A 57,274-nucleotide genomic window follows, 5' to 3' on the forward strand; every position below is an offset into this window, starting at 1 on the left:
TCGCCCAGGCGCCAGGCCGCGAGCCCGGCGGTCCACCACGCCTCGCCCACCCAGGGGCCGGTGCCGAGCGCGGCGAGCTGCGCCATCTCGTAGGCGGAGGCGTCCTGGTTCTCGATATAGAAGCTCCAGGCGATGCGCTCGCGCCATTCCGCCCGCGCCGCGCTGCCCAGCCCGCCATCGATGCCGTCAAGCAGGACGCGCGCGCCCACGGGATCGTCGTTCTTGATGCGATCGAGGATTCCGGCCGATATCGCACCGGGCATCGTGCCGTCGTCGATCGAGGCGGGCCGCACCCGCTTGGGCATGGTGGGTAGGCGGGCGAACGGCTGTTCGCTGGGCAGCGAGGGTATGCTGTCGGCCCCGCGCTTGAGGGCAAGGCGGCCGATCTGGTCGGCGCCGGGCAAGTCGGTGCCCTGGGAAAGCCATTCCTGCAACGCGGACAGCTCGATCTTCGGGGAGCCGGCGGCAAGGTAGTATTCGGCGCGGGCCTGCTGGTGCAGCGGGCCGTCGGGACGATCGGCCAGCATCTTCTGCACCGTCGTCCAGTCCTTGGAATCGATCGCGTCGAAGATCTGCCTGTAATAGGTGCGGTCGTCCTGGCTGAGCAGCGAGGGAACCGCGGTACGGTCTCCCCGCGTCCGGAAATAGTCGACCGCGGCGCTGTTGGCGAAGGCCGGCGTCGCCATCATCGCCGCGACGGCGAAGGCCCCCGAGATCAGGCCCGTCGCCAATTCGCGGCTGGCCAACCGTCCTACCCTGGCAATCGTTCTCAAGTCGTATCCCCGCATCATGCGATACTTTCGCCGGATTCCCGGCTGCGCGGCGGCCGCCGATCAGGCAGCGGTCCACTCCAGCCAGGCCTTCCACAGCACCGGTTTCGCGCGCGGCTGAGCGAGCAGCGCGGGCAGGCCCCAGGAAGCAAGCATGGGTATCGTCCGCCCTTCTTGGTTAAATTGCCGTAAAACGGCAGGGCGTTGCGGCGATTCGTGGCCGAGCAGCGGCAGGATGTTGCCGCCGAGCACAAGCAGGCGTTCCGGCGCCGCCAGAGCGACATGATGCGCGAGCACCCGGCCGATTCCGCGTTGCTCCAGCGCGCTCCAATCGGCGGCCGGGGTGTGGCGAGGCAGCGCGCTGGCAAGATAGACCGCATCGCGCCCCGTTCCGAAGGCGGCGAGCATGGCATCGAGCAGGCGGCCTTGCGGCCCGGTGAGCAGCGCGTCGCGATCGGCGGCTTCGGGTTCCTCGACAAGGATCATCAGCTTCGCGCCGGCCGGTCCGCACGGCGCGATCCGGCCGCCGGTGGCGCCGTCGTCGAGCATCGGCTCGCTCAACCACCATGGGGCGAATGCGGCCAGGTCGGCCGGAAACGAGCCTGGATCGAGGCCCGACGCGAAGATGCTCTCCGGCGCCGTCTGTGCAGCGCGCGCGGCCGGACGTTCCGCCGCGCCGCGCGGGCCCTGCCGGGGGTCGCGGGCCAGTTCAGGTGAGGTGAGCCATTCGCGCGGTTGGTCAAGGAAGTCGCAATCGACCCCGGCATCCCGCCACCAGTCGAGCGCGCCGGCAATATCGTCCAGAAATTCGGGATTTGGCCGATGATCCATTGCGTGGGTCTTGACCTGCCGCGTCCAAGCAATCAAGGCACTCCAGAAATTAATCGCGCGGCTAAGCCGCCGGGCCAGAAATTAATCGCGCGGCTAAGCCGCCGGGACAATGCGGGGAACTCCCATGATCGAACGCGAATCGATGCCCTATGACGTCGTTGTCGTCGGCGGCGGGCCGGCGGGCCTGGCCACCGCGATCCGGCTCAAGCAGATCGATTCCGAGCTGTCCGTCTGCGTGCTGGAAAAGGGTTCGGAAATCGGCGCGCACATTCTTTCCGGCGCGACGATCGATCCCAAGGCGCTCGACGAGTTGCTGCCGAGCTGGCGCGAGGACGGCTGTCCGCTGGCCGAGATCCCGGTGACCGACAACTGGCACTGGCACCTCACCAAGAAGGGCAAGTTCGCGCTGCCCCACGCGATCCAGCCGCCTTTCATGTCGAACCACGGCAACTACACCGGCTCGCTGGGCAACTTGTGCCGCTGGCTGGCCGAGCAGGCCGAGGCGCTGGAAGTGGAGATCTTCCCCGGTTTCCCGGCCGCCGAAGTGCTTTATGACGACAACGGCGCGGTGATCGGCGTCCAGACCGGCGACATGGGCGTGAACCGCGAGGGCGAACAAAAGCCGGACTTCCAGCCGGGCATGAACCTGCTGGGCAAGTACACGGTGTTCTGCGAAGGCGCGCGCGGCCACCTGACCAAGCGCCTGAAGGCGAAGTACGACCTCGAGGCCGACTGCGAGCCGCAGATCTACGGCATCGGCATCAAGGAACTGTGGGACATCGATCCCGGCAAGCACGTGCCCGGCCGGGTGATCCACACCCAGGGCTGGCCGATGAGTGAAAGCGATTCCTGGGGCGGCGGGTTCCTCTATCACCAGGCGAACAACCAGGTGGCGCTCGGCTTCGTCACCGCGCTCGATTACAAGAACCCCTACGTCTATCCTTTCGAGGAATTCCAGCGCTGGAAGCAGCACCCGGAAATCCGCGCGATCCTGGAAGGCGGCAAGCGCGTCGCCTATGGCGCGCGCGCGATCAACGAGGGCGGATGGCAGTCGGTGCCGCGGCTCGCCTTCCCGGGCGGCGTGCTGGCGGGCTGCTCGGCGGGCTTCGTCAACGTGCCGCGCATCAAGGGCACGCATACCGCGATGAAGAGCGGCATGCTCGCCGCCGAGGCGATCGCCGCCGCGGTCAAGGCGGGGCGTGAGCAGGACGCGCTGATGGAATACGATGCGGCGGTGCGCGAAAGCTGGATCGCCAAGGAACTGAAGCTGGTGCAGAACGCCGAGCCGATGGTTGCCAAGTGGGGCGGCGAGATGGGCACGATCCTGGCCGGCACCGACATGTGGCTGCGCACGCTGTTCGGCTTCGGCCTCGCTAGGCCGATGAAGCACCACACCGATGCTTCGTCGCTCCAGCGCGCCGATCTCTACAAGCCGATCGAATACCCCAAGCCCGATGGCGTCATCAGCTTCGATCGTCTGACCAGCGTGTCCTACTCGTTCACCAACCATGAGGAGGATCAGCCGGTCCACCTCAGGCTCAAGGACCCGGCGATCCCCACCGAGGTCAACTTGCCGATCTACGCGGGGCCGGAGGCGCGTTACTGCCCGGCCGGAGTCTACGAGTTCGTCGATCCGGACGGCAACGGCGCGCGCCTCCAGATCAACGCGCAGAACTGCGTCCACTGCAAGACCTGCGATATCAAGGACCCGACCCAGAACATCGAATGGGTGACGCCGGAAGGCGGCGGCGGGCCGAACTATCCGAATATGTAATCCTCCCCGAAACGGGGAGGGGGACCGCCCGCGCACCGGGTGGTGGAGGGGGACCGTGTCCAGAAGTGACTTTGCATGAGGACGCGAATCCCCTCCGTCAGCCCCGGCGGGCTGCCACCTCCCCCATCGGGGGAGGATCGATCGATGCTGATTGAAACCGCCTATGCCAAGATCAACCTGGCGCTGCATGTCCGGCGGCGGCGGGAGGACGGCTATCACGAGTTGGAGACGCTGTTCGCCTTCGTTGACGACGGCGACCGGCTTGCCGCCGCGCCCGCCGAGCGGGACAGCCTGACCACGTTCGGCGCGTTCGCCGCGACGATCGACGACCCGCTCGGCAATATCGTCGCCAAGGCGCTTTCCGCCTTGCCGCACGGGCGGGGCTGGGCGGTCGAGCTGGAAAAGCGGTTGCCGGTGGCGGCCGGACTGGGGGGCGGATCGGCGGATGCGGGGGCGGTGTTCCGCATGGTCGAACGCGGCCACGGCCTGCCGGCGGACTGGCGCGAGCGGGCGGCCGGGCTGGGCGCCGACGTGCCGGCCTGCGTGCGTTCCGCCGCCTGCATCGGCACCGGGACCGGAACCGAGCTGGAGCCGGCCGGGAACGACCTGGCCGGAACCCCGGTTCTTCTCGTCAACCCGCGCCTGCCGGTGCCGACCGGGCCGGTATTCAAGGCCTGGGACGGGGTCGATCGCGGGCCGATGCCCAGGGGCTCGGTGCGGGAAATCGCGATCGCGGGCCGCAACGATCTTGAGGCGCCCGCCATCGCGCAGTGCCCTGCGATCGCGGAAGTGCTGGCCGCCCTGCGCGAAACCCGGCCGTTCATGGCCCGCATGTCCGGCTCGGGCGCGACCTGCTTCGCGCTTTACGAGAGCGAGGCGGACATGGGGGCAGCCGCCGAAAAACTGGGGGAACTGCATCCTGGGTGGTGGCAAATGGCGGGCAAATTGCGGTAATTTTTCGCTCGACACGAACGGAGGTTGGTTTGGAAGCGGAAGCTTACCGTATCCTGGGCACGCCCCGCTTCGGCGGCATCCTGGTGGTCGCCGATCATGCTTCGAACCGGGTGCCGGCGGATATCGATCTCGGCGTGGCGCCGCGGCTCATGAACGAGCACATCGCCATAGACATCGGCGTCGCGGGCGTGGCCGAGCGGATGGTGCGCCCCGGCATCGCGGCCTATCTCGCGCAGGTCAGCCGTCTCGTCTGCGATCTCAACCGCGATCCCGATGGTCCGGACATTATTCCGGCAGTGAGCGATGGCCATGCGATCCCCGGCAACCAGCTGAGCGAGCAGGACCGCCGCGCGCGGATCGAGCGTTTCTACGCGCCCTATCACCGGCGGCTGGCGGACTTGCTCGACGCGGCGCCGCCGGCCCTGATCTTCTCGCTCCACAGCTTCACCCCCAGCCTCGCGACTTGCGACCGTCCGCGCCCCTGGCAGATCGGCGTGCTCTACAACCGCGACGATCGCGCCGCGCGGCTCGCCATACCCCTGCTCGAGGCGGAAGGCCTGGTCGTCGGCGACCAGGAGCCCTATTCGGGCACCACCCTCAACGCCTCGATGGATCGCCACGCCGAGGCCGAAGGACGGCCCTACCTCGGCGTCGAGATACGCCAGGACCAGATCGCGGACGAAGCCGGGCAGGCGGAATGGGCGGAACGGTTGGCGCGGGTGTGCAACGCGGTGGCGGTGCGGCTCTGAAATTTCCCGTCCCTCACCGCCGTTGATGCGACGCCCCGGTGCGTGTAGGGCCGTGCCGACGCCGCAGAAATTGCGCGAAGATCGACCCGGAGTCCCGACCATGCCCGCCTATCGTTCCCGCACTTCCACCCACGGCCGCAACATGGCCGGCGCGCGCGGGCTGTGGCGCGCGACCGGCATGAAGGACGGCGATTTCGGCAAGCCGATCATCGCGGTGGTCAATTCGTTCACCCAGTTCGTGCCGGGCCATGTCCACCTCAAGGACCTGGGCCAGCTGGTCGCGCGGGAGATCGAGGCGGCGGGCGGGGTCGCCAAGGAATTCAACACCATCGCGGTAGATGACGGCATCGCCATGGGCCATGACGGCATGCTCTATTCGCTGCCCAGCCGCGACCTGATCGCGGACAGCGTGGAATACATGGTCAATGCCCACTGCGCCGACGCCATGGTCTGCATCTCCAACTGCGACAAGATCACGCCGGGCATGCTGATGGCGGCACTGCGGATCAATATCCCGGTGGTGTTCGTTTCAGGCGGGCCGATGGAAGCGGGCAAGGTCGTGCTCAAGGGCAAGGAGCAGGCGCTGGACCTGGTGGACGCCATGGTCGCCGCCGCCGATGAGAGCTATAGCGACGAGGAAGTGGCTTCGATCGAACGGGCGGCCTGCCCGACTTGCGGCTCGTGCTCGGGCATGTTCACCGCGAACTCGATGAACTGCCTGACCGAGGCGCTGGGCCTCTCGCTGCCCGGCAACGGCTCGACGCTCGCCACCCATGCCGACCGTGAGCGGCTGTTCCGCGAAGCGGGGCGCCTCACCGTCGACTTGTGCCACCGCTATTACGAGCAGGAGGACGAGAGCGTCCTGCCGCGCACGATCGCCAGCTTCGAGGCTTTCGAGAACGCGATGAGCCTCGATATCGCGATGGGCGGATCGACCAATACCGTGCTGCACCTGCTGGCCGCCGCGAGCGAGGCGGGGGTGGACTTCACCATGGCCGATATCGACCGGCTCAGCCGCAAGGTGCCGTGCCTGTCCAAGGTCGCCCCGGCCAAGGCCGACGTGCACATGGAAGACGTCCACCGCGCCGGCGGCATCATGGCGATCCTGGGTGAGCTGGACCGGGCAGGCCTGCTTCACACCGATCAGCCGACCGTTCATGCCAGGACGCTCGGCGATGCGCTCAACCGCTGGGATATCGCCCGCACCAACGAGCCCTCGGTGCAGGAATTCTTCAAGGCGGCCCCCGGCGGCGTACCGACCCAGACCGCCTTCAGCCAGGCGCGCCGCTGGGACGAACTGGATCTCGATCGCGAGCAGGGCGTCATCCGCGATAAGGAGCATGCCTTCAGCCAGGACGGCGGCCTGGCCGTGCTCTATGGCAACATAGCGCGCGACGGCTGCATCGTGAAGACCGCCGGCGTGGACGAATCCATCCTCAAGTTCACCGGCCCGGCGCGCGTCTATGAAAGCCAGGACGCGGCCGTGGCGGGCATCCTGGGCGGGCAGGTGAAGCACGGCGATGTCGTGGTGATCCGCTACGAAGGGCCGCGCGGTGGGCCGGGCATGCAGGAAATGCTCTACCCCACCAGCTACCTGAAATCGAAGGGCCTGGGCAAGGCCTGCGCGCTCATCACCGATGGGCGCTTCTCGGGCGGCACTTCCGGCCTTTCGATCGGCCACGCCTCGCCGGAAGCGGCCGAGGGCGGGGTGATCGGCCTGGTCGAAAACGGCGACACGATCGCGATCGACATTCCCGGCCGCACCATCGAACTGCTGGTCCCGGACGAGGATCTGGCCCGCCGCCGCTCCGCCCAGGAAGCGCGCGGGGCCGAAGCCTGGACTCCGGTCCATCCCCGCAAGCGCAAGGTTTCCGCCGCTCTGCAAGCCTATGCGGCGATGACCACCAGCGCCGCGCGCGGCGCGGTGCGCGACGTGACCCAATTGAAGCGCGGATGAGCGCGCTGGAGGCGAGGACGCTCCGGTCGTCCCGGGTAAGCCTGGGACGATACGATTGGCGGGGCGGATGCCTGCTGCCGTTTGCGCTCGCCGCCTGTTCGTCCCAATCCGAACCGCCGCCGGTGGCTGCCGGGGACGAGCATATCGCCTGCGCGGTCGCCGGTTCGGCCCAGCTGGCGCCGGTCTGCTCGGTGGAACGTTCGGAGCGCCAGGGCAAGCTGACGCTCGTCGTGCATCACCCCGACGGCGCCTTTCGCCGTTTCGACGTGATGACCGATGGGACCGGCCTGGCGGTGGCCGATGGAGCAGAGGAAGGAATGACCAGGCTGGTGGGCGGCAAGCTGGAAATAACCGTGGGCGCGGACCGCTACGTCTTTCCAGTGACGGCGAAGAAAGATGCCATACGCTGAGCAGATCCTCACGGTGGCGCGGATGCGCGGTGCCGAGCAGGCGCTGATCGACGCGGGATCGAGCGTCGACGCGCTGATGCAGGTCGCCGGGCGCGGCGCGGCGGACTGGGTCTGGCGCCTGGCGGCGCACCGCAAGGTGACGGTGCTGTGCGGTCCCGGCAACAATGGCGGCGACGGCTACGTGATCGCCGAGGCGCTTCGCGAGCGTGGCGGCCGCGTCACGATCGTCGCGGCGACGGAACCGAAAACCGACGCGGCCGGGAACGCGCGCGCGCTTTACGGCGGCGAAGTGCAGGGGCCCGATGCCAGGCCGCACGGCGAAGTGCTGGTCGATTGCCTGTTCGGCAGCGGGTTGACCCGGCCGCTGTCGGACGAGCACTTCGAATTGCTGAACCGCCTGGCCGATACGCATCGCCACCGCATCGCCGTGGACCTGCCGAGCGGGGTGCAATCGGATTCGGGCATGGTGCTGAACGAGGGTTTGCCGCAATACGACCTGACCCTGGCCCTCGGCGCGTGGAAGTTCGCGCACTTCCTGATGCCGGCCACGGCGCGGGCCGGGGCCTTGCGACTGGTTCCGATCGGCGTTTCGGCGATCGAAGGCGCCGCGCGGGTGATCGCGCGGCCCCGCTTGCGCGCGCCGGCGGCCGATTCGCACAAGTACCGGCGCGGCCTGCTGGCCGTGGTCGGCGGACGAATGCCGGGCGCGGCGCTGCTCGCCTGCATGGCGGCGCAAGGCGCGGGGGCGGGGTACGTCAAGCTGTTCGCGCAGTCCGGGCTCGCCGGAGCACAAGTGCCGCCCGATCTGGTGATCGATGCCAGCCTGCTTACCGAAGTGCTTTCGGATGACCGCAACAGCGCGGTGCTGGTCGGCCCGGGTCTCGGCCGCGACGCGGCGGCGCGAGAGCGACTGGCGATCGGGCTGGCCGATCCGGTTCCGGCGATCGTCGATGCCGACGCGCTGGTCCTGCTCGGGGCACGCCAGCTTGCCGGGCGGACCGCGCCGACGATCGCCACCCCGCACGAGGGCGAACTGGTCGCGCTGGAGCGCGCCTTCGCCTGCGAGGGCAGCGGGACCAGGCCCGAGCGCGCGCTGGCGCTGGCAAGCGCGAGCGGCATGATCGTGGTCGCCAAGGGACCCGACACGGTGGTCGCCGCGCCGGACGGCCGCCTCGCGTGCGCCCCGCGTGCCGTCCCCTGGCTTTCGACCGCCGGAACCGGCGACGTGCTGGCGGGCGTGATCGCCAGCCGCGTGGCCACTGGTCAGGAGGCGTTCGACGCGGCTTGCGCCGGCATCTGGCTCCACGGCGAGGCGGCGCGGCTGTGCGGGCCGGCCTTCACGGCGGGACAACTGGCACGCAAAGTGCCCGAGGCGCTGGCCGCCTGCCTGTGACGGATTCCGAGGAAATCCTGCGCATCGCTTCCAAGGGCGATGGCGTCACCGCATCCGGCCGCTTCGCCTGGGGCGCGGCGCCGGGCGACCTGTTGCGGGCCGACGGCAGCCTGGAATGGGGGCCGCACCATGTCGAGCCGCCGTGCCGCCACTTCGGGCGGTGCGGCGGCTGCCAGTTGCAGCAGCTCGACGAGGAAAGCCTGGCCGGTTTCGTCGAGGCGCGGGTCGCCAATGCCTCGGCCGCGCAGGAACTGGGCGCGGAGAGGCTCGCGCCGCCGTACCTTTCGCCGCCGGGAACCCGCCGCCGCGCCTCGCTGCGCGCGGAAAGCTCGGGCGGGCGCGTGGTGATCGGCTATCGCGAGGCGAAATCGCACCGGCTCGTTGAACTGGAAGAGTGCCCGGTGCTGGTCCCCGAGCTGGTCGCGCTGCTTGGCCCCTTGCGCAAGCTGCTGATTGCAATGGGGCGAGCAGCGCGACCAGCCGGGGGCGCATCGGCCAGGAAGGGGGCCAAGGGCAGGCACCAGCAGGCCCGCATGGCCGCCGATATCGAGATGACGCTGGTCGACCAGGGGGTGGACCTGGGCATCAGGGGGCTCGCCGCCGAGGGGCTGGCCGCGACCGAGGCGATGCTGGATTTCGCCCGCGAACACGCCCTCGCGCGCCTCACCATGGACGGCGGCTACGGGTTCGAAACGGTGTGGGAGCCGGAGCCGGTCGCTGTCTCGCTTGGGTGTGCCGCCGTGCCTTCGGGGTCGATCTCGGTCCCGTTCCCGCCGGGGGCCTTCCTTCAGGCGACGCGGGACGGCGAACAGGCGCTGGTGGCCGCCGCGCGCGCATGGCTGGAGGGCGTTCCCACTGTTGCGGACCTGTTCTCGGGACTAGGGACCTTCGCCTTCGCACTGGCCGGGCCAGGCACCAAAGTGCTTGCCGCGGAAGCCGCGCGTGATGCGCACCTGGCCTGCAAGTCCGCCGCCGAACGCGCGCAAGTGCCTGTCTTCGCGATGCACCGCGACTTGTTCCGCAACTCGCTCCAGCCCGAGGAACTGAACAAGTTCGCCGCCATCCTCCTCGACCCGCCCCGCGCCGGCGCCCGCGAACAAGTGGAATGCATCGCGGATTCGGCGGTGGAACGGGTGGTCTACATCAGCTGCAACCCCTCAAGCTGGTCGCGCGACGCGGCGCGGCTGATCGGGGCGGGATTCCGCTTGGCCGAGCTGCGGCCGGTCGGCCAGTTCCGCTGGTCGACGCATGTGGAGCTGGCGAGCTGCTTCGTGCGGTGATGGGTGGGTGCCGAGCGTGCCCTTTTTTCTCAGGGGCGCCGGGTGCCGACAAGAATTGATGCCTACTTGTATCCAGCCTCTTTCTGGTGACGGATGGCCAGAATCGTGATTGCATCATCCTCGACGCGGTATCGAACGACGTAGCCGCTATCCCCGAAGTCGATCAGCCATTCCCGGTAATGTTCGGGAAGATCGTCCACCATTCGGCCAATACGCGGATGTGTGCCAAGCACCTGCACGCCCTGCCTTATCGCCTCACCGGCCCGGCGGGCCGCATCGGCGTTCTTGGGTTGCAGAAAATCCCGCACTCGCTGCATATCCCGGATCGCAGCTGGGGCGAAGATTACTTGTGGCATTCGGGTGCTGGCAGCTCGTTCTCGGTTCCCCAGCTCGCCAGCCACTTATCGACTTCCTCCGCCGTCGCGTGCAGGCCAGTTGCTTGAAATTCATCCCACGCGTTGAGCGTGTCCTGCCGCAGCGTCTCGCGTTTTTCCTCGCGATCGACATATTGCGCAATGGCCTCGCGCATGATCCAGTGCGAGCTGCGGCGGCGCGCTTCGGCCAGGTGCCGCACACGCCCTTTCAACTCTTCATCGAGTTTGATCGATGTTGCCGTTGCCATTGTGGTGGCCTCCGCAGCAAAAGGTATTACCTTTTACTATCTTAGCCTTTCTGGACCTCGAAGTCCATCCCGGTCGCGCGATCAACCACAACAACAATAGCGAGGCGACTCAATCGCGTGGCGGCATTTCCCTTCCTGGACCGAGTGAACCTCCCGCCACCCCGGCGGCTCAATCCCCGCCGGCCTTGGCCATCATGTCCATGAAATCGCGCGCGGTGTTGCGGTCGGCTTCGTTGTCGAACGCGATGTCGAGGTCGGGTGCGGCGCCGAACATGTACATCAGGGTCCAGAGCGCGAACTTGCGGCTCTTGTCCTTCTCCATGCCGAAATCGATCCGCATGCGGTCGATCCCGGCTTCGAGCGTGGTGGGCGCGATGGTGGTGAGGTCGTGGGTGCCGAAGTAGCGGCGCAGCTGGTCGTCGAAGTCCATGGCCGCGCTCAGAACATCGCCAGCGCCGCGCGCGCCACCAGGAACATCAGGCAGAAGCTGGAAAGCGCGAAGATGGCGAAGCGGAGCTGGATCTTGTTGATGGTGGCCTGGATCACCGAATGGATCACCCGCAGCACGACATAGGCCCAGCCGATCTGCGCGTTCAGGCCATCGCCCTGGCCGATGATCGCAAGCACGATGGCGACCGCGTAAAACACTGTCGGTGCTTCATGCAAGTGGTTGTAGTTATGCGCTTTCCACTGGACTTGCGGCGGCAGCACATTGTCGAGCGTGAGGGCGGGATCGTTGACCAGTTCCTCGGGATCGATCTTGGCGGCATTGATCGCCGGGATGCGCGTTCCGTAGAGCCAGAACCACATGACCATGGTCCACGCCGCCAGCGCGACCACGGGTTGCAGGATTGCCATTCCGACCATTCTCGTTCCCCTTCAGACAGGCGGCAAGCGTCGGCCCGGCGGCGGGGCTTGTCAATCATCCCCGGTCAAGACCGCCGTGAAGGCCGCGGCATCGGTGTTCCCGCCCGACAGCACGACGGCGGTGCGCGGCGCGAGGTCCACCTTGCCGGCCAGCACCGCCGCCAGAGCGGCGGCGCCGCCGGGTTCGACGACGAGGCGCAGGCGCTCGAAGGCAAGGCGCTGCGCCGCGCGCACTTCGGCGGGCGAGGCGACGAGGCCGAACGGGCAACGCTCGCGCAGGACCTTGAAGTTGATCGGCCGCGTCGCGGGCGTCTGCAACGCGTCGCAGGCGGTCGGCGGGGCATCGCTGGCGACGGCCACGATCGCGCCGGCCTCCAGGCTGCGGCGCACGTCGTCCCAGCCTTCGGGCTCGACCGGGACCACGGCGGCGTCGGGGCAGGCGAGGGCGAGGCCGGCCGTCAGCCCGCCGCCGCCGCAGGGCGCGACGATCAGGTCGGGCTGGCCGTCCATCTGGGCGGCGATCTCGATCCCCGCGCTGCCCTGCCCCTCGATCACCCAGGGATCGCCGAAAGCGTGGACCAGCGCGGCGCCGCGTTCGCGCGCGATGCGTTCGGCCACCGCGTCGCGGTCCTCGCCGCCGCGACGGTCGTAGAGCACGACTTCGGCGCCGAGCGCGCGGGTATTGGCGAGCTTCACCGCGGGCGCATCGATGGGCATGACGATCGTCGCGGCGATTCCCAGCTGCCGCGCAGCCCAGGCGACGCCTTGCGCGTGGTTGCCGCTGGAAACGCCGACGACGCCGCGCCCGCGTTCGTCCTCGGACAGCGCGGTGAGCCGGTGCCAGGCGCCCCGGATCTTGAAGGCCCCGATCGGTTGCAGGCACTCGGCCTTGCACCAGATCGTGCGGCCTGCGATCTCGATCGGCAGCAAGGGCGTGGGGGGCAGGATCGCCGCCACCTTGCGGGCGGCGAGGGCGACTCCCTCGGCGGTGGGTTCGCGGCTTGGCGTCATGCCGCCGCCATAGCCTCAGCGGGTCAGCCGCACCAACTGGTAATAGCCGAGCGGGCCCCGCAGCACGTGCATGCGCAGGCCCTGCGCGCGGGCGAGCCGTTCGGCGACTTCGGGCAGGTCGCGCCGGGGCGAGACATGGAAGCGGGCGAGCCAGGCGTCGAGCAGGCGGCGCAGCGGGGCGGGCAGGCCGTCGCAGTCGCCGAAATCGACGACATGCAGCGAACCGCCAGGTGCCAGCGCGGCACCGGCCCGGGTCAGGGCGGCCTGCCAGTCCGGGATCATCGAAAGCGCATAGGACAGGACCACGCGGTCGAACCCGGCGCGCCCGAACAGCGCGGGAGCGTCGAAGCTGGTGGCATCGCCCAGCGCCAGGGTCCCGGTGGTTCCCAGCCGCTTGCGGGCGTTCTTGAGCATCTCGCTCGATATATCGAGGCCGAAACAGTGCATGCCCGGCCAGGAACTGGAGATCAGCCTGAGGTTGCGTCCGGTGCCGCAGCCCAGTTCCAGCGCCGCCATGCCGGGGCGGCCATCGAGTTCGCGGATCAGCCGGTCGCGGCCGAACAGGTAGTATTTGCGCGTCAAATCATAGATGTGCCGCTGGCCGCGATAGACCTGGTCCATCAGCGCGCCATGATCGGGCCGATGCGGGGCGGTCGCCATGGCGGTCAGTCCTTGAGCACGTAGAGATGGACGCCGCCGTAGATCGACGAGCGATCGGCCTTGGTCGCGGCATGCGATTCGGCCGTGCGGTAGTCCCAACGGTCGAGAATCGCGGCGGGCACCCGGCCGGGCAGCAGCGAGGGCTCGGCGGCGGTGCGGAACAGCACGCGGGCGCCGGGGCGGGCGGTGCGGGTGATCTGGCTCCACAGCTCGGTAAGCTGAGCGTCGGTCATCCAGTCCTGCGCGTCGAGCAGGATGTAGCGGTCGAGCGAAGCCTCGGCGCTTTCGGCCAGGACTTGGGTGAAGTTGGCGTGGCGCACTTCGAGCCGGTCCAGCCGCGCGCGCACCAGCGGCAGGTTTCCGGCCTGGAGATAAGGCGGCAGCGGGGCCGCCGCGCCGCGTCCATAGCCCCGGCCGAAGGCCTGCCAGGCGAAGTAGTTGTCGTTCACCGGGAAATGGCAGGCGAGCTTTTCCAGCCGGGCCCGCAGCACGTCGGCCATGCGGTGGCCGCCGGCCAGGGCATCGTACTGCGCGGGCGGAATGCCGAGCCCGAACAGCGAGGCCGGATGGTTGGTCAGCCAGCGCACCAGCTTGCGCTCGAAGATCGGGGCGAAGCGTTCGTCGAACACGCGGCGCTGGTCTTCCAGCGATCCGGCGCCCAGGATTTCGCCGGGGTCGATCTTGTAGAGCCGCGCCAGCCTGTGCGCCAGGCCGATGAAGTTGCCCAGCAGGCCCTGGCGGTAGATGCCCCGCGTGAAAGCCTTGATGCGGCGGCGGCCGACCAGATCGCGTCCCTCCCAATAGCGACGGGTCGCTTCGTCGAGGTGCGGGGCGAGCCGGTCGCGGTAGATCTCCAGGTTGCCGGGATGGTCGGCTTCGGCGATGAACCGCCGTAAGTCGGCGTAATGGGAGAGGTGCCGCACCGCCGCGTGCTTGAGCTTGTTGAGCGCGATATGCGCGGTGTTGAGATCGACGCAGGTGATCGCGGCCGGATCGGCGGTGAGATAGGATAGCGCGTTGCAGCCGCCGCTGGCGATGGTGATGACCCGGCTTTCGGGCCCGATCTCCAGCGCCGCCATGTCGGCCACCGGGTCTTCCCAGATCTGCGCGTAGACAAGGCCCTTGAAGGCCATCGCGAAGGCCTTGTCGAGCAGGCGCGCGCCGCGAGGGCTTTCATGGCGGACGACGGCTCCGTCGATGAGCTTGGAGCCGGTCGGATTGGATGCAGGCTTGGGCATATGGTGACGACCCCCGGCGATGGAACAGCCCCACGCCATTGCTTCGCCGTCATGACCGCGTGATGACGCCGCGATGTCGGATTGTGACACCGGGGAACGGACTCCACCCGTCGTGAAGCGCCAGTTGAGTTGTCATACGGGCGCCTTATATGCGCGTCTTTCTCTCGGCGTCGGCGAAGGAGACGGATTGGTGAGCAAGGTTCTGGTGATTGGCGCGGGCGGCGTCGGCTCGGTGGCGGTTCACAAGATGGCGATGAATCCCGGCATCTTTTCGGACATCCACCTCGCCAGCCGCACGGTTTCCAAGTGCGAGGCGATCGGCGAATCGGTGAAGGAACGCACCGGCGTCGCCATCGGCACTTACGCCATCGATGCCGACGACGTGGAAGCCACCAGTGCGCTGATCCGCTCGATCGGGCCGGAACTGGTCGTCAACCTGGCGCTGCCATACCAGGATCTGGCGATCATGGACGCCTGCCTGGCAACCGGCGTGAACTACCTGGACACCGCCAACTACGAGCCGCGCGACGTCGCCAAGTTCGAATACCGGTGGCAGTGGGAATACCAGGACCGCTTCAAGGACGCCGGGCTGATGGCGCTGCTGGGATCGGGTTTCGATCCGGGCGTCACCAGCGTCTTCGCGATGTGGCTCAAGAAGCACAAGCTGAAGACCATCCGCACGCTCGACATCCTCGACTGCAACGGCGGCGATCACGGCCAGCACTTCGCGACCAATTTCAACCCGGAAATCAACATCCGCGAAGTAACCGCGCCCGCGCGCCACTGGCAGGACGGGCAGTTCGTCGAGACCCCGGCGATGAGCACCAGGCAGAGCTTCGATTTCGAAGGCGTCGGCGCCAAGAACATGTACCTGATGTACCACGAGGAACTGGAAAGCCTCGCCAGGTTCGTCCCGGAGATGGAGCGCGCGCGCTTCTGGATGACGTTCGGCGACGCCTATATCCAGCACCTGACCGTGCTGCAGAACGTGGGCATGACCCGCATCGACCCGGTGATCTACAACGGCGTGGAGATCATCCCGCTGCAATTCCTGAAAGCGGTGCTGCCCGAGCCCGCCAGCCTCGGCCCCACGACCAAGGGCAAGACCAACATCGGCGACATCGCCACCGGCGAGGCGCTCGACGGCTCGGGCGAGAAGACGTTCTACGTCAAGAACATCTGCGACCACGAGGAAGCCTATGCCGAAACCGGCAACCAGGCGGTGAGCTATACCACCGGCGTTCCGGCGATGATCGGCGCGGCGATGATGCTCACCGGCGCGTGGGAAGGCCCCAATGGAGAAGGCGGCGTGTTCAACATGGAGCAGTTCGATCCCGATCCGTTCATGGACATGCTCAACACGCAGGGCCTGCCGTGGACCTGCGAGGAACTGAGCGAGCCGCTGCCGTTCTGATACATGGTCTCTCTCCCCGGACGGCACGACCATCGCGTATCGAGATCGCGCTCTCCAGGGTCGTCATGCCGAACCTGTTGGGCTGCTGCGGCATACCAAGTCCTTCGGAGTAAGCCCCGTCTTCTCCCTTCGTCATTGCGAGACGGCGAAGGGAAGGGGGTGAAGGGAAGGGGAACGGGAATTCTGGTCAATGAAACTTGGTGTCAGCATCCCTTTGCTGTTCAAGCGATCGACCTGGACGGCGGAATGGGCCCAAGCACGGCATGACGACCTTGGAGGGAAATCTTCATGTGCGATTGCCCCGTCCCTTCCGGGGACAAGGCTTCGTTGGTTGCGATCGCCGCACTTTGGTATGAATTGACGGCGCGGACGCGGAGTTTCGGCATTGCCGAGCCAGCATGGGGCCGCGACAGGACGAGGTAGTGAAATGGAAACCAGAGCCGGCGATCCGGGCGCCTTCGCCCACTTCGACCTGTCACGCGTCGACAGCCCTGCCTTCGTGGTCGATGCCGCCAGGCTGCGCGAGAACCTGCGCATTCTCGCCGATGTCGGCGAGCGTTCGGGCGCCAGGGTGCTGGCTGCGCTCAAGGCGTTCTCGATGTGGTCGACCGCGCCGATCGTCGGCGAATACCTCGACGGCGTCTGCGCTTCCGGCCTGTGGGAAGCGCGGCTCGCCAGCGAGTTCTACGACGGCGAGATCGCCACGTACTGCGCCGCCTACAAGGAAGAGGACCTGGGCGAGATCCTGCGCCTTTCCGACCATGTGATCTTCAATTCGCCCGCGCAGATCGAGCGGTTCTGGCCGCAAATCGAAACGGCCCGCGCGCGCGGGGAGGATTTCGACATCGGCCTTCGCATCAATCCGCTTCATCCGGAGGGCGAAGTGCCCAGGTACGATCCCAGCGCGCCGCACTCGCGCCTGGGCTTCCCGATCGACCAACTTACCGAGGAACACGTCGAAATGATCGACGGCATCCACTTCCACAACTTGTGCGAACAGGATTTCGAGCCGCTCCAGCGCACCTGGGACAAGGTGTTCGACTATCTCGAACCCTACTTCGGCCAGTTCAAGTGGATCAACCTGGGCGGCGGCCACCATATCACCCGCGCCGACTATCAGCGTGACGAACTGGTCGAATTCCTTGCCGACATGGCCGAGGATACCGGCGCCGAAATCTACATAGAGCCCGGCGAGGCAGTGGCGCTCGATGCCGGCATCCTGGTCGGCACCGTGCTCGACGTGGGATACAACGGCATGCCCGTCGCCGTGGTCGACATCTCGGCCACCTGCCACATGCCCGATGTGATCGAGGCGCCCTATCGCCCGGCCATGCTGGGCGAACTCCCGATCGAGGACGACGGCTTGATCGACGGGGGCCCGATCGACGAAGGGCAGGGCGGAGCCGTGCGGCTGGGCGGACCTTCGTGCCTGGCCGGAGACGTGATCGGCGATTACCGCCTCCCGGTCCCCGCGGAGCCCGGCGTGCGCTTCGCCTTCCTTGACCAGGCGCACTATTCGATGGTCAAGACCACGACGTTCAACGGCGTGCCATTGCCTTCGATCTGGCTGTGGGATTCGGAAACCGACTCGCTCGAATGCATCCGGCGCTTCGAATACGAGGACTTCCGGGATCGCCTGAGCTGAGGCAGCCGCACCCGCGCGGTTCGGCTCATCCCGGCCCCGGCCGGTCCCGCGAGTACCCGGCCGCACTTTCGCGTGCCTCTGAAAGCGTGTGCTCAAGACATTGGCGCAGCAAGAAAACTGCTCGATTGCGGGCGGCGTCCGAACCTTGCATGGCGGTTGTGTGACATTTTTGTGAACCAGCCCGGTTTTCACTTGCGATTCAGGATGCCTGCCCTATATCCGCCCCCTCGCTGCCCCATGGGGACTTCCAAACCGCAAGGCAGCCCTTGTCGTTAACACACCGTTTGGGGGTCCCTTGAGTTGCACATCCATCCCGATGCACCGGCTGTAGCGCGCGCCCTGGCGCCCGACGAACCCGTTATCCTGAACCGCCCGCATGCCGCGGCGCGCGCCGCTCGATTCTTCGCCGCGAAGTTTCCGGGCAAGTCGCTCTATGCGGTCAAGGCCAATCCCTCGCCGGATCTGATCCGCGTTTTGTGGGACAACGGCATCTCGCACTATGACGTCGCCTCGATCGCAGAGGTGCGCCTGGTGCGCGAAACCCTGCCCGAGGCGAAGCTGTGCTTCATGCATCCGGTCAAGACCGCGAGCGCCATCCGCGAGGCGTACTTCGTGCACGGCGTGCGCACTTTCAGCCTCGATACTTTCGAGGAGGTCGAGAAGATCCTGGAAGCCACCAGGGATGCGGAGGGCAACCACGCCAAGGACTTGCGCCTGTGCGTGCGGCTGCGCGTTTCTTCCGAGTATTCGGAGCTGAGCCTGGCATCGAAGTTCGGCATCGACCTTGCCGATGCCGGCCCGCTGCTGCAGGCGACCCGCCAGGTCGCCGACTGGCTGGGCGTATGCTTCCACGTCGGTTCGCAGGCGATGACGCCCTTTGCCTATGTCCAGGCGCTGGAGCGTGTCCGCGCGGTGATCGCCGATGCCGGTGTCGTGATCGACATGATTGATGTCGGCGGCGGGTTCCCTTCCTGCTATCCGGGCATGGAGCCGCCGCCGCTGGAAGACTATTTCGCGATCATCCACCGCCACTTCGAAGCGCTGCCGATCGCCTATAACGCCGAACTGTGGTGCGAACCCGGCCGCGCGCTGTCGGCCGAGTACAATTCGCTGATCGTCAAGGTGGAGCGGCGCCGGGGTGACGAACTCTATATCAACGACGGGGCCTACGGCGCGCTCTACGATGCGGCGCACGTGGGCTGGCGCTTTCCGGTGCGGCACATCGCGTGCGCGAACGGCAACGACAATGACGGCGTCGCCGCATTCGGCGGGGCCATCGACACGCAGGACCTGCAAGACTTCTCGTTCTACGGCCCGACGTGCGATGATGCCGACTTCATGGAGGGGCCCTTCATGCTGCCGGCGGGGATCAAGGCGGGCGACTGGATCGAGGTCGGCATGCTGGGCGCCTACGGCGCGGCGATGCGCACCGCCTTCAACGGCTTCGGCGGCGGCGAGACGGTGACCGTCACCGACGAGCCGATGGCGAGCCTCTATCGCGGCGACCGCAAGGATCCGCGCGTTTCGGACAATGTCGTCTCGCTGCGCTGATCGCCCTGCGTATTCGGAATTGAAGGACCCTCCGGGCGGCACAGGCTTCCCGGAGGGTTTTTCTGTGGCAGCGAGGCCCGATCATCCTGGGTTGGTTGGTATTTTCGGTTCGGGGTCCTAAAACCGGGCGTCGATGCCGAACCTGATGGATCGGGGCCGAACCGGCGTGATCTGGTTTCCCTGGGTCAGCGTGAAAGGGTTTCCGAAAGCGAAGCTGTTGCCGCGAACGTCCGTGAGGTTGGCGATATTCAGCGAGAGGCCGATCGAGCCAAGGTCCAGGCGCGCGCCCGCGTCCGCGATGGTGTAGCCGCCTTGCCGGAAATCCAGAAGCGGGCCGACGCCAAGCCGGGATTCGCCGACGTACCGCAACGAGATTTCTCCCCCCAGCGAAGCGCCTGGCCGGATTTCCTTGCGCCAGTTCGCCGCGATGCGCCCGCCGTCCTCGGCAACGTTCGGCAAGGGCTGCCTTTCGGGCCGGACGAAGGCGGGGGCGGGTGAAATGAGCCTGCTGCGGTTGGTGAAGGCCGCGGCGCTGATCGTCACTTCCGAAATCGGCCGCCAGCTGACTTCGGCTTCCAGTCCGACGATCCTGCCATTGCCGATATTGGCGGTGTAAGGCAGGCCGGTCTGGTCGACGAGATCGGCCTGGATATCGCCCCAGCCAGCAACGAACAACGCGGCCCGCGCGGAAAAGCGGTGCTGCCGGTCATTGAGACGGAACCCGATCTCGTTCAAATCGAGATCATCCGCGGCGAACCGCTGGCTCCCCATCGCGGCGCCCGCCGGCGCGATGGCCAGGCCGCCGGCGCGGTAGCCTTGCTGGTAGTGGTAGTACAGCGAAAGCCTCTCGTCCGGGTGCCACTCGATCGCGATGGTGCTCGAACGTCGCAGCTGCTTGCGGCCGAGCTTGTCCGGACCTTCGCCGGCGCCGCTGACCAGGTGGCCCACGCTGTGGGCATAAGTCAGCCTCATGCCGAGGGTGCCGGTGAGATTGGTCGTCAGCGGCCGCGAGAACTGCCCGAACAGCGCCGTTTCCGTCTGTTCGTTCACGACCCCCGTGATCGGGCGCTGGGTGGATGGCGGACCGAGCAGGCGCGACAGGCCGTTGACGGTATAGACGGCTGACGCGCCGACGACCCAGGGTGCCTCCCGGCCGCCGCCAGAAAGCCGCGTTTCATGGGAAAAGAGCAGTATGCCGTTGCGCTCTTCGAACCGGGCGATGTTGCCGGTTCCGTCGTAGCCGGTGGCGTCGAACACGCTTTCCAGCTCGTGCCTGACCAGCGCCGTGGTCGATACCAGTTCGCCTTCGCCGATGTCGCGGCGAACCGTTATGTAGCCGAGCCGGTAATCGTTGCGGAAGGGCTGCGCGAAAGCATTGTTGCGGGTGAGCGGCGGGTCCTGGCGCAGCGTATATTGCCCGTCCCTGGTCAGGGTGTTCTGGATCACGGAACCGGCATCGATCTTCCAGCCCGATTCGGTCTCGATCCCCAGCGCGACGCGCACGCCGTATACGGAGGTGCTGTTGATGTTGCGAAGCCCCCGCAGCGGAGCGTCGATATATCCCGCTTCCTGTTCGGCGTAGCCGATGATCCGCAGCGCGGACCGGCCATCGACTATCGGCAGGTTCACCATTACCGCCCCGTCGCCACCGATGCCGCCTTTTTCCGTGGTGCTGACGCTGGCGGCGGCGGTGCCATAAGCCGCGCCGGCGTCCGGTTCGTTGGGCACGAGACGGATGATGCCCCCCAGCGAACCCGCGCCGTGCAGCGTGCCTTGCGGACCGTTCAAGATCTCGACGCGCTTCATGTCGTAGAGGTTCAGGTTGGGATCGGGCGCGTTGTAGGTCAGGCGGACATCGCCCAGGAACTGCCCCACGGTCGCCTGCGTCGGGCCGTTGAAGCTGCTGTCGGCAATGCCGCGCAGGAACAGCTTGTTGCGCGACGGCCCGAGGTTGGTTGATCCCAGCGTCGGCAACAGGTTGCGCAGTGCGATGGTTCCGCCGCTCGCGTTTCGGGCCAGCCAGTCGTCATCGAGATCGATCACCATGGCGGAGCCGGGATAGTGTTGCAGCAGCATGGTCTGCTTGGTCGCGGTGACGATGATGTCCGGGGTGGCTTGCGCTTCCGGCGGGGCGGGCGGTTCTTTCGGGGCGCGCGGCGGGGCAGGCGGAGGCGCGCGGCGGCGGACTATCCGCACGGTCAGCCTGTCATAGAAGATCGCCTCGCCGCCGGTGCCCTTGAGGATGCGCGCGACGGCCTGGCGCAGCGAATAGTTCCCCCGCACGCCCGGCGATCCGCGCGCGGCCAGATCCGGGTCCGCCACGGTGAGCGTAACGCCCGCCCGGCTGCCCACGGCCGCGGCCACCGCGCCGAGCGGGCCCGGCGGCACGTTGAACTGCTCCGCATGGGCGCTGCCATGGGCGCAAAGACCAAGGACCGCTACGGCTGAGGCAAGCGCGCGGTTAGCGTTGTGCACCGGCAGCGGGTTTCATGATCCATCCGTCCGTTCCGGCCGTGATGGCGACATCGAGTGCGTGTTCCAGGCGCTCGATCTGCATCGCTTCCCTGCCGTCGCCATCCAATGCGATCGATCCCGAAACTGCCCGGCCGGCGATGGCATGGTCCACGGCGATCCGTATCCCGAGCGACCTTTCGAGATCGGCCGCCACTTGCGACAGGGGCTGGCCGGTATAGACGAACCGTCCCTGCTGCCAGGCGCCGACCGCGTCCGCCGGCACCGGCTCCACCCGCACTTCCGAATCGGCGGCGGCATCGACGAGCGCCTGGCCGGCGCCCAGCGCGACACTTTCGGCATCGGGATTGTACAGGACCTTGCCCTCGCTGACTGCGACTCTGATCCCGTCGCGGGTCTTCACCACGTTGAAGACGGTGCCGACATCCTGCACGCGGTTGCCGCCGACCTGGAGCGTGAAGGGGTGTGCCTCATCATGGCGAACATGGAACAATGCCTCGCCTTCGACAAGGGAGGCGAACCGTGGATCGTTCCGGTCGAAGCGCATCGTCGTCGCGCCGTTCAGGACAACGCGGGTCTGCGCGTCCAGCGTGACCACGCGCTGCTGGCCGGCGATGGTGCGAACCTCGTAGCCATCGGCCGCGAAGCGCGGCAGCAGGATCATGACCGCCGCGAGCGATGCCATCAGCAGGCTGCCGCCCACCACCCAGCGCCGCCGCGCCGAGGCCCCGCCGCGCCGGATATCGTCGTCATTCGCCGCCTCGCGAAAGACGACATGCGGCAGCAGCGGCTCGATCGCGAGGTCGGCCGCCTCGACCAGGTCATAGGCTTCGCCGTGCCTGGGATCCTCGGCCAGCCAGGCGGAGAATTCCTCCCAGTCGCCGGCTTCCCCGTCCCGCAATCGGACGTGCCATTCGATCGCTCGTGCTCTCACCTGTTCCACATCATGCCCCATGACCGTCTTTCCCAATCGTTAGATGCCGCGGGAGGGGCTTGTCCTCATCAAGGCGAAGGCGAACGGCGGTTATGGCTTCGTAGGCACGGGCCAGGTGCTTCTCAACCGCGCTTATGCTGATCTCCAGGTCGCTGGCGATGCTCGGCCGGGTTTCGCCTTCGATGCGAAAACGGCGAAAGATCGTGCGGGTCCGTTCGGGCAGCCGATCGATGACCGATTGCAGTATGGCCAGCTGCTGGCGCGCGATGAGGCTGGTTTCGGCGGACGGCGCCTCATCCAGATCGGGAGGGTCGCCGGTATGCGCGCCTACCCAGTCCTCCTCGCGGCGCGCGCGGCGGACCGCGCCGCGGCGATGGATGAGGAAATGGTTGGTCGCCATCCGGTAGAGGTAGCCGCCCGGCTCGCTGACCGGCCCGGTCTTGCCCGATGACAGGGTAAGCAGGACCTCCTGGAGAATATCCTCCGCTTCGTCGTCGCGCGCACCGCGCCGTTGAAGGTAGCGATGAAGCGCGGGTCGCATGCCCAGAAAGGCCTCGTAAAGGCCGCCATCCGTCATAACCCGCCTAACTCTTGAACAGCTTCACGTTGAATGTCCGCTGCTCCTTATTCCATTCGGCGGTCCTCGCAAACGCGAATCCGGTTTGGCGGCGCACCTTGGCGCCCGCGCATCGGCGCCCGGCCGGGCATCTGGAATTTTCTGGTGAGGGGTTCGCCGACCCGCGGTGTCTCACCAGTAGAAGCGGGCCTCCCCAGGCATGCGCTTCGCCCATCCCCCAGCGCCCTCGGGTCGAACCAGGGCTGAATAGTAAGAGGATATCGGTGAAGTTTTCCGACGAAAACCCTGTCGAGGGCGGCGATCATGGCGATCGCGCGGTCCTTGGGGACATCGGCCGAGAGCCGTCCGCCCGTCCCGCGCGGAACGGTGAGGGCAAATGGCGCAGAATCGCGCCGGCCGGCCGGCCCCTGGTCCTTGCCGCCATGGCCCTTGCCGCATCCGCCTGCCAGAGCAGCCCGGCCGCGAAGTCGGGCTATCTTTCCAGCTATGCGGGCCTGCCCGCGGCGGAGCGGAACAGGAAGTCCTCCGCCTTCCATCGCGACGACAAAGCCTCTGATGCGATCCAGATGGTGTTCATCCAGCCCGTCACCATCGCGCCCGGCATCGAAACGGAACTGACCGCCGAAGAAAAGGCGATGGTGCTGCACGAAGTCAACCGGCAGATCTGCTTCGAGGTCAGCAAGCGCTTCCTCGTCGCTCCGGAACCGGCCCCGGGTGCCGGCACGATCAGGACCGAGATCGTGCGCCTGCAATCCAACAGCCGGGTCGGATCGGTGGCGGCCGCGGCGGTCGATTTCGTCAATCCGATACCGATGGTCAATTTCCGCGTGCCGGCATCGACCGGAGGTCTCGCGGTGGAATCCGAAATGCTCGCGCCCGATGGCCGCCAGGTCGCTTCGATGCTGTGGACCAAGAACGCCGGTATTGTGGGGCGAACGAAGCCTTCGCTGTCGCGGGCCGGCGACGCGTTGCAACTGGCGGAGCCCTTGGGCGACAAAGTGGCCAAGGCTTTCGCCACCAAGGAACGCCCCAAGATCAAGATCGGCAAGCCGGACCCCTGCGAGCGTCTGGGCCCGCGCAAGAACATCGGACGAACGGTGGCGAGCGGCGTGGTTGGAAACGTGACCGGCCTCTACATGCCCCAGGTCGCGGGGACCAGCATCTCGCAGGAAAAGCCGGACGAATAGCCTGGCCAACCTCCTCCCACCCCGGCAGCGGCACCCCTCCTGAAACCGCGCCGGACAACTGCGTGGAGGCGTGATCGTCGCGATACGCCTCCACGCCCTTATCGCGCTTCACCGCGCAATCTTCCCACCACGGCCTTTTGCACGGGCGAAGGACAAGAAAGCGAATCCAACCATGATGAACTGTTTGCTCGGAAAATATCGTCGTTCCGGCGCGTTGATCGCCCTTGCGGCCGGCGCGCTATGGTCAAACGCCGCGCAGGCGCAGGACCAGAATCATGTCGTCCTGGGCGCGGGCGTGGCGGCGATCCCGGCCTATCAGGGCTCGGACGACATGCGCGTGCTTCCCTTGCCGGTGATCGACATCAAGGAAGGCTGGTTCTTCGCGAATCTGCGCAACGGCATCGGCGTCGCGCCGATCAGCACCGACAATATCGAGATCGGCGCCAGCATGGTCTTCGTCCAGGGGTATCGCAGAAAGGACGTGCCCGAGGGCATCGACAAGCTGAAGGACGGCATCGGCGCGCGGCTGTTCACGAACATCCATGCCGGCGGCTTCGTGGCTACGCTCGGCGCCACCAAGGTAGTGTCGGGAGGCACCAAGGGCCTGATCGCCGATGCGAGCCTGTCCTACCCGATCGAAGTCTCTTCCCGCTTCACGCTGACGCCGATGATCGGTACGACCTGGGCGGACCGGAAGTACAACGATCGCTATTTCGGGGTGACTCCGGCGGAATCCCTCGCTTCCGGCCTGCCGCAATTCACGACGGGTTCGGGTTTCAAGGACGTTTCCGGCCTGCTGACGGCCTCGTACCGCCTGACCGATCGGATCACGCTGAGCGCGACGGGCGGTGTCACGTCGCTCATCGGTGACATGAAGGACAGTCCGTTCGTCGAGAAGAAGACCCAGCCCACCGGCATCATCACGCTCTCCTATCGCCTGTGACAACCGCGTCGCGGGCGTGATCGCGCGGCCGGGGCCGGCGTGACGGTTTGCCGGGACGGGTTCAGCCCCGTCCCGGCAATCCTCTCCTATGCGAAAATCACGCGCGGTATTCGAGACCTTCCGACCAGTCGGCGTGGATCGGCATGGGTGTCGGCGCGGCGCGGGCGGCATCGCCCTGGGTCAGCCGTGCGAGCAGCCGTTTGCCTTGCTCCCAGCCGCCCAGTCCCGAATCCGCGTTGATATGTCCCGCGTTGCCGGCGTCGACGAAACGGCTGCCCCATTGGCGGGCGAGCATTTTCGCGGTGGCGAAGCCGATCCACGGATCGTCGCGACTGGCTACCAGGATCGAGGGGAACGGCAGCCGATCGCCGGGTGTCGGCGCGAAGCCGTTGAGTCGCTCGTCGCGGGGAAAGAAGTCGACTTCGGGCGGAGCGACCAGCAGCGCGCCGACCACCGGGGTCGACCAGCCGGGCTGTTCGAACTTGGCCCACCAGGCGGTGAGCAGGCAGCCCAGGCTATGCGCCACCAGCACCACCGGCCGGCCGGCACGATGCACCGCCAGGTTCAGGCGGTTGATCCAGGTGTTGCGGTGCGGGGCGGTCCATTGGCCGAGGTCGACCATGCGGCAATCGTCCATTTCCTCGGCCCAGCGCCTTTGCCAATGGCCGGGGCCGCTGCCGTCGAGACCGGGGACAAGCAGAACGAGCGGTGCCTGTGCCTCGGTTGCGGGGGGATTCGTTCGAGCCATCTTGATACTCCCGTCTATGTCCGCCGTCCGACGACAGTGACATCCTGCGCTATATTCTCAATTCAAATGGTAGACAATTAGATTGCGATGATTGGTGAACCGCTTGCGGCGATCGGAACGCGGGGGCCGGCGGCAAGCAGTGGTTGGCAATCACCCGGTCCATGCTCCATATGCGCCCCCGAAGCCTTTCGGGCACGCGCGACAGGAGCATCTCCATGGCCGAATACGACTACGACCTCTTCACGATCGGTGCCGGTTCGGGCGGCGTGCGCGCCAGTCGCGTGGCCGCCGCGCATGGTGCGCGGGTCGCCGTGGCCGAGGAGTACCGGGTCGGCGGCACATGCGTGATTCGCGGCTGCGTGCCCAAGAAGATGCTGGTCTACGGCGCCCACTTCGCCGAGGATCTCGAGGATGCGCGCCACTTCGGATGGGACATTCCCGAATGCAGGTTCGACTGGGTGAAGCTGCGCGACAACGTGCTGGGCGATGTCGACCGGCTCAACGGCCTGTACACGCAGACGCTGGAGAACCATGGAGTCGAGATCTTCCATGAGCGCGCGACGATCACCGGGCCTCACGAAATCACGCTTTCCAGCGGGGAAAGGAAGACCGCCGGGTATATCCTCGTCGCCACCGGCGCGCGGCCGCACGTGCCGTCCTTTCCAGGGCACGAGCTTGGCATCACTTCGAACGAGGCGTTCCACCTCGATGCCATCCCCAGGCGTGTGCTGATCGCGGGCGCGGGCTATATCGCCAATGAATTCGCCGGGATCTTCCACGAATTCGGCGCGCGGGTGACTTTGATGAACCGTTCGGACCAGTTGCTGCGCGGCTATGACGAAGCCTTGCGCGATCGCCTGCTGCAGATTTCCATCGCCAAGGGCATCGATTTCCGTTTCCAGGCCGCCTTCGAGAAGATCGAGAAGAACCGGGACGGCTCGTTGACGGTGTTCATGACCAACCACGATCCGCTGGAAGTGGACTGCGTGATGTTCGCCACCGGCCGCGTCCCGAATATCGAAGGGCTCGGCCTCGACGCGGCGGGGGTGGCGGTGAACGAGGGCAACGCGATCGTCGTCGACGCCTATTCAAAGACCAGCGTCGATCACATCTACGCGATCGGCGACGTGACCGACCGCGTGCAGCTTACCCCGGTGGCCATTCGCGAGGGGCAGGCCTTCGCCGACACGGTGTTCGGCGGCAAGCCGGCCACGGTCGACTATTCGTGCATCCCCTCGGCGGTGTTCAGCCATCCGCCGATCGCCGGCGTGGGGTTGACCGAGGCGCAGGCGCGCAACCAGCTTGGCGCGATCGAGGTCTATACCAGCGACTTCCGGCCGATGAAGAACGTGGTCGCTCATCGCAACGAACGCGCGCTTTACAAGATGGTCTGCGATGCCGCGACCGGGCGCGTCGTCGGCATCCACATGATCGGTCCGGACGCGCCGGAGATCATGCAGGTCGCCGCCGTGGCGGTGAAGGCCGGACTGACCAAGGCCGATTTCGACGCGACCGTCGCCATTCACCCGACCATGTCGGAGGAACTGGTGCTGATGAAGTAAGGCGGGATTTCCATGATCCCAGGATGCGAGTCCGGAACGATGTCAAACACTGCCGGATCGCCGCCGCGTTTCCCTTAATCGAGCGATTAAAAGCTATTGACCTGAGCGCTTCGACCTGCCTTTAGCACTTGCAGCAAATCATGCTGGGGCCACTGCGGACAAGGAAGCCGGATGTCAGCAAATATCGCCGAAATGGAGAAGCGCCGCGCCGCCGCCAAGATGGGCGGCGGGCAGAAACGCATCGACGCGCAGCACGCCAAGGGCAAGCTCACCGCGCGCGAACGGCTCGAAGTCCTCCTCGACGAAGGCAGTTTCGAGGAGATGGATCTCTACGTCGAGCATGACTGCATCGATTTCGGCATGCAGGATCAGCGGATTCCCGGCGATGGCGTGGTCACCGGTTCGGGCACCATCAACGGCCGCCTCGTCTATGTCTTCAGCCAGGACTTCACGGTGTTCGGCGGCTCGCTCTCGGCCCGTCACGCGCAGAAGATCTGCAAGGTGATGGACGCGGCGATGAAGGTCGGCGCTCCGGTGATCGGCCTCAACGATTCCGGCGGTGCGCGCATCCAGGAAGGCGTCGCCTCGCTCGGCGGCTATGCCGACGTCTTCCAGCGCAACGTGCTCGCATCCGGCGTGGTGCCGCAGCTTTCGCTGATTATGGGCCCGTGCGCGGGCGGCGCGGTCTATTCCCCGGCGATGACCGACTTCATCTTCATGGTGAAGGACAGCTCCTACATGTTCGTGACCGGCCCCGACGTGGTCAAGACCGTCACCAACGAAGTGGTCACGCAGGAGGAACTGGGCGGCGCGATCACCCATTCCAGCAAGACCTCGGTTTCCGACCTGGCGCTGGAAAACGATATCGAGGCGCTGCTGGCCGCGCGCGATTTCTTCGATTTCCTGCCGTCTTCCAACCGCGACGACGCGCCCGAGCGCCCTTGCGCCGATCCGTGGGATCGCGCCGAGGAGAGCCTGGACACTATCATCCCGCCTTCCGCGAACCAGCCCTATGACATGCGCGAGGTGATCCGGAAGACCCTTGACGAGGGCGAATTCTTCGAACTCCAGCCGCTGCACGCCGGCAACATCCTGATCGGCTTCGGCCGCATGGAGGGCAAGACCATCGGTATCGTCGCCAACCAGCCGATGGTGCTGGCGGGCGTGCTCGACATCAATTCCTCGAAGAAGGCCGCGCGCTTCGTGCGCTTCTGCGATGCCTTCAACATCCCGATCATCACTTTCGTAGACGTTCCCGGCTTCCTGCCGGGCACCGACCAGGAGCACAACGGCATCATCAAGCACGGCGCCAAGCTGCTGTTCGCCTATGCCGAGGCGACCGTGCCGAAGATCACCGTCATCACCCGCAAGGCTTACGGCGGCGCCTATGACGTCATGAGCTCCAAGCATTTGCGCGGCGACCTCAACTATGCGTGGCCCACCGCCGAGATCGCGGTGATGGGCGCCAAGGGCGCGGTGGAGATCATTTTCCGCGGCCGCGACGCGGAAGGCATGGCCGCCGCCACCAAGGAATACGAGGACCGCTTCGCCAATCCCTTCGTGGCCGCCAGCCGGGGCTATATCGACGAAGTGATCTACCCGCACTCGACCCGTCGCCGCATCGCCCTGGGGCTTCGCAAGCTGCGCGGCAAGCAGCTCGAGAACCCGTGGAAGAAGCACGACAACATTCCCCTATAGCAGGAGGTATGCTCCGACATTATAATGACCTTATAATGTTAAGGAGCCTTCGGCATGCAGACTGAACGCGTAACCTTCCTCACCACGCCTGCCCAGAAGGCTGCGCTCGATGCCTATGCCGCCGGCAGCGGCAAGTCGGTCGGCCATGTTCTGCGCGAAGCCTCGATGCGATATCTGGCCGAAGGCGACGTGGCTGAGGAAGAGCAGCTCGCGCTGCTGGTCCAGGAACTCGGCGAAGCACTGCCCAAGATACACGACTGCCTCGATCGTACCATTCGCAAGCTGGACGAAACGCACCGTGAACTGGAACGGATGCGGCGCGAAGCGGGGTTTCCGAAGTGAGTGCGCTTGGCGACGCGATCAAGACGATCCAGGGCGTCGTGCAGTTGCAGTTTCGGGCCGAGCGGCTCGAAAGCAGCGCCGACAGGATCGCCGGGGACGTAAAGGCACTGGCAAGCGATCTTTACTCCGTCGACAAGCGCGTGGTGCGCATCGAGACGATGATTGAGATGACTACCGGCCGGGGTTCACAGCCGCCTCGGCTAGAGGAAAACTGAAGGATGGCCATGGAAGATATCTACATCGTCAGCGGCGTTCGCACCGCCATCGGGGATTTCGGCGGCTCGCTGAAGTCCTTCATGCCCGCCGAGCTGGGCGGCATGGTCGCCTCCGAGGCGCTCAAGCGGGCCGGGATCGAAGCCGAGGCGGTCGACCATGTCGTTATCGGCCAGGTCATGCCCACCAGCGCACGTGACGAGATGCTTTCGCGCGTCGTCAGCATCAACGCCGGCATTCCGCTGGCCACCCCGGCGCTGACGCTGAACCGCCTGTGCGGCTCTGGCGTGCAGGCGATCATCTCTTCGGCGCAGATGATGAAGCTGGGCGAAGCCGCGATCTGTGTCGCGGGCGGCACCGAATCGATGTCCAACGTCCCCTATCACGATCACGGCGTGCGCTGGGGCCGCAAGATGGGCGCGAATACCCAGGAAGACGCGCTCACCCTGGGTTTGACCGATGCCATCGGCAATTATCACATGGGCATTACCGCCGAGAACGTGGCCGAGCGCCATCAGGTCACGCGCCAGGACATGGACGCGCTTTCGGCCACCAGCCACCAGCGCGCCAGTCGCGCCATCGCGGAAGGCCGGTTCAAGGAGCAGATCCTTCCGATCGAGATCAAGACCCGCAAGGGCGTGACCGTCTTCGATACCGACGAGCATCCGCGCGCGGAAACGACGCTGGAAGTCCTCGCGGCGATGCGCCCCGCCTTCAAGAAGGACGGCACCGTCACCGCCGGCAATGCCAGCGGCATCAACGACGGTGCCGGCGCGGTGGTGCTGGCGACCGGCAGCGAGGTGGAGAAGCGCGGTCTCAAGCCGATGGCCCGCGTGGTCGCCTGGGGGCATGCCGGGGTCGAGCCGGAATACATGGGCGAGGGGCCGATCAAGGCGGTGCCGATCGCGCTCGCGCGCGCCGGCCTCTCGCTCGATCAGATCGACGTGATCGAAAGCAACGAAGCCTTCGCCGCGCAGGCCGCCGCCGTCGCCAAAGTGCTGGGCTTCGATCCGGACAAGGTGAACCCCAACGGCTCGGGCGTTTCGCTCGGCCACCCGGTGGGCGCCACGGGCTGCATACTCACGGTCAAATGCATGTATGAACTGAAGCGGACCGGCGGCAAGTACGGCCTCATCACCATGTGCATCGGCGGCGGGCAGGGCATCGCCATGGTCATCGAGAACTGCGCGTGAATGGAACGGCCCTTCCGATCCTCCCCGCCCTTCGACAGGCTCAGGGGGGAGGGGGACCGCCGACGCAGTCGGTGGTGGAGGGGTCGAGAATTGTCGATTGCAGGCCGGACCGGTGTGGAGGGGCTTCTACCCCTCCGTCAGTCCTGCGCCGGAAGAGTGATGGAGAGTGACATGAAACTCGGCCGTTTGAACCACATCGGCGTCGCCACGCCGGATCTCGATGCCTCGATCGCGTTTTACCGCGACGTCATGGGAGCAGCCGACATCACCGAGCCGTTCGTGCTGGAAAGCCAGCAGGTGCGCGTGTGCTTCGTCAACACGCCGGGTGAGGGCGGTACGGCCGGGACGCAAGTGGAGCTGCTCCAACCGACTTCGCCGGATTCGGCGGTCGGCAAGTGGCTGGAGAAGAACCCGCTCGGGGGCCAGCATCATATCTGCTACGAAGTGCCGGATATTCACGCCGCCAAGGCCTGGTTCGAAAGCCTCGGCAAGCGGGTGCTCGGCGAACCGCGTATCGGCGCGCACGGCACGCCTATCATTTTCGTCCATCCCAAGGATATGGGCGGACAGCTGACCGAGATTATGGAGACGCCCAAGGCGGCGCATTGATTCGCGCGCCGTTCGTGTCGAGCGAAGTCGAGACACGTCCGGCCCCCACGCAACGTCTCTCGACTTCGCTCGAGACGAACGGAGATGGCAAGTGACTGACAAACCGACGATCGAAGACTGGCAGGCGGCGGCAAGCAAGGAGGTCAAGGGCAAGGACCTGACCTGGAACACGCCTGAAGGCATCGCGGTGAAACCGCTCTACACTGCCGAGGACGTGACCGTCGATCCGGGCCTGCCGGGCTTCGCGCCCTATACGCGCGGCGTGAAGGCCTCCATGTACGCCGGCCGGCCGTGGACCATTCGCCAGTACGCGGGCTTTTCCACCGCCGAGGAATCCAACGCCTTCTATCGCCGCAACCTGGCGGCCGGGCAGAAGGGCCTTTCGGTCGCCTTCGACCTCGCCACCCATCGCGGTTACGATTCCGACCACCCGCGCGTGGTGGGCGATGTCGGCAAGGCCGGCGTCGCCATCGATTCGGTGGAGGACATGAAGATCCTGTTCGACGGCATCCCGCTCGACCAGATGTCGGTTTCGATGACCATGAACGGCGCGGTGATCCCGATCCTGGCCTTCTTCATCGTCGCGGGCCAGGAGCAGGGCGTCCCTACCGAGCAGCTGGACGGGACCATCCAGAACGACATCCTCAAGGAGTTCATGGTCCGCAACACCTACATCTACCCGCCCGAGCCGAGCATGCGGATCATTTCCGACATCTTCGGATATACCTCGGCCAACATGCCGAAATTCAACAGCATTTCGATCTCCGGCTACCACATGCAGGAAGCCGGGGCGACGCAGGTGCAGGAACTGGCCTTCACCATCGCCGATGGCATGGAATACGTGAAGTACGGCGTCGCCAGCGGCCTCGATATCGACAAGTTCGCCGGCCGCCTTTCGTTCTTCTTCGCGATCGGCATGAACTTCTTCATGGAAGTCGCCAAGCTGCGCGCCGCGCGGGTGCTGTGGCACCGGGTGATGACCAAGCTGGGCGCCAAGTCCGAACGCAGCAAGATGCTGCGCACCCACTGCCAGACCTCGGGCGTTTCGCTGCAGGAGCAGGACCCCTACAACAACGTCATCCGCACCACGATCGAGGCGATGGCGGCGATGCTGGGCGGCACCCAGTCGCTGCACACCAACGCGCTCGACGAAGCGATCGCGCTGCCGACCGACTTTTCGGCCCGCATCGCGCGCAACACCCAGATCGTCATCCAGGAAGAGACCGGCATGTGCAATGTCGTCGATCCGCTGGGCGGCTCCTACTACATCGAAGCGCTCACCCAGGAACTGGTCGACAAGGCCTGGGAGATCATCGAGCGGGTCGAGGCCGATGGCGGTATGGCCAAGGCGGTCGCCGCCGGTTGGCCCAAGGCGATGATCGAGGAAGCCGCGGCCGGGCGCCAGGCCCGCGTCGACAAGGGTGACGACGTGATCGTCGGCGTCAACAAGTACCGCCTTGCCAACGAAGACCAGATCGAGACGCTCGAAGTCGATAACCACGCCGTGCGCGATGCGCAGATCGCGCGCATCAACGCGGTGCGCGCCGGGCGCGACGAGGCCAGGTGCCGCGCCGCGCTGGCCGCGCTGACCGAAGGCGCGAAGGGCCAGGGCAACCTGCTCGAACTCGCGGTCGAAGCCGCCCGGCACCGCGCCACCCTGGGCGAGATCTCGGACGCGATGGAAGCCGTGTTTGGCCGCCACGGCACCTTCCCAACCCCGGTCAAGGGCATCTACGGTTCCGCCTATGCCGGCGATTCGCGCTACCAGCAGGTGCTGGACGGCGTCGAGGCGGTGACCCGCCGCCTGGGCCGCGCGCCGAAGATGTTCGTCGCCAAGATGGGCCAGGACGGCCACGATCGCGGCGCCAACGTGATCGCCTCGGCCTTTACCGACATGGGCTTCGATGTCGTGTCCGGCCCCTTGTTCCAGACCCCGGAAGAGGCCTGCAAGATGGCCTTGGACAACAATGTCGATTCGATCGGTGCCTCCTCGCTCGCGGCCGGCCACAAGACGCTGATCCCCGAACTGATCGGCCATTTGCGCACCGCCGGCCGTTCGGACATCAAGGTCGTCGCCGGCGGCGTGATCCCGCCGCAGGACTATGACTTCCTCAAGAAAGCCGGCGTCCAGGGCATCTACGGCCCGGGGTCCAACGTGGTCGAATGCGCCGCCGACATGCTGCGCCTCCTGGGCCACAACATGCCGCCGCTGGGCAGCGAGCTGGAAGCGGCCGAGTGATGACGCAGCCCCGCACCGACCAGCCTCTTAGTGATTGGGCCCGCAATGATTGGACGCGGGAGGAAATCGCCGCGCTGTTCGACCTGCCGTTCACCGAGCTGGTCTTCCGCGCGGCCGAGGTCCATCGCGCCAACCATCCGGCGAACGAAGTGCAGCTTTCCACCCTGCTTTCGATCAAGACCGGCGGGTGCCAGGAGGATTGCGGCTATTGCGCGCAGTCGGTCAAGGCGGACAGCGGCATCAAGGCGACCAAGCTGCTTGCAGTGCAGGAAGTGCTGCAACGCGCCGCGCAGGCGCGCGACAACGGCTCCACCCGCTTCTGCATGGGCGCCGCCTGGCGCAATCCCAAGGACCGCGACATGCCCGCCATCATCGAGATGGTGAAGGGCGTGCGGGCGATGGGCATGGAAACCTGCATGACGCTGGGCATGCTCACGCCCGAGCAGGCGGGGATGTTGTCCGCGGCGGGGCTCGATTACTACAACCACAATATCGATACTTCGCCCGAACGTTACGACCAGGTCATCACCACCCGCACGATGGAAGACCGGCTCGATACGCTGTCCAACGTGCGCATGGCCGGGATCAACGTCTGCTCGGGCGGGATCGTCGGCATGGGCGAGACGCGCGCCGACCGCGTCGGCTTCATCCATACGCTGGCGACCCTGCCGAGCCATCCGCAGTCGGTGCCGGTCAATGCGCTGGTGCCGGTCAAGGGCACGGTGCTGGGCGACATGCTGGCCGACACCCCGCTCGCCAGGATCGACGACGTGGAGTTCGTGCGCACGGTGGCGGCGGCGCGGATCACCATGCCCGGCGCGATGGTGCGTCTCTCCGCCGGGCGCGAGTCGATGTCGGAGATGACGCAGGCGATGTGCTTCCTGGCCGGCGCCAACTCGATCTTCACCGGCGACAAGCTGCTCACCGCGCCCAATGCGGGCGATGACAACGATGCGGCGATGTTCGCCCGGCTTGGGTTGAAGGCGATGGCAGTGCAGCAGACCGAGGCTGAAGTTGCGGCGGAGCGGATGCCGAAGGGCTGCGCGAAGCTGGAGGCGTTTGGGTGACAACCTTCAAGTTGCCCCCTTCTATCTCGAAGCTCGTTAGCGCGCGCAACGAGTTGAAGGACCATTACAAGGATATCGACCTCCGGTTTACCTTTGATGGTAATCTGGTTGGCGATTTAGGCGAGGCCGTAGCAGCGGACCTGTTTGGCATAATGCTAACTGGCCGAAGCAATGAGGGTATCGACGGCTACGCGCCAGACGGTCGTTCTGTGCAAGTCAAAGCCAGCGGCACAAAAAGGGGGGCACCCTTTAGGCTTGTCGAGACATCCGCAGACCATCTCCTCTTTTTTCATTTCGACTATGACCAGTGCATTGGCGAAGTGGTTTACAATGGCCCAGAAGAACCGGTCAGGCACGTATTGCCGGCCAGTTGGGATGGGCAACGTAGTGTCAGCGCGGCTGCGTTTCGGCGTTTGAATAAGCTCGTTAGTGATGGTGATCGCTTGCGCATGCTAACGGAAGACAGGGACTAAAATGTTCAAAAAAATCCTCATCGCAAACCGGGGCGAGATCGCCTGCCGCGTCATCAAGACCGCGCGCCGCATGGGTATCCAGACGGTGGCCGTCTATTCGGACGCCGACGCGCGCGCGCCGTTCGTGAAGATGGCGGATGAGGCGGTGCATATCGGGCCGGCGCCGGCCGCGCAGTCCTATCTGATCGCGGATAAGATCATCGCCGCCTGCAAGCAGACCGGCGCCGAGGCGGTTCATCCGGGCTATGGCTTCCTGTCCGAGCGCACCAGTTTCGCGGAAGCGCTGGCGGCGGAAGGGATCGAGTTCATCGGCCCGCCCGTCGGCGCCATCGCGGCGATGGGGGACAAAATCGAATCCAAGAAGCTTGCCAAGGCTGCCGGCGTCAACGTCGTGCCCGGCTTCGTCGGTGAGATCGAGGATACCGAGCATGCCGTGCGCATCGCCAACGAGATCGGCTATCCGGTGATGATGAAGGCCTCGGCCGGCGGCGGCGGCAAGGGCATGCGCCTTGCCTACGACGAGAAGGACGTGCGCGAGGGTTTCGAGGCGACCAAGCGAGAGGGTCTCAACTCCTTCGGCGATGATCGTGTTTTCATTGAGAAATTCATCCTCAACCCGCGCCATATCGAGATCCAGATCCTGGGCGACAAGCACGGCAACATCCTTTACCTGAACGAGCGCGAATGCTCGATCCAGCGCCGCCACCAGAAGGTGGTGGAGGAAGCGCCATCGCCCTTCGTCACGCCCAAAATGCGCAAGGCGATGGGCGAGCAGTGCGTCGCCCTGTCGCGCGCGGTGGGGTACTATTCGGCCGGCACGGTGGAATTGATCGTCTCAGGCGCGGACCCGACGGGCGAGAGCTTCTACTTCCTGGAGATGAATACCCGCCTGCAAGTGGAGCACCCGGTCACCGAGTGCATCACCGGCGTCGACCTTGTCGAGCAGATGATCCGCGTCGCCGCCGGCGAGAAGCTGGACATGACGCAGGACGATGTCAGGATCGACGGCTGGGCGATCGAGAACCGCGTCTATGCGGAGGATCCCTATCGCGGCTTCCTGCCTTCGACCGGGCGTCTCGTGCGCTATCAGCCGCCGGTGGAAGGCTGGACCGACGACGCGGCCGAGAACGGACGGCGCGGCATCGACGGCGTGCGCGTCGATGACGGCGTCTACGAAGGCGGCGAAGTCTCGATGTTCTACGATCCGATGATCGCCAAGCTGATTACCTGGGGCGAAACGCGCGACGAGGCGGCGGACAAGCAGATCGCCGCGCTCGATGCCTTCGAGATCGAGGGGCTGGGCCATAACATCGATTTCGTCTCGGCCATCATGCAGCATCCGCGCTTCCGATCGGGCGAGCTGACCACCGGCTTCATCGCCGAGGAATATCCGGAAGGCTTCCACGGCGCGCCCGCCTCGGACCAGCTCAAGGTCAAGCTCGCCGCCGTCGCCGCTTTCGTCGCCACCGCCCGCGCCGACCGCGCGCGCCGCGTCGACGGGCAACTGGCGAGCCCGCTCGATCCGCCCTCGGACTGGACGGTGACGATCGAGAAGACCCCCTACGAAGTGGTGATCGACGAGGACCTCGTGACGGTGGACGGCGCCGAAGTCGAACTGGCGCTGGAATATACGCCGGGCGACCACTTCATAGCCGCCGAAGTCGACGATGAGGATATCGGCATCAAGCTTGAAGTCACCCGCACCGGCTTCCGGATGACGACGCGCGGCGCGATCCACAAGATCGACTGCCTGCCCACGCGCATCGCTTCGCTGGCCGGGCACATGATCGAGAAGATCCCGCCGGATCTTTCGAAGTTCCTGATCTGCCCGATGCCCGGCCTGCTGGTCGCGCTCCATGTCGGAGAAGGCGACAAGGTGGAAGCCGGTCAGCCGCTGGCGGTGGTGGAAGCGATGAAGATGGAGAACATCCTGCGCGCCGAGAAGGCGGGCGTGGTCAAATCGGTCAACGCCGCGGCGGGCGAAAGCCTGGCGGTGGATGCCGTGATCCTCGAAATGGAATGATCCGGCCCGGGATCCCGGCTTTCGCCGGGATCCCCGGAGGCTTGGCGAGAGGCCGGGTGGTCCCGCCGGTGCGGGCATCGGATCATGAGGGATATCCCACGATCCGGTGCCCTCATGGCCAAGCCGCTCCCCCGGGAGAGGGAGCGGTACTGGAGCCGATTACTCGGCCTTGGTCGTATCGCCTTCTTCGCTCTTGAGCGCCGACGGGGCAACGATCGTCGCGATGGTGAAATCGCGGTCGGTGATGGCGCTGGCCGAACCGGCCGGAAGCTTCACGTGGCTGATGTGGATCGATTCGCCCAGGTCGAAGCCCGTGACGTCGATGGCGATCTCCTCGGGGATCTTGTCGGCGGCGCAGACCAGTTCCAGCTCGTGACGCACGACGTTGAGCACGCCGCCGCGCTTGAGGCCGGGCGACAGCTCTTCGTTGGCGAAAATCACCGGCACGTTGACATGCACGGTCGCGTCCTTGGCGAGGCGCAGGAAATCGGCGTGGAGCGGCCGGTCGGTGACGGGATGGAAGGCGACGTCCTTGGGCAGCGTCCGCAGCTTCTTGCCGTCGACTTCGACCTCGACGATCGAGTTGAAGAAGTGACCGGTCATGAGCTGACGGGTCAGCTCCTTTTCCTCGACATGGATGGCGAGGGGTTCTTCGTTGCCACCATAGACAACGGCGGGGACGCGGCCATCGCGACGCAGAGCACGGGAGGCTCCCTTGCCAGCCCGTTCGCGCGTCTCGGCCGGCAGGTTAAGCGTATCGCTCATGGGACTTGCCTTTCGAAAACTGGATTGAAGTCGGCAATGGACCGCTTGTCGGCCCATGCCGCCCGCCACGCCTCCAGGGATGACCATGACGGGAAGGGCGCGCGCATACGCGCAACGCCCGGGAAAAGCAAGCATCGGCGCACGCTATTCGATGCGGGTCACTTTGAAGCCCTGCCGCGCGAGCATCGCCGGAAGCCCGTCGGGCCCGGCCATATGCGCGGCGCCGACCGCCACGAAAGGCTTGCGTCCGGCCCGCACCGCCTGGGCGATCCGGGCGGCCCAGTCGCGGTTGCGTCCGGTGAACAGGACTTCGCGCAGTTCGGGGTCTGCCAGCAGCCCGGCGCGGGTCTCCTTTTCCAGCGCGGCCATGTCTCCGGCGCGCCAGCTGGAGGACAAGTCATGGTCCGGCTCCGCCGCCTCGCGGGCCACCGCGCCCAGCAGGTCGCGCTGCTCGCGTTCCGGCAGGGAGTCGAACAGGCCGAGCTGGCGCGCGGCGCCCTCCAGCTCGACCACCGGCCGGCCATTCGCCAGGGCGACGACGGCCCGGTCGACACCGTTGCGCGCATCATCTTCGTCCGTCCCGGCGCGCGCCAGCGTCAAGGCCGCCGCCCAGGTATCCGTCGCCGCGAAGTCGCCGTCGCGATAGCCGGCCTGTTTGAGCAGCGCGGCGAGGGCAGGGCGGTCCCGCGCCGCGACGCGCTGCGAGAGGGGCGGCTGCCCGGCGCTTTTCGCCAGCCGCGCGAAAGTGGCGGCCACAACCGCCTCGTCCGCGAGATTGCCGACTTCGACCATGACGGCGCCGCAGCGCCCCAGGGCATCGCGCACCGCCGGCGTCCGCCAGTCGAGCGGGCGGGGAGCGCTGTGGATCGTGCCGAAGAGCCAGCCTGTCGTCCCTTGCGGCCCCTCGACACGCCAGAGCGCCGGATCGGCCTGCTGCGGTTTGGGGGAACAGGCGACCAGCGCGAGAACCGCGAACAGGGCAGCCCGGCGGCGCATCGCCCGGTTACTGGACCCGGACCGACTTGATGCCGCGGCGCGCCAGCTGGTCCTGCACGCTGCCCTTGCCGGCAAGATGGCCGGCACCCACCGCGACGAAGACGATGCCGGGCTTGTCCAGACGGGCCTTGAGCCATTTCGCCCAGATCCTGTTGCGATCAGTGAGCAGCACCTTGCGCAGTTTCGGATCGTCCTCTTCCTCGTTCAGCAGGTGGGCCAGATCGTCCGCCTTGCCGGCCTTCCACGCCGCGACCATGGCGTCGATATCCGACTTCACCGTCGGCAGCGCCTCGACCACCTGGTCGAGGTAGCGGCGCTGGGTCTGCTCCGGCAGGGTGTCGAACAGCGAGATCTGGTATTCCGCGCTTTCCAGCGCCGCGTTTTCCATGCGGCGGGCGCGGGCCCTGCCGCCCACTTGCGTATCGATACCGCTTTCCAGGTTGTAGCCGGCGACCTTGAGCGGGATCAGCGTGAGCATCAGCGCCGCGAACCAGGCATCGTTCCTGTCGAACGCCGGTGGCGGCAGCCCGATCGAGGCCATGCCGGCGTCGTAGGCGGCGCGCTCCTTCTCCGACAGGGTATCGCGCAGCGCCTTGCCATCCTGGCGCAGGCTTTTCTGGAGGAACACGGCCTGGGAATCCTGCGCCCGGTCGATCGGAATTTCGGTGACGAGTTCGCTCGAGGCATCGAAGGCGGCGGCGATCGGCCCGGCATACCAGTCGACATTCCCGGGCAGGATATGGATCGTGCCGAAGAGCCAGATCGTGGTGTCCTCGTCCGCGATCTTCCACAGCGCCGGACGGGCGGGCTCAGGCGCGGCGGCGGCGGAAACCGGGGCGGTGTCCTGGGCGGGCGCGGGAACGGCGGGGAGAACGGCCAGCGCGCAGGTCGCGGCGCGAAGCCAGGTTTTGAACTTGGTCATGGGGGTCCTTTGGGGCAGAAATGGGAAACGCGCAATTAACGCCTGTGGAGCGACCTGCCGCCTGTCCAACCGCTCTGCGCGGGTTGATTTGACCCGCCCGATCCGCCAAAGGCCGCCAGTCACGACCGACGTCAAGAACCCGACGGAAAATCCATGCCCACCGCCGCCGCCAAGGCTGATAGCCAGCCGCTCAGTTTCCAGGACATGATCCTGACGCTCCACGATTTCTGGAGCGCGCAAGGGTGCCTGATCCTCCAGCCTTACGACATGCGCATGGGGGCGGGCACGTTCAACCCGGCGACCACGCTGCGCGCGCTGGGGCCGGAGCCGTGGAAGGCGGCCTATGTGCAACCCTCGCGCCGGCCGACCGATGGGCGCTATGGCGAGAACCCCAACCGGCTCCAGCATTATTACCAGTACCAGGTGATCCTGAAGCCGAACCCGGAGAACCTGCAGGAACTCTACCTCGCCAGCCTGGCGAAGATCGGCGTCGATCCGCTGGCGCATGACATTCGCTTCGTGGAGGACGATTGGGAAAGCCCGACGCTGGGCGCCTGGGGCCTGGGCTGGGAAGTCTGGTGCGATGGCATGGAGGTGACGCAGTTCACGTATTTCCAGCAGATCGGCGGGTTCGATTGCAAGCCGGTGGCGGGCGAACTGACCTATGGCCTGGAACGCCTGGCCATGTACATCCAGGGCGTCGACTGGGTCTATGACCTCAGGTTCAACAACGAAGGCGTGACTTATGGCGACGTCTTCCTCGCCAACGAGCAGCAGCAGTCGAAGTACAACTTCGAAATCGCCGACACGGATTCGCTGTTCGCCGGGTTCCGGGCGGCCGAGGCGGAGTGCATGCGCTGCATCGATGCCGCCATACCGCTGGCCGCCTATGACCAGGCGATCGAGGCCAGCCACGTGTTCAACCTGCTCCAGGCGCGCGGCGTGATCTCGGTCCAGGAACGCGCCAGCTATATCGGCCGCGTGCGCGACCTTGCCAAGGGATCGTGCCAGGCCTGGATCGACAAGAACAGGGATGGGTGGGAAGCCAGGTTCCCCGGGTGGACGGCATGATGCTCTGCATCGGGGGGCTTCGACACGCTCGGCCTGAGCGGGACGGAGAGGGCGTTCCTGCATCGGCTCTCGCGCAAGCCCTTGCCCCCGCCCCGCTCGTCCCGAACCTGTCGAAGGACGGACGCACTGCCCTCTCGATCCTATCGGGCCCACTGACATGACTGACTTCCTTCTCGAACTGCGCTCCGAGGAAATTCCCGCCCGCATGCAGGCGGGCGCGCGCGGCGACCTGGAAAGGCTGTTCCGCAAGGAGATGGAGGCCGCCGGCGTCGCGCTCGGCCCGGTCACCGTCTGGTCCACCCCGCGCCGGCTCGCGCTGATCGCGGGCGGCCTGCCGGAAACCACCGAGGCGGTGAGCGAGGAGACCAAGGGCCCCGCCACCAGCGCGCCGGTGCAGGCGCTGGAAGGCTTCCTGCGCAAGACCGGCCTGCGCCAGGACCAGCTCGAAATCCGCGACCTCAAGGGCAAGGATACCTGGTTCGCGGTGGTAGAGAAGCCGGGCAGGGCGGTTCGGGAGGTATTGGCGGAAGCGATCCCGGCGATCGTGCGCGCGTTTCCCTGGCCCAAGTCGCAGCGCTGGGGCGCGGCCTCGATCAGCACCGAAAGCCTGCGCTGGGTGCGCCCGCTTTCGGGTATCGTCGCGATCCTGGGCGAAGACCTGGTGGAATGCGAAGTCGGTGGCATCCGGTCCGGCTATGCCACCAAGGGCCACCGCTTCCACCATCCCGACGAGATCACCATCGGCGGCGCGCACGATTATGCCGACAAGCTGCGCGCCTGCCACGTGCTGGTGAACCACGAGGAACGGCAGGACATCGTGCGCGAAAAGGCGCGCGCGGCGGCGGCCGAGGCCGGCCTGACGCTGGTGGAGGACGAAGGGCTGGTGATCGAGAACGCCGGCCTCACCGAATGGCCGGTGCCGCTGCTCGGCCGTTTCGACGAAGCGTTTCTTGAAGTCCCGCCCGAGGTCATCCAGCTCACCGCGCGGGTGAACCAGAAGTATTTCGTGTGCGAGGACACCGCCGGAAAACTCGCCAACGCTTTCGTCTGCACCGCCAATATCGACGCGACCGACGGCGGCGCGGCGATCGTCGACGGCAACCGCAAGGTCCTCGCCGCGCGCCTGTCCGACGCGCGGTTCTTCTGGCAGCAGGACCGCAAGACGCCGCTGTCCCAGCATGCCGAGAAGCTGAAGCGGATCACTTTCCACGAGAAGCTGGGCACCGTCGCCGACAAGGTCGAGCGCGTGGCCAGGCTGGCCCGCTGGCTGGTGGAAGAGGGGATAGTTCCTCCCCGGAATGGGGAGGGGGACCACGCGAAGCGTGGTGGAGGGGACTCGCGCCCCGACGCGGCGCTGCGGGAGGACGCCAATCCCCTCCACCGTCCTGCGGACGGTCCCCCTCCCCGTGCCGGGGAGGACCTGGCCGGCCAGGCCGAACTCGCCGCGCGCCTGTGCAAGGCCGACCTCGTCACCGAGATGGTCGGCGAGTTTCCGGAACTGCAAGGTCTGATGGGCGGCTACTACGCCCGCGCCGAGGGCCTGCCGGATGCGGTGGCCGACGCCATCCGCGATCACTACAAGCCGGTGGGTCAGGGCGATGAGGTGCCGACCGCGCCGGTGACGGTGGCGGTGTCGTTGGCGGACAAGCTGGATACGTTGTTCGGGTTTTTCTCGTGGGATTTGTTGCCGACGGGATCCAAAGATCCGTTTGCGCTCCGGCGAGCCGCAATCGGAGTCATCCAACTATTGCTTGAGCACGGGCTCCGTCTGCCGCTCAAAGAGGCCGCTGACTTTGGCGCGTGGCGCTTTGTGTATACACGCGTGTTTGCTGATTTCGAATATCAGCAAACGTTCCTAAAGAATTATTTCACGCAGGATGCTCTTGAAGACGACAATTTTGGCGACTGGTTCGAAAAGTCGGAACAGGGGCTTTGGTCTTATGCCCATGTCGGGGCACGCAACGATGCCGACAAATTGTTCGACTTCTTCGCCGACCGCCTCAAAGTCCAGCAACGCGAAGCCGGCGTCCGCCATGACCTGATCGATGCGGTGTTCGCGCTCGGAGGGGAGGACGATCTGGTCCGCCTGCTCGCCCGGGTCCATGCGCTCCAGGCTTTCGTGGAGACCGAGGACGGCGCCAACCTGCTCGCCGGCTACAAGCGCGCGGCCAATATCCTCAAGAAGGAAAGCTTCGATTCGCCCGCCCCCGCCAAGGCGGACCACATCGCGCGCACCGCTGACGAGGATCCGCTGGAGAATGTCGACGACCCGGATATGCGGGCCGTCTATGCCGCTGGAATCGAAGCGAAAAAAACACTTTCCTACACGCCCGAAAAAGCGGAGAAGGTACTTGTCGACGCGTTGGACAGCGCGGAGCCGAAGGCGGCGGCGGCAGTCGCCTCGGAAGATTTTTCCACCGCGATGGCCGCGTTGGCATCGCTGCGAAAGCCTATCGATGCCTTCTTTGACGAAGTGACGGTGAACGATCCCGATCCCGCCAAGAGAATTACCCGTCTCGCCCTGCTTGATCGGTTTCGTGTTGCAGTGCACAACGTGGCGGATTTTTCGCGGATAGAGGGGTGACGCCACATGACCTGCGTGGGTCCGTTCGTGTCAAGCGAAGTCGAGACACGCCCGCGCGGCACCAACGTGTCTCGACTTCGCTCGACACGAACGGATGTCCGGGCCTTCAGCCGGGCATGCGACGGAACAAGGTGACAGGGGGCCTTTTCTCCTTCCGAACCGCGTCAATTGTGTAAACCCAAGTGTAAAACTTAGCAGGAAAGTCGGAGAGTAGATGAACAAACAGGTCTACACCTTCGGTGGCGGTGCGAAGCATGACGATCCGCGCGCGAAAGACAAAGTCATCACCGGCGGCAAGGGCGCGAACCTTGCGGAAATGGCCGGGATCGGCCTGCCGGTCCCTCCCGGGTTCACCATCACCACCGAGCAATGCGTGCAGTACCTGGCCGAAGGCGGGGATTTTTCCGACGAGTTGCGGGCCGACGTCGCACAGGCGCTGACCCATATCGAGAAGACCGTCGGCAAGAAGTTCGGCGACGCGGCGGACCCGCTGCTGGTTTCGGTCCGCTCGGGCGCGCGGGTTTCCATGCCGGGCATGATGGACACCGTGCTCAACCTGGGCCTGAACGACGCCACGGTCGAGGGTCTGTCGGCGGTTTCGGGGGACCAGCGCTTCGCCTGGGATTCCTATCGCCGCTTCGTCCAGATGTATTCCGACGTCGTGCTGGGCGTGGAGCACCACTTGTTCGAGGAAGTGCTGGAAATCGCCAAGGAAGACCAGGGCTACATGAACGACGTCGAGATGACGGCGGATGATTGGCGCAAGATCGTCAAGGAATACAAGCAGATCGTCGAGACGGAACTGAACCGTCCGTTCCCGCAGGACGTGCAGGAGCAGCTGTGGGGCGCGATCCGGGCGGTGTTCGATTCGTGGGATTCGGACCGCGCCAAGGTCTACCGCCGCCTCAACGACATTCCCGGCGACTGGGGCACCGCGGTCAACGTGCAGGCCATGGTGTTCGGCAACATGGGCGATACTTCGGCGACCGGCGTGGCCTTCACCCGCGATCCGGCGACCGGCGAGAAGGCCTATTACGGCGAATGGCTGGTCAATGCCCAGGGTGAGGACGTGGTGGCCGGCATCCGCACCCCGCAGTACCTGACCCTGGCCGCGCGGACCCGCGCCGGAGCCAAGCCGCTGTCGATGGAAGAGGCGATGCCGGAGGCTTACGGCGAACTGGCCGCCGTGTTCGAACTGCTGGAAAAGCACTACCGCGACATGCAGGACATCGAATTCACGGTGGAACGCGGCAAGCTGTGGATGCTCCAGACCCGATCGGGCAAGCGCACCGCCAAGGCCGCGCTGAAGATGGCGGTCGACATGGTCGAGGAAGGCCTGATCGACGAGGCCACCGCGATCCGGCGCGTCGATCCCATGGCGCTCGACCAGTTGCTGCACCCCACGCTCGATCCCAAGGCCCCGCGCGATATCCTCGGCAAGGGCCTGCCGGCTTCGCCGGGCGCGGCCTCGGGCGCGATCGTGCTCGATGCCGATACCGCCGAAAAGCGCGCCGAACTGGGGGAGGCGGTGATCCTGGTGCGGGTCGAGACTTCGCCGGAAGACATCCACGGCATGCACGCCGCTAAGGGCATCCTGACGGCGCGCGGCGGCATGACCAGCCACGCGGCGGTGGTCGCGCGCGGCATGGGTCGCCCGTGCGTCTCGGGCGCTTCGGGCCTGTCGATCGACATGAAGACCCGCACCTTGCGCATGGGCAAGCGCGAGCTGAAGGAAGGCGATATCCTCACGCTGGACGGCGCGTCGGGCGATATCATGGCCGGCGAAGTGCCGACCATCGAGCCGGAACTGGCCGGCGATTTCGCCACGCTGATGGTCTGGGCGGACAAGCACCGCCGCATGAAAGTGCGCACCAATGCCGAGACTCCGGCCGATTGCCGCATGGCCCGGCAATTCGGCGCCGAGGGTATCGGCCTGTGCCGCACCGAGCATATGTTCTTCGATGCGGAGCGCATCTCCGCCGTGCGCCAGATGATCCTGGCGGAAGACGAGGCGGGCCGCCGCGCCGCGCTGGAAAAGCTGCTGCCCGAACAGCGCGCGGATTTCCACGCGATCTTCGAGGTGATGACCGGCCTGCCGGTGACGATCCGCCTGCTCGATCCGCCGCTGCACGAATTCCTGCCGCAGGGCGATGCCGAGTTCGCGGAACTGTCCGACGCGATCGGCATCGGCGCCGACACGCTCAAGCGCCGGGCCGACGAACTGCACGAGATGAACCCGATGCTGGGCCATCGCGGCTGCCGCCTGGGGATTACCTTCCCCGAGATCTACGAAATGCAGGCCCGTGCGATCTTCGAGGCCGCCTGCGACGTTGCCGCCGCTTCGGGCGAAGCGCCGGTGCCCGAAGTGATGATCCCGCTCGTCGCCACCCGGCGGGAATTGCAGATCCTGAGGAAGCTGGTGGATGACACCGCCGCCAGGGTCTTCGCGGAGAAGGGCAGCGCCGTCCAGTACATGGTGGGCACCATGATCGAACTGCCGCGCGCCGCGCTGATGGCGGGCGAGATCGCGGAGGAGGCGCTGTTCTTCTCGTTCGGCACCAATGACCTGACGCAGACCACGCTGGGCGTCAGCCGCGACGATGCCGCGCGCTTCCTCAGCCCCTATGTCGAGAAGGGCATCTATCCGCGCGACCCGTTCGTCAGCCTCGACGTGGAGGGGGTGGGCCAGCTGGTGCGGCTCGCCGCCGAGCGCGGCCGGGCGACTCGCCCCGACCTCAAGCTCGGCATTTGCGGCGAGCACGGCGGCGATCCCGCCTCGATCGCGTTCTGCGAGGCGAACGGGCTCGACTACGTCAGCGCCTCGCCCTTCCGCGTGCCGATCGCCAGACTGGCGGCGGCGCAGGCGGCGCTGGGCTGAAGGCCTCATACCAAGTCTTTGAGCGGAATTCGCCTCCCCCGTTCCTTCGCCCCCTCGCAATTGACGAAGGGGAAGGTGAGTCTTGCTCAAAGAGGCTTGGCGTCAGTCCGAGCGCGTCGAGGGTTTCCAGCCTGACAGGGTGAGGATTTCGAGGCGCTCCACCGTGCGGCCGTCGGTCCCGGCGGCGGCGAACGCCTGCCGCGCCCGCGCCAGTGCCGCCTTGCCGAGCGGCGGGCCGGGATCGGCCAGCACATTGGCGAGGCCCTGCGCGCGCAAGTCGCCGACCAGCCGGTCCAGGCCGCGGAAGGCGACCTGCAGCGGCCGCTGGTCGATCACCGGATCGGCGAACAGCGCGCGCTGGAGCAGCTGCCCGCCCGCGCGCACGTCCACGGCGGGATGGAGACGCGGGGCGGGGCGCTCGGCGTCGGCGGCAAGCATGGTCTCGCGCAGCACGGGAAGGCTGCCCGAGGAGGTGAAGCTGGCGATCATCATGCCGCCCGGCGCCAGGGCCCTGCGGATGTGGACGAGGGCGCCCGGCAGGTCGTTCACGGTATCGAGGCTGCCGAGGCTGGCGATGAAATCGAAGGGACCGCAAGGGTAGGGCTGTTCCTCGTCGAAGCCATGGGCGGGCTCGGCCTCGGTAACCGCGCCGCCGCGCGCCGCCAGGGCGCGGCCAAGCGCGCCGCTGTAGTCCCCGACGACGAGCGCGCTGGCGGGCTCGAAGCGCAGGAAGGCGAGTCGTTCCAGCACGTCCTCCACCATGTCCGCGATCAGGTAGCGCGGGGCATCGGGCAAGGCCTGCAACGCCAGCATGCGGCGCCGGGCGGCGATGCGGCGGGCGGTGGAGAAGATGCGCGGGGGAGCTGGGGGGGGGGCTGAGGGTGCCGCTGGGGGAGGGGTGGTGCTGGCCATCGCCGTCCCCTGCCGCCTCGATGAAATCCTTGCAACAGCTTGTGGCGCCGCGTCCGGGCGATAGCATCCTGCCGCATGTCGCTTGCCGAAGTCCTTTCACCGATCGTCGACCTGGTGTTTCCGCCGCGCTGCCCGCTGTGCGGCGCGGGCATCGGCGCACAGACCGGGCTCTGCGCCGCCTGCTGGAGCGAACTCGCGATCCCCGGCGAGCCGGCCTGCGTGGCCTGCGGCCGGCCCTTTGGAGAGGGCGTGCCGGAGGGCGCGACATGCGCGCCGTGCCTCGGGGATCCGCCGCGGCACGACGGTATCGCCGCCGCCACGCTCTATAACGATATCTCGCGCAGGCTGGTGCTGTCGCTCAAGCACGGCAACCGCATCTCGCTCGCGCCCATGATGGCCGAGCTGATCGCGGCGAAGCTGGAATTCGTGGAGGCGGGCTGGCTGGTCGTACCGGTGCCGCTGCATCGCTGGCGCTTGTGGAAGCGCGGCTACAACCAGGCCGCCGTGCTCGGGCGCGAGATCGCCCGGCGGACCGGCGGCGGGCTCGTCGTGGACGCGCTCGAGCGGCGCAAGGCGACTCCGTCGCTCGGCGGGCTGGGCCGGAAAGCCCGCAAGCGCGTGCTGTCCGGCGCGATCGCGGTGCGGCCCCGGCGCGCGGAGATGCTGAAAGGCGCACGCATCGTGCTGGTGGACGACGTCCTGACCAGCGGCGCGACGAGCGATGCCTGCGTTTCGGCGCTCAAGCGGGCGGGGGCGGAAAGAGTGGTCGTCGCCTGCTTCGCCAGGGTGCTCGACGAGGCATTGAAAGGTATTTGAAAGGAGCCTGGCGGAAACACGAAAACGCCCGGAACCATGGTCCCGGGCGTCCTCGTGACGAAACTTGTATGGCCCTGCTAAGCAGTTCGACGGCACCCCTGAATACCGCCTGGCCGATCCCTCATAGTCTCGATCGCGTGCCATGCACCGACCGACAATCCCTGAACCGTGGCGCTTGTATGTCAGCGACCTGTGGGTCAGAAGCAGCCCCCCGGCTGCATGTGCTAATTCCGATGAAACGGGACTTTTGGAAAGATGATTCGGGTGGACGCGTGGATTTTGCTCACTAGCTGTGGTTATCGTGCAACATTAAAATACTGAAAAGCAGATCGAGGAAATCTCTGGAATGATCGACGTGTCCCCCGCCGAACGCGAACTCGGAACCGCTTTCCTGCCGCGTTTCGACGCGCAAGGCCTGCTCACCGCGATTGCCGTCGATGCGGCGACCAAGGACATCCTGATGGTCGCCTTCATGAACGCGGAGGCGCTGGAGAAGACGCGCGAGACCGGCCTTGCGCACTTTCACTCGCGTTCGCGCGGCAAGCTCTGGCTCAAGGGGGAAACCTCGGGCCACTTTCTGCGCGTCGAGGAAATCCGGGTCGACTGCGATCAGGATGCGCTGGTGATGCTGGTGCGCCCGGAGGGCCCGGCCTGCCACACGGGTGCGAAGAGCTGCTTCTATCGGCGGCTTGAGGGGGAGGGACTTCGGACTCTGGCGGATTGAACGGCGAAGGTTTCTTCGGCGGCTTCTTCGGCGCCGCATTCCGCGCAAGCCTTCAACCGCCAAGCACCTCGTCGAACAGGCCGATCATCGCCGCCCATGGACCGGCGTGCGGTTGGCGATGGTCGGGAACACGATAACCGCCGCGCGCGGCGTGCCGGCCGGACGGGCGAGCCACCCGGTCAATTCCTGGCCGGCGTGGCTGTAACCGACCGCTTCGAGCATCATTCCTCGGGCAGGAAATCGGGAACGGAAAGATAGCGCTCGCCCGTGTCGTAGTTGAAGCCGAGCACCCGGGCGCCGGCGGGCAGTTCCTTGAGCTTCTGGGCGATGGCGGCCAGTGTCGCGCCCGAACTGATGCCCACCAGCATGCCTTCCCTGGTCGCGCACTGGCGCGCCATCTCCTTTGCGTCGACCGGATCGACCTGGATCGCGCCGTCGATCGACTGGGTGTGGAGGTTGCCGGGAATGAAGCCGGCGCCGATGCCCTGGATCGGGTGCGGCCCGGGCTGGCCGCCGGAGATCACCGGCGAGAGCGTCGGCTCCACGGCATAGGCCTTCATCCCGGGCCAGCTGGCCTTGAGCGTTTCGGCGCAGCCGGTAAGGTGGCCGCCGGTGCCGACGCCGGTAATCAGCACGTCGATCGGGGTATCGGCGAAATCGGCCAGGATTTCCTGCGCGGTGGTCTTCACGTGGACGGCGATATTGGCGGGATTGTCGAACTGCTGCGGCATCCACGAACCGGGAGTGGCATCGATCAGTTCCCGGGCCCGTTCGATCGCGCCCTTCATGCCCTTTTCGCGCGGGGTCAGGTCGAACTCCGCGCCATAGGCGAGCATCAGCCGGCGCCGCTCGATCGACATCGATTCGGGCATGACCAGGACCAGCTTGTAGCCCTTCACCGCCGCCGCCATGGCCAGGCCGATGCCGGTGTTGCCGGACGTCGGCTCGATGATGGTGCCGCCGGGCAGCAGGCTGCCGTCGGCTTCGGCGGCCTCGATCATGGCCAGGCCGATGCGGTCCTTGATCGATCCGCCCGGATTGGCACGCTCTGCCTTCACCCAGACTTCATGGTCCGGGAACAGGCGTGAGAGGCGGATATGGGGGGTGTTACCGATCGTGGCGAGAATGCTGTCAGCCTTCATGGCTTTTGCTCCCAACGTGATGAAAATGTGCGGGCGCGGCGGATTTCGGGGAAAAGCCAGGCCCAGACCAGAGTGATGACTATGGCACCGCCGCCGCCGAAAACAACCGCCCCGGTCGCGCCCAGCAACGCGGCGGCGATGCCCGATTGCATTTCGCCGAGTTCGTTGGAGGCGGAAACGGCGAGGCCCGAAATCGCCGAAACCCGGCCGCGCACCTCGTCGGGGGTGCGCAGCTGGATCAGCGAACTGCGGATGAAGACCGAGATCATGTCCGCGGCGCCGAGCAGCGCGAGGAAAGCCAGCGAGAGCAGGAATATCCGCGAATAGCCGAAGCCGACGGTCATCGCGCCGTAGCCGATCACCGCCAGCAGCATCTTCGTGCCCACGTCCTTTGCCAGCGGCCGATAGGCGAACCAGAGCGCCACCAGCGCCGCGCCGAAGGCCGGGGCCGCGCGCATCTGGCCAAGGCCCTCGGGCCCGACGTGGAGGATGTCGCGCGCGAAGACCGGCAGCAGCGCCGTCGCGCCGCCGAACAGCACCGCGAACAGGTCAAGCGTGATGCATCCCAGCAGGAACCGCTCGCCGCGGATGAAGCGGAAACCCTCGCGAATCTGCCTGATCGGGTTCTTCCTGCGCGCCTCGGCCGCGACGGGCGGCAGGGAGGAGATGGCCAGCGTGCAGCTTGCCGCCATCGCCAGCAGGCCGGCCGATACCCAGTAAGGCAAGGCGCGGTCGCTGGCGAACAGGAAGCCGTATGTCGCCGGCCCGATCACGGTGCCGGCCTGCCACGCGATGGAATTGAGCGCGATCGCGCGCGGGATCAAGGCTTCCGGCACGATATTGGGCGCGATCGCGCTCATCGCCGGATTGACGAACACGCGCGCGCTGCCGTGAAGCGCCGCGAAAGTGAAGAGCAGCGGCAGGCTCTTCACCTCCAGCGCAATGGAGATGCCCAGCCCCAGCGCGATCAGCAGATCGGCCAGGGTGGCGGCGGCGGCCACCTTGCGCCGGTCGAAGCGATCCGCGACGACGCCGGCCACGGGGGTGAACAGGAACATCGGCACGAACTGCGCGAAGCCCAGCAGGCCAAGCTGGAACGCTGCTTCCTGAATGGTCATCGCATATTGGCTGCGCGCGATGTCGTAGAGCTGGTAACCGATGATGACGACCATGCCGGTCGTCGCCGTCACGGCGGTGAAGCGGGCCAGCCAGAACTTGCGGTAGTCTGCAATGCGAAGCGGGGACGTAGGCTGGGTCTGGGTCAGGGGCTGGGATGGGGACGGGGGAGGATTCACGCGGTGCTGCATGGCACCGCACCGCGCGCTTGCCAAGAGACCCTGGTTTTGCGGCTCAGTAGGTGAACTTCGCGGTCAGCCGGATGTCGCGCCCGGCGATCGGGACGAAGTCTCGGGTTTCCGATGCCGCGAGCCGGCCGCTCGCGTCGAGCAGGTTGTCGGCGGCCAGGATCAGCGAGACCGGGCCGTCCTGCCCCATCGGACGCCAGGTGGCGCTGAGGTTGACGAGAGTGAAGGCATCGGTCGGATTCTCGTTTTCCGCCACGCGGCCCTGGCGGGCGTTCCATTCGACTTCGCCGCGCAAGTCGAGCGCCGGCGAATCGAACTCGATGCCGCCGCGCGCGCGCAGCGGCGGGATGCGCGGGACCGGGCCGATGTCGACGAGCCGGGCGCGGGTATAGTCGAGCCCGGCGTCGGCCTTGAGCGCGCCGCCGTTCTGCCAGCGCAGGAAAGTAAGCGCGCCTTCGGCCTCGACACCGCGAAAGCGGGCGGGCGCTTGCAGGTACTGGTAGACCGGGAAATCCTCGATCACCTCGCCGGTCGGAACGGACGTGATGAAGTTCGCGAAGTTCGTGCCGTAAGCGGTTACTGAACCTACGAAATCGCCGCCGTTGTAACGGATGCCGGCCTCGATCCCATCGCTGCGCTCCACAGTGAAACCGGGATTGCCGCGCTCATAGGATTGGGTGGCGTCGTGCATGCCGTCGACGAACAGTTCCTCGGCCGAAGGCGCGCGTTCGCCGTGCGAATAATTGACCGAGAGAGTGACGCGATCGACGGGGTGCCATGCCAGCCCCGCGACAGCGGCGTACTGGTCGAAATCGCGCCGTTCCCCGGGCGGGATCGTGCGGATCCGGGTATTCTCGTAGCGTAGCGCGCCTTCGAGGTCGAACTGGCCGACCTCGATCTGCTGCAAGGTGAACGCGGCGAGCCGTTCGGTTTCGTTGTCGGGCAGCAGCGTCTCGTCACCGCTCATGTCGAGCCGGGCCGCAGAATATTGCACGCCGCTCGATCCGCTCCAGATGCCATGGCGCGCCTGGTCGGCCTGGAGCCGGACTTCGACGGCCTTGTTGTGGAAACGGGTGCCGACATCGCCGTCCTCGATCTCGGCATGCTCGTAATCGCCATAAGCGCCGCGCAGTTCGACCCGCTTCAGGAAGCCTTCGAGATTGAGGCCGGTCCGCAAGTCGAACCGGGTTTGGCGCAGCGAGATGGTGGTCGAATCCGGCGTGGGCGAGGGGCGCGGCGGTATGGCATAGTCGGTGCCGAGGCGCTGGACCGAGACGCCGATGTCGCCGCCCTGGTCGATGAAGGCCAGGCCACCGCCGAAGGTCCAGCCCTTGGTGCCGCTGTTGGCGATGGAGCCGCGCCGGTTCGCCTGCCCGGTCAGCGCCGCCGCGCCCTGGGCATCGCCCGCCTCGGCCAGATCGTCGGCCTCGGCAAGCGTCTGCGCGCGAAGCTCGGGGGAGAGCACGTAGCCGCCGACGCCGAGATTGTCGCTGTGGTAGTAGGAAGCATCGAGATGGGCGACGAGGCGATCGGCAAGCCGCAGGTCGGTAGCCACGCCGCCGTTCGCCTGGTTCGCCGCCGTGCCGTAGGACGCCAGGGCATCGACCGTCACCGCCTTGTCGGGCACGCGGCGGGGGATTCGCCTGTCCAGCGCATTGACCGCGCCGCCCGCCGGATCGCTGGCATAGAGCAGCACGCGCGGCCCGTGCAGCACCTCGATCCGCTCGACATTGAGCGTGTCGAGCGAAACCGCGTGGTCGGCCGAGACCGAGGAGGCGTCGAGCGAACCCAGCCCGTCGAGCAGCACCTGCACGCGGGGCCCGTCGAAGCCGCGCAGGATCGGGCGGGACACCCCCGGGGCAAAGCCGCTGCTGGAAACGCCGGGCAGGCTCGCCAGCATCTCGCCGATCTGGGGCTTGAGGGCGCGGGCAAGGCTATCGCCCTCAAGCACCACCGGCGCGGCGATGGGGTCCACGCTGCCGGAAATCACGCGTCCGGTGACGATGATCTCGGGGCCGTTCTCTTGCGCATGGCCGGACTGGCCGCTGTCGTCCGGGCTTGCTGCCGGGGCCGGATTCGCGGAGGCCGACTGGGCCATGGCGGCGCCCGGGAAGGCCAGGGCGAAGGGGCCGGAGAGGGCGCTGGCACAAGCCAGCAGGGCGATTCGCGGGGAGAGACTCGTCATGTCGCTCCGGTAATTGTGATGTTATATTATATCAATGTTGTTCCGTGCGGTTGCGACGAGGCGATGCTGCACTGCGGTAAAACGAGTTGGCCTCGCCGCGTTCAGCGCCGGGGGCGCAGGCGTGGATTGGGTTGCAGCGTGTCGACCAGCTTGAGGAAGTCGTCGATGCGGATGATGCGTTCGAACTGGAAGCCGGCGCGATCCTCGTGCGACCAGATCAGGTGCGCCTCGATCCGGCCGATCACCGGCAGGCGCATCACCAGCCGCTCGCCGCGATCGAGGCCGAGCGCGCCCTTGACCATGAACCCTTGCGCGGAAACGTTGACGATGTGCAGGTTCAGGTCGCCTTGCTGGCGATGTTCGGCAATCACGGCGTAATCGACGGGATGGCGCGCCGCCCTACGCTTGTCGGTTACAGAGAGCTGCGCTCCTGCACTCATCGTGATTGCCTCTGCTTTGGACCGTGGAATCCTACGATGCGCGCAATTGGCAAACAATCCGTAAATCCGGCAGATGTGTGCCGGACGAACGGTGCATTCTTGCCGATCAAATGCCTTTCAGCACCCCGTGCCGCTTCTTGCCAAGGCTCAGCTTTCGCGATTCGCCGGCGGCAAGCGCTATCAGCATGCCCGGATCGTCCATGACCACGTCGTCCAGCCTCACCGCGCCTTCGGTGATCTTGCGCTTGGCCTCTCCGTTCGAGGCGGTGAAGCCCAGCGCGGTGCAGGCGGCGCCCAGGCGGATGCCTTCGCCGTCCACTTCCAGGGTCGGCAGGTCCCCGCCCAGGCCGCCGCCGGCGAAAGTCTCGCGCGCGGTCGCCTCGGCGGCGGCGGCGGAATCCGCGCCACGGCACAGCTTCGTCACTTCGTTGGCGAGGACCACCTTGGCGTCATTGATCGCCGCGCCCTCCAGCGCTTCGAGTCGCGCGATTTCGCCGAGCGGCAGGTCGGTGAACAGGCGCAGGAACCGGCCCACGTCACGGTCGTCGCAATTGCGCCAGTATTGCCAGAAGTCGTAGGCGGGAAGCTGCTCTTCGTTGAGCCACACCGCGCCGGCGGCGGTCTTGCCCATCTTGGCCCCGTCGGCGGTGGTGAGCAGCGGGGTGGTGAGGCCGAACAGTTCGGCGCCGTCCATGCGCCGGGCCAGTTCGATACCGTTGACGATGTTGCCCCACTGGTCCGAACCGCCCATCTGCAGGCGGCAGGCCTGGCCCTGCGCCAGTTCGCGGAAATCGTAGGCCTGGAGGATCATGTAGTTGAATTCCAGGAACGTCAGCGGCTGTTCGCGCTCCAGCCGCAGCTTGACCGAATCGAACGCCAGCATGCGGTTGATCGTGAAGTGCGGCCCGACATCGCGCAGCAGCGCGATGTAGCCGAGCTTGCCCAGCCATTCGTCGTTGTCGACCATCACCGCGTCGGTCGGCCCGTCGCCGAACGTCAGCAGCCGCTCGAACACGCGGCGGATCGAGGCGATGTTGGCCCGGATGGTTTCGGGGGTGAGCATCTTGCGGCTCTCGTCCTTGCCCGAAGGATCGCCCACCTTGGTGGTGCCGCCGCCCATCAGCACGATCGGCTTGTGCCCGGCCTGCTGCAACCGGCGCAGCATCATGATCTGCACCAGGCTGCCGACGTGGAGCGAGGGGGCGGTGGCGTCGAAGCCGATATATCCCGGCACGACCTGCTTCGCGGCCAGGGCATCGAGCCCCGCCGCATCGGTCATCTGATGGATATAGCCGCGTTCGTCGAGCAGGCGGAGCAGGGAGGAAGTGTAGGTCATGTCCGTGTTTTCGGCTTGATCGGGAGCGGCGCGCCTAGCACGCGCGGCGCGCGAAACAAAGCCGGCACGATCATCGCGTCCTCTCCTCGTGGGACAGCCCCGGCAGGTCGATGCCCGGTTGCCATGCCGGCGATCCCGCGATTACCGTGCGTCCATGGCCGACCTTACAAGTCACCCCGCCCATCCGCCCTTGCTGGTTCGCAGCGTCGAGGCGCGGATCATCGGCTTCGACGCCGCCTGGCTGCGCGCGCGCTGGAAGATCCTGGGCGCGGGCCAGCTCGTCGTTCCCGCTTTCGCGGGCAAGGGCCGCGCCGAAGGACTGTGGCGAACGACCTGCTTCGAGCTGTTCATCCGCCCGCCCGGCGGCGAGGCCTATGTCGAGATCAACCTTTCGCCGTCCGAACGCTGGAACGTCTACGATTTCACCGCGCGGCGCGAGGGGATGAGCGAACGGCCGATGCCGCGCGAGCCGGAGTGCGGCCTGCGGCTCGGCACCGACATGGCGATCTTCGACGCCGCGATCCCCGCCTCCGGCCTGCCTGCGGGGCCCTGGCGATGCGGCTTCACCGCCGTGATCGAGGAACAAGGCGCCGCCACGAGCTACTGGGCGCTTACCCACACCGGCGATGCCCCCGATTTCCACGATCCGGCTTGCTTCCAGGAAGAGGTTGCGGCACCCGGGACGCCATGAAATTCGGTATCGACCGCCTGCTGGCGGACCCAGCGCTGCGCCGGCCCCTCGAAGGCCGGCGAGTCGCCCTCGTCGCGCATCCCGCCTCGGTTACCGAGGGGCTGGTCCATTCGCTCGACGCGCTGATCGCCGCCGGGGTGAACGTGACCGGCGCCTTTGGCCCGCAGCACGGGCTCAAGGGCGACAAGCAGGACAACATGGTCGAGACCGCGGACGAGACCGATCCGTTCTACCGCATCCCGATCTTCAGTCTCTACGGCCAGGTGCGCCGGCCGAGCGCGCGGATGATGACCACCGCCGACGTCTTCCTGTTCGACCTGCAGGACTTGGGCTGCCGCATCTATACGTTCGTGACGACGCTGCTCTACCTGCTCGAAGCGGCCGCGGGGCAGGACAAGAGCGTCTGGGTGCTCGACCGGCCGAACCCGGCCGGCCGGCCGATCGAAGGAACCGCCTTGCTGCCGGGGCAGGAAAGCTTCGTCGGCGCCGGTCCGATGCCGATGCGGCACGGGCTGACGCTGGGGGAGATGGGGCATTGGTTCGTGCGCCACTTCAATCTCGACGTCGACTACCGCGTGATCGCCATGGATGGCTGGCAGCCGGGCGCTGCGCCGGGCTTCGGCTGGCCGGAGAGCCGGATCTGGATCAACCCCAGCCCCAACGCCGCCAACCTCAACATGGCCCGCGCCTATGCCGGGACGGTGATGCTGGAAGGCACGACGCTTTCGGAAGGGCGCGGCACCACCCGCCCGCTCGAAGTGCTGTTCGGCGCGCCGGATATCGATGCCAGGCGGGTGCTGGCGGAAATGGAGCGCCTCGCGCCGGCATGGCTGGCCGGCTGCGCGATCCGCGAATGCTGGTTCGAACCGACCTTTCACAAGCATCAGAAGACGCTGTGCAATGCCCTGATGATCCACGCCGAGGGCCCCTTCCACGATCCTGCGGCGTTCCGGCCCTGGCGGTTGCAGGCGCTGGCGTTCAAGGCGATCCGCCGGCTCTACCCCGACTATCCGATCTGGCGCGACTTCCCTTACGAGTACGAGTTCGAGCGCCTGGCGATCGACGTCATCAACGGCGGCCCGGACTTGCGTGAGTGGGTGGA

At 66.5% G+C, this 57,274-nt stretch carries 52 protein-coding genes (2 of these 52 only partly in view); 29 read left to right on the forward strand and 23 right to left on the reverse strand.

Features of this window, described 5'->3' with window-relative positions; all coding sequences use genetic code 11:
- Positions 1–689: the start of a lytic transglycosylase domain-containing protein gene (locus tag BM052_RS08910; RefSeq protein WP_255406056.1), read on the reverse strand. It extends 1,039 nt beyond the left edge of the window; the window shows 689 of its 1,728 coding nt (coding positions 1–689); its start codon is at positions 687–689; its stop codon lies off the left edge, out of view.
- A gap of 144 nt (positions 690–833) precedes the next feature.
- Complete coding sequence (locus BM052_RS08915; RefSeq protein ID WP_177198407.1) at positions 834–1,601, reverse strand: uracil-DNA glycosylase family protein; 768 nt, start codon at positions 1,599–1,601, stop codon at positions 834–836.
- A gap of 124 nt (positions 1,602–1,725) precedes the next feature.
- On the opposite strand from BM052_RS08915, the gene BM052_RS08920 reads away from it, so the two are divergent.
- The 7 genes from BM052_RS08920 to BM052_RS08950 all read left to right on the forward strand — a co-directional run bounded on the left by BM052_RS08920 (position 1,726) and on the right by BM052_RS08950 (position 10,118).
- Positions 1,726–3,375, forward strand: coding sequence for an electron transfer flavoprotein-ubiquinone oxidoreductase (locus BM052_RS08920; RefSeq protein ID WP_091145714.1), 1,650 nt, complete (start codon positions 1,726–1,728; stop codon positions 3,373–3,375).
- Positions 3,376–3,519: 144 nt separating this feature from the next.
- Entirely contained in the window at positions 3,520–4,329 is an 810-nt protein-coding gene (locus BM052_RS08925; RefSeq protein WP_091145717.1) for a 4-(cytidine 5'-diphospho)-2-C-methyl-D-erythritol kinase, read from the forward strand.
- A gap of 29 nt (positions 4,330–4,358) precedes the next feature.
- The gene (locus BM052_RS08930) at positions 4,359–5,078 is read left to right on the forward strand and encodes an N-formylglutamate amidohydrolase (protein ID WP_091145719.1); all 720 of its coding nucleotides are present in this window, start codon (positions 4,359–4,361) and stop codon (positions 5,076–5,078) included.
- Positions 5,079–5,178: 100 nt separating this feature from the next.
- Positions 5,179–7,035, forward strand: coding sequence for a dihydroxy-acid dehydratase (ilvD, locus tag BM052_RS08935; protein WP_091145721.1), 1,857 nt, complete (start codon positions 5,179–5,181; stop codon positions 7,033–7,035).
- Entirely contained in the window at positions 7,032–7,445 is a 414-nt protein-coding gene (locus BM052_RS08940) for a hypothetical protein (RefSeq protein ID WP_255406045.1), read from the forward strand. Before ilvD ends, BM052_RS08940 begins: the two co-directional genes overlap by 4 nt.
- Complete coding sequence (locus BM052_RS08945; RefSeq protein ID WP_091145723.1) at positions 7,432–8,838, forward strand: NAD(P)H-hydrate dehydratase; 1,407 nt, start codon at positions 7,432–7,434, stop codon at positions 8,836–8,838. Before BM052_RS08940 ends, BM052_RS08945 begins: the two co-directional genes overlap by 14 nt.
- Positions 8,835–10,118, forward strand: coding sequence for a class I SAM-dependent RNA methyltransferase (locus BM052_RS08950; protein WP_091145725.1), 1,284 nt, complete (start codon positions 8,835–8,837; stop codon positions 10,116–10,118). The genes BM052_RS08945 and BM052_RS08950 overlap by 4 nt, the downstream gene beginning before the upstream one ends.
- 62 nt (positions 10,119–10,180) lie before the next feature.
- Here BM052_RS08950 and BM052_RS08955 read toward each other — a convergent pair whose 3' ends face one another.
- The 7 genes from BM052_RS08955 to BM052_RS08985 all read right to left on the reverse strand — a co-directional run bounded on the left by BM052_RS08955 (position 10,181) and on the right by BM052_RS08985 (position 14,516).
- On the reverse strand, positions 10,181–10,474 hold the full coding sequence (locus BM052_RS08955) for a type II toxin-antitoxin system RelE/ParE family toxin (RefSeq protein WP_091145727.1): 294 nt from the start codon (positions 10,472–10,474) through the stop codon (positions 10,181–10,183).
- Positions 10,462–10,740 carry a CopG family ribbon-helix-helix protein gene (locus BM052_RS08960; protein ID WP_091145730.1) on the reverse strand — a complete coding sequence of 93 codons (279 nt, stop codon included), beginning with the start codon at positions 10,738–10,740 and terminating at the stop codon, positions 10,462–10,464. The genes BM052_RS08955 and BM052_RS08960 overlap by 13 nt, the downstream gene beginning before the upstream one ends.
- A 169-nt stretch (positions 10,741–10,909) precedes the next feature.
- Positions 10,910–11,170 (reverse strand): hypothetical protein, encoded by a 261-nt coding sequence (locus BM052_RS08965; RefSeq protein WP_091145732.1) that lies wholly within the window; start codon positions 11,168–11,170, stop codon positions 10,910–10,912.
- A gap of 8 nt (positions 11,171–11,178) precedes the next feature.
- Positions 11,179–11,607, reverse strand: coding sequence for an MAPEG family protein (locus BM052_RS08970; protein WP_091145734.1), 429 nt, complete (start codon positions 11,605–11,607; stop codon positions 11,179–11,181).
- 51 nt (positions 11,608–11,658) lie between these two features.
- Positions 11,659–12,618, reverse strand: a complete 960-nt coding sequence (locus BM052_RS08975; RefSeq protein ID WP_091145736.1) for a threonine ammonia-lyase — start codon at positions 12,616–12,618, stop codon at positions 11,659–11,661.
- A gap of 15 nt (positions 12,619–12,633) precedes the next feature.
- On the reverse strand, positions 12,634–13,278 hold the full coding sequence (locus BM052_RS08980; RefSeq protein ID WP_091145739.1) for a class I SAM-dependent methyltransferase: 645 nt from the start codon (positions 13,276–13,278) through the stop codon (positions 12,634–12,636).
- A gap of 5 nt (positions 13,279–13,283) precedes the next feature.
- A complete protein-coding gene (locus tag BM052_RS08985; RefSeq protein WP_091145741.1) occupies positions 13,284–14,516 on the reverse strand; it encodes a BtaA family protein in 1,233 nt (410 codons plus the stop codon).
- A gap of 190 nt (positions 14,517–14,706) precedes the next feature.
- Between BM052_RS08985 and BM052_RS08990 the strand changes: the two genes are divergently transcribed.
- The 3 genes from BM052_RS08990 to BM052_RS09000 all read left to right on the forward strand — a co-directional run bounded on the left by BM052_RS08990 (position 14,707) and on the right by BM052_RS09000 (position 19,126).
- A complete protein-coding gene (locus tag BM052_RS08990; RefSeq protein ID WP_091146072.1) occupies positions 14,707–15,930 on the forward strand; it encodes a saccharopine dehydrogenase family protein in 1,224 nt (407 codons plus the stop codon).
- A 427-nt stretch (positions 15,931–16,357) separates the two neighbouring features.
- The gene (locus tag BM052_RS08995) at positions 16,358–17,575 is read left to right on the forward strand and encodes a carboxynorspermidine decarboxylase (RefSeq protein WP_091145744.1); all 1,218 of its coding nucleotides are present in this window, start codon (positions 16,358–16,360) and stop codon (positions 17,573–17,575) included.
- A 300-nt stretch (positions 17,576–17,875) separates the two neighbouring features.
- A complete protein-coding gene (locus BM052_RS09000; RefSeq protein ID WP_091145747.1) occupies positions 17,876–19,126 on the forward strand; it encodes a type III PLP-dependent enzyme in 1,251 nt (416 codons plus the stop codon).
- A 117-nt stretch (positions 19,127–19,243) separates the two neighbouring features.
- On the opposite strand, the gene BM052_RS09005 is transcribed toward BM052_RS09000, so the two are convergent.
- The 3 genes from BM052_RS09005 to BM052_RS09015 are packed head-to-tail and all read right to left on the reverse strand — an operon-like array spanning position 19,244 to position 23,109.
- Positions 19,244–21,601: a TonB-dependent receptor gene (locus BM052_RS09005; RefSeq protein WP_143084793.1), complete on the reverse strand. Its 2,358-nt coding sequence runs from the start codon at positions 21,599–21,601 to the stop codon at positions 19,244–19,246.
- A complete protein-coding gene (locus BM052_RS09010) occupies positions 21,588–22,553 on the reverse strand; it encodes a FecR family protein (protein ID WP_091145751.1) in 966 nt (321 codons plus the stop codon). The genes BM052_RS09005 and BM052_RS09010 overlap by 14 nt, the downstream gene beginning before the upstream one ends.
- Positions 22,543–23,109 (reverse strand): RNA polymerase sigma factor, encoded by a 567-nt coding sequence (locus BM052_RS09015; protein WP_091145754.1) that lies wholly within the window; start codon positions 23,107–23,109, stop codon positions 22,543–22,545. Before BM052_RS09015 ends, BM052_RS09010 begins: the two co-directional genes overlap by 11 nt.
- Positions 23,110–23,372: 263 nt before the next feature.
- Between BM052_RS09015 and BM052_RS09020 the strand changes: the two genes are divergently transcribed.
- Positions 23,373–24,296, forward strand: a complete 924-nt coding sequence (locus BM052_RS09020) for a DUF3313 family protein (RefSeq protein ID WP_091145757.1) — start codon at positions 23,373–23,375, stop codon at positions 24,294–24,296.
- Between the two features lie 175 nt (positions 24,297–24,471).
- The gene (locus tag BM052_RS09025) at positions 24,472–25,239 is read left to right on the forward strand and encodes a MipA/OmpV family protein (RefSeq protein WP_255406046.1); all 768 of its coding nucleotides are present in this window, start codon (positions 24,472–24,474) and stop codon (positions 25,237–25,239) included.
- 97 nt (positions 25,240–25,336) lie between these two features.
- On the opposite strand, the gene BM052_RS09030 is transcribed toward BM052_RS09025, so the two are convergent.
- Positions 25,337–25,987, reverse strand: a complete 651-nt coding sequence (locus BM052_RS09030) for an RBBP9/YdeN family alpha/beta hydrolase (protein ID WP_091145761.1) — start codon at positions 25,985–25,987, stop codon at positions 25,337–25,339.
- A gap of 215 nt (positions 25,988–26,202) precedes the next feature.
- On the opposite strand from BM052_RS09030, the gene gor reads away from it, so the two are divergent.
- From gor to BM052_RS09080, 10 genes are all read left to right on the forward strand, one after another.
- Positions 26,203–27,549, forward strand: a complete 1,347-nt coding sequence (gor, locus tag BM052_RS09035) for a glutathione-disulfide reductase (protein WP_091146075.1) — start codon at positions 26,203–26,205, stop codon at positions 27,547–27,549.
- Positions 27,550–27,720: 171 nt separating this feature from the next.
- A complete protein-coding gene (locus BM052_RS09040) occupies positions 27,721–29,247 on the forward strand; it encodes an acyl-CoA carboxylase subunit beta (protein WP_091145762.1) in 1,527 nt (508 codons plus the stop codon).
- Between the two features lie 54 nt (positions 29,248–29,301).
- On the forward strand, positions 29,302–29,589 hold the full coding sequence (locus BM052_RS09045) for a hypothetical protein (protein ID WP_091145765.1): 288 nt from the start codon (positions 29,302–29,304) through the stop codon (positions 29,587–29,589).
- Entirely contained in the window at positions 29,586–29,804 is a 219-nt protein-coding gene (locus tag BM052_RS09050; protein WP_091145767.1) for a hypothetical protein, read from the forward strand. Before BM052_RS09045 ends, BM052_RS09050 begins: the two co-directional genes overlap by 4 nt.
- A 9-nt stretch (positions 29,805–29,813) precedes the next feature.
- Positions 29,814–30,995 (forward strand): beta-ketothiolase BktB, encoded by a 1,182-nt coding sequence (gene bktB, locus BM052_RS09055; RefSeq protein WP_091145770.1) that lies wholly within the window; start codon positions 29,814–29,816, stop codon positions 30,993–30,995.
- Positions 30,996–31,166: 171 nt separating this feature from the next.
- A complete protein-coding gene (mce, locus tag BM052_RS09060) occupies positions 31,167–31,604 on the forward strand; it encodes a methylmalonyl-CoA epimerase (RefSeq protein WP_091145773.1) in 438 nt (145 codons plus the stop codon).
- A gap of 91 nt (positions 31,605–31,695) precedes the next feature.
- On the forward strand, positions 31,696–33,843 hold the full coding sequence (gene scpA / locus BM052_RS09065) for a methylmalonyl-CoA mutase (protein WP_091145775.1): 2,148 nt from the start codon (positions 31,696–31,698) through the stop codon (positions 33,841–33,843).
- On the forward strand, positions 33,843–34,910 hold the full coding sequence (bioB, locus tag BM052_RS09070; protein ID WP_091145778.1) for a biotin synthase BioB: 1,068 nt from the start codon (positions 33,843–33,845) through the stop codon (positions 34,908–34,910). The genes scpA and bioB overlap by 1 nt, the downstream gene beginning before the upstream one ends.
- A complete protein-coding gene (locus BM052_RS09075; RefSeq protein WP_091145781.1) occupies positions 34,907–35,383 on the forward strand; it encodes a DUF6998 domain-containing protein in 477 nt (158 codons plus the stop codon). The genes bioB and BM052_RS09075 overlap by 4 nt, the downstream gene beginning before the upstream one ends.
- 1 nt (position 35,384) lies before the next feature.
- Positions 35,385–37,406, forward strand: coding sequence for an acetyl-CoA carboxylase biotin carboxylase subunit (locus tag BM052_RS09080; protein ID WP_091145784.1), 2,022 nt, complete (start codon positions 35,385–35,387; stop codon positions 37,404–37,406).
- 159 nt (positions 37,407–37,565) lie between these two features.
- Here BM052_RS09080 and BM052_RS09085 read toward each other — a convergent pair whose 3' ends face one another.
- The 3 genes from BM052_RS09085 to BM052_RS09095 form a co-directional block, all read right to left on the reverse strand.
- Positions 37,566–38,171: a 50S ribosomal protein L25/general stress protein Ctc gene (locus tag BM052_RS09085; RefSeq protein WP_091145787.1), complete on the reverse strand. Its 606-nt coding sequence runs from the start codon at positions 38,169–38,171 to the stop codon at positions 37,566–37,568.
- Positions 38,172–38,315: 144 nt separating this feature from the next.
- Positions 38,316–39,167: a TraB/GumN family protein gene (locus tag BM052_RS09090; protein ID WP_091145790.1), complete on the reverse strand. Its 852-nt coding sequence runs from the start codon at positions 39,165–39,167 to the stop codon at positions 38,316–38,318.
- Positions 39,168–39,174: 7 nt separating this feature from the next.
- The gene (locus tag BM052_RS09095) at positions 39,175–40,089 is read right to left on the reverse strand and encodes a TraB/GumN family protein (RefSeq protein WP_091145792.1); all 915 of its coding nucleotides are present in this window, start codon (positions 40,087–40,089) and stop codon (positions 39,175–39,177) included.
- Between the two features lie 153 nt (positions 40,090–40,242).
- On the opposite strand from BM052_RS09095, the gene BM052_RS09100 reads away from it, so the two are divergent.
- From BM052_RS09100 to ppdK, 3 genes are all read left to right on the forward strand, one after another.
- Complete coding sequence (locus tag BM052_RS09100; protein ID WP_091145795.1) at positions 40,243–41,160, forward strand: glycine--tRNA ligase subunit alpha; 918 nt, start codon at positions 40,243–40,245, stop codon at positions 41,158–41,160.
- Between the two features lie 157 nt (positions 41,161–41,317).
- Positions 41,318–43,744, forward strand: coding sequence for a glycine--tRNA ligase subunit beta (glyS, locus tag BM052_RS09105; protein ID WP_091145797.1), 2,427 nt, complete (start codon positions 41,318–41,320; stop codon positions 43,742–43,744).
- Between the two features lie 214 nt (positions 43,745–43,958).
- Complete coding sequence (ppdK, locus tag BM052_RS09110; protein WP_091145799.1) at positions 43,959–46,622, forward strand: pyruvate, phosphate dikinase; 2,664 nt, start codon at positions 43,959–43,961, stop codon at positions 46,620–46,622.
- A gap of 102 nt (positions 46,623–46,724) precedes the next feature.
- Here the strand turns inward: ppdK and BM052_RS09115 are convergent, their stop codons facing one another.
- Positions 46,725–47,534, reverse strand: a complete 810-nt coding sequence (locus BM052_RS09115; protein WP_091145801.1) for a methyltransferase domain-containing protein — start codon at positions 47,532–47,534, stop codon at positions 46,725–46,727.
- Positions 47,535–47,609: 75 nt separating this feature from the next.
- On the opposite strand from BM052_RS09115, the gene BM052_RS09120 reads away from it, so the two are divergent.
- Positions 47,610–48,350, forward strand: a complete 741-nt coding sequence (locus BM052_RS09120; RefSeq protein ID WP_091145803.1) for a ComF family protein — start codon at positions 47,610–47,612, stop codon at positions 48,348–48,350.
- 346 nt (positions 48,351–48,696) lie between these two features.
- On the forward strand, positions 48,697–49,074 hold the full coding sequence (gene hisI / locus BM052_RS09125) for a phosphoribosyl-AMP cyclohydrolase (protein WP_091145805.1): 378 nt from the start codon (positions 48,697–48,699) through the stop codon (positions 49,072–49,074).
- Positions 49,075–49,158: 84 nt separating this feature from the next.
- On the opposite strand, the gene BM052_RS19445 is transcribed toward hisI, so the two are convergent.
- From BM052_RS19445 to tyrS, 6 genes are all read right to left on the reverse strand, one after another.
- Positions 49,159–49,296, reverse strand: coding sequence for a hypothetical protein (locus BM052_RS19445; RefSeq protein ID WP_255406047.1), 138 nt, complete (start codon positions 49,294–49,296; stop codon positions 49,159–49,161).
- Positions 49,296–50,216: a cysteine synthase A gene (gene cysK, locus BM052_RS09130; RefSeq protein WP_091145808.1), complete on the reverse strand. Its 921-nt coding sequence runs from the start codon at positions 50,214–50,216 to the stop codon at positions 49,296–49,298. Before cysK ends, BM052_RS19445 begins: the two co-directional genes overlap by 1 nt.
- Positions 50,213–51,523, reverse strand: coding sequence for an MFS transporter (locus BM052_RS09135; RefSeq protein WP_091145810.1), 1,311 nt, complete (start codon positions 51,521–51,523; stop codon positions 50,213–50,215). The genes cysK and BM052_RS09135 overlap by 4 nt, the downstream gene beginning before the upstream one ends.
- Positions 51,524–51,566: 43 nt before the next feature.
- A complete protein-coding gene (locus tag BM052_RS09140) occupies positions 51,567–53,705 on the reverse strand; it encodes a TonB-dependent receptor (protein WP_091145812.1) in 2,139 nt (712 codons plus the stop codon).
- Between the two features lie 101 nt (positions 53,706–53,806).
- Complete coding sequence (locus BM052_RS09145) at positions 53,807–54,145, reverse strand: PilZ domain-containing protein (protein WP_091145814.1); 339 nt, start codon at positions 54,143–54,145, stop codon at positions 53,807–53,809.
- Positions 54,146–54,251: 106 nt separating this feature from the next.
- On the reverse strand, positions 54,252–55,481 hold the full coding sequence (tyrS, locus tag BM052_RS09150) for a tyrosine--tRNA ligase (protein WP_091145816.1): 1,230 nt from the start codon (positions 55,479–55,481) through the stop codon (positions 54,252–54,254).
- Between the two features lie 154 nt (positions 55,482–55,635).
- Here tyrS and BM052_RS09155 point away from each other — a divergent pair, with 154 nt between their 5' ends.
- Positions 55,636–56,172 carry a DOMON-like domain-containing protein gene (locus BM052_RS09155; RefSeq protein ID WP_091145819.1) on the forward strand — a complete coding sequence of 179 codons (537 nt, stop codon included), beginning with the start codon at positions 55,636–55,638 and terminating at the stop codon, positions 56,170–56,172.
- Positions 56,169–57,274: the 5' portion of an exo-beta-N-acetylmuramidase NamZ family protein gene (locus BM052_RS09160; protein WP_091145821.1), read on the forward strand. It continues 97 nt past the right edge of the window; only the first 1,106 of its 1,203 coding nucleotides appear in the window; it begins with the start codon at positions 56,169–56,171; the stop codon falls past the right edge of the window. The genes BM052_RS09155 and BM052_RS09160 overlap by 4 nt, the downstream gene beginning before the upstream one ends.

The organism is Novosphingobium sp. CF614, assembly GCF_900113255.1.
GTDB lineage: Bacteria > Pseudomonadota > Alphaproteobacteria > Sphingomonadales > Sphingomonadaceae > Novosphingobium.

Coding starts and splice junctions, on each gene's coding strand:
- BM052_RS08975 (WP_091145736.1), bottom strand. CDS start 12,618: ATGACGCCAAGCCGCGAACCCACCGCCGAGGGAGTCGCCCTCGCCGCC.
- ilvD (WP_091145721.1), top strand. CDS start 5,179: ATGCCCGCCTATCGTTCCCGCACTTCCACCCACGGCCGCAACATGGCC.
- tyrS (WP_091145816.1), bottom strand. CDS start 55,481: ATGACCTACACTTCCTCCCTGCTCCGCCTGCTCGACGAACGCGGCTAT.
- gor (WP_091146075.1), top strand. CDS start 26,203: ATGGCCGAATACGACTACGACCTCTTCACGATCGGTGCCGGTTCGGGC.
- BM052_RS08965 (WP_091145732.1), bottom strand. CDS start 11,170: ATGGACTTCGACGACCAGCTGCGCCGCTACTTCGGCACCCACGACCTC.
- BM052_RS09015 (WP_091145754.1), bottom strand. CDS start 23,109: ATGACGGATGGCGGCCTTTACGAGGCCTTTCTGGGCATGCGACCCGCG.
- BM052_RS08945 (WP_091145723.1), top strand. CDS start 7,432: ATGCCATACGCTGAGCAGATCCTCACGGTGGCGCGGATGCGCGGTGCC.
- BM052_RS09085 (WP_091145787.1), bottom strand. CDS start 38,171: ATGAGCGATACGCTTAACCTGCCGGCCGAGACGCGCGAACGGGCTGGC.
- BM052_RS08920 (WP_091145714.1), top strand. CDS start 1,726: ATGATCGAACGCGAATCGATGCCCTATGACGTCGTTGTCGTCGGCGGC.
- BM052_RS09080 (WP_091145784.1), top strand. CDS start 35,385: ATGTTCAAAAAAATCCTCATCGCAAACCGGGGCGAGATCGCCTGCCGC.
- bktB (WP_091145770.1), top strand. CDS start 29,814: ATGGAAGATATCTACATCGTCAGCGGCGTTCGCACCGCCATCGGGGAT.
- cysK (WP_091145808.1), bottom strand. CDS start 50,216: ATGAAGGCTGACAGCATTCTCGCCACGATCGGTAACACCCCCCATATC.
- hisI (WP_091145805.1), top strand. CDS start 48,697: ATGATCGACGTGTCCCCCGCCGAACGCGAACTCGGAACCGCTTTCCTG.
- BM052_RS09115 (WP_091145801.1), bottom strand. CDS start 47,534: ATGGCCAGCACCACCCCTCCCCCAGCGGCACCCTCAGCCCCCCCCCCA.
- BM052_RS19445 (WP_255406047.1), bottom strand. CDS start 49,296: ATGCTCGAAGCGGTCGGTTACAGCCACGCCGGCCAGGAATTGACCGGG.
- BM052_RS09090 (WP_091145790.1), bottom strand. CDS start 39,167: ATGCGCCGCCGGGCTGCCCTGTTCGCGGTTCTCGCGCTGGTCGCCTGT.
- BM052_RS09120 (WP_091145803.1), top strand. CDS start 47,610: ATGTCGCTTGCCGAAGTCCTTTCACCGATCGTCGACCTGGTGTTTCCG.
- BM052_RS09040 (WP_091145762.1), top strand. CDS start 27,721: ATGTCAGCAAATATCGCCGAAATGGAGAAGCGCCGCGCCGCCGCCAAG.
- BM052_RS08955 (WP_091145727.1), bottom strand. CDS start 10,474: ATGCCACAAGTAATCTTCGCCCCAGCTGCGATCCGGGATATGCAGCGA.
- glyS (WP_091145797.1), top strand. CDS start 41,318: ATGACTGACTTCCTTCTCGAACTGCGCTCCGAGGAAATTCCCGCCCGC.
- BM052_RS09010 (WP_091145751.1), bottom strand. CDS start 22,553: ATGGGGCATGATGTGGAACAGGTGAGAGCACGAGCGATCGAATGGCAC.
- BM052_RS08960 (WP_091145730.1), bottom strand. CDS start 10,740: ATGGCAACGGCAACATCGATCAAACTCGATGAAGAGTTGAAAGGGCGT.
- bioB (WP_091145778.1), top strand. CDS start 33,843: ATGACGCAGCCCCGCACCGACCAGCCTCTTAGTGATTGGGCCCGCAAT.
- BM052_RS08970 (WP_091145734.1), bottom strand. CDS start 11,607: ATGGTCGGAATGGCAATCCTGCAACCCGTGGTCGCGCTGGCGGCGTGG.
- mce (WP_091145773.1), top strand. CDS start 31,167: ATGAAACTCGGCCGTTTGAACCACATCGGCGTCGCCACGCCGGATCTC.
- BM052_RS08915 (WP_177198407.1), bottom strand. CDS start 1,601: ATGGATCATCGGCCAAATCCCGAATTTCTGGACGATATTGCCGGCGCG.
- BM052_RS09155 (WP_091145819.1), top strand. CDS start 55,636: ATGGCCGACCTTACAAGTCACCCCGCCCATCCGCCCTTGCTGGTTCGC.
- BM052_RS09095 (WP_091145792.1), bottom strand. CDS start 40,089: ATGACCAAGTTCAAAACCTGGCTTCGCGCCGCGACCTGCGCGCTGGCC.
- BM052_RS08925 (WP_091145717.1), top strand. CDS start 3,520: ATGCTGATTGAAACCGCCTATGCCAAGATCAACCTGGCGCTGCATGTC.
- BM052_RS08980 (WP_091145739.1), bottom strand. CDS start 13,278: ATGGCGACCGCCCCGCATCGGCCCGATCATGGCGCGCTGATGGACCAG.
- ppdK (WP_091145799.1), top strand. CDS start 43,959: ATGAACAAACAGGTCTACACCTTCGGTGGCGGTGCGAAGCATGACGAT.
- BM052_RS08940 (WP_255406045.1), top strand. CDS start 7,032: ATGAGCGCGCTGGAGGCGAGGACGCTCCGGTCGTCCCGGGTAAGCCTG.
- BM052_RS09145 (WP_091145814.1), bottom strand. CDS start 54,145: ATGAGTGCAGGAGCGCAGCTCTCTGTAACCGACAAGCGTAGGGCGGCG.
- BM052_RS08995 (WP_091145744.1), top strand. CDS start 16,358: ATGGAAACCAGAGCCGGCGATCCGGGCGCCTTCGCCCACTTCGACCTG.
- BM052_RS08985 (WP_091145741.1), bottom strand. CDS start 14,516: ATGCCCAAGCCTGCATCCAATCCGACCGGCTCCAAGCTCATCGACGGA.
- BM052_RS09030 (WP_091145761.1), bottom strand. CDS start 25,987: ATGGCTCGAACGAATCCCCCCGCAACCGAGGCACAGGCACCGCTCGTT.
- BM052_RS09025 (WP_255406046.1), top strand. CDS start 24,472: ATGAACTGTTTGCTCGGAAAATATCGTCGTTCCGGCGCGTTGATCGCC.
- BM052_RS09100 (WP_091145795.1), top strand. CDS start 40,243: ATGCCCACCGCCGCCGCCAAGGCTGATAGCCAGCCGCTCAGTTTCCAG.
- BM052_RS09135 (WP_091145810.1), bottom strand. CDS start 51,523: ATGCAGCACCGCGTGAATCCTCCCCCGTCCCCATCCCAGCCCCTGACC.
- BM052_RS09045 (WP_091145765.1), top strand. CDS start 29,302: ATGCAGACTGAACGCGTAACCTTCCTCACCACGCCTGCCCAGAAGGCT.
- BM052_RS09140 (WP_091145812.1), bottom strand. CDS start 53,705: ATGACGAGTCTCTCCCCGCGAATCGCCCTGCTGGCTTGTGCCAGCGCC.